The following is a 57,671-nucleotide window of genomic DNA, read 5'->3' on the forward strand; positions in this document are numbered from 1 at the left end:
AAAAAACTCAATAGAATCAAGATTCACCTATTCCCTTATATTAGACATAACTATTTTATTTTACTTGCTTTTTATTTGCCTGTCACGCCCACCATTCAACTTTATAGTATAAATAAATTATCGAATTATCGTATTCTTCCAAGGTACGGGATGCGTAAATAAAGATTCGGAAATAAGATTTTGCAACATGCCTCTACAAAGGGCATACTTTACGGAGTGTTTCTAATATTTTTTACGTTCTGATAGCGCCTCTTAGGGGAAGCCATCTAAAAGTATCACAAACGTAATAACAGCCTCATTTTGCAACAGATTAGAAGTTTGATTTTAAAATTCTTTCCACAAGCATAGGCTTCCGTTCTAAAAAATATTGTTTGTTTCCTGATCTATCCCCTGTTTTTTTTAATTCTTTCATGTCTATTGGTATACAACTTGTTGTCCAAACAGTTAGATATAACCACAGTCACTTCGATAGATATAAAACACTTAACCTTAGAGCTGTATTTTGAGTTTACCAATTACAGATTATAATAAAATATTAAAAAGAGTAAAAAACACGATAAAAGCAAATTTTTTCATTCTAAAAATACATTTGATTTATAATCATGTTTTATTGTTTGCCATGTTGAATGAGAAATCCGAATATCGTAATGTTTTCTCATTTCAAACCTATTTATATTGAATTAAACAAAACCGTCTCTCTTACACGTCATAAGAGGAATTAGTATTAAGTAAAAATTGTATAAAAAAGCACAAAAATGCCGATAAATGCCTCAAGTGCTGAGATCTATTGCAACATCGGAGGCTGACAAATAGGCAAAGTGTATGATAATGTCAGCTTATTTCATCATAAGTGTAAAGATGATGGAGCTCAATGGATTTATCATTGTACCATTCACGAGCGCCAGCGTGAAGTGAGCTTTAAGAGATATCTCTTAAAATAAAGCCTGTAAAATGGCATTCTCCTCACACTGTATTCCTATTGAAATAATGATCACCTTGAACCGTGTGAGTTTAGATCTTCAAAGCTCATCTACATAACATTTTAATGTGATTGTTATCCAATATTAAAATACTTCTAACATGATGTACAAACTATTAAAGAAATAAGAAAAAACATTTGAAAATGTAAATATGAAATCTAAAAATTTAACTCTAAGATACAATCTATCTTCATTCATATAAATATACAGTATACATTCTTAAACCTATAAGACTAAGAAAACCTAAACATTGATGAAACCTATAACCCTACCTGAGAAACAGTGACAATCATGTTAAATTAAATTGTCCGCAAGTGTCTCTCATTGAAAAAAACAATATCTTATCTGGACGGCACATATAACATCTTTTTATACGAAAAAACTATAAAGAATTAATTCGTTATGAATCACAGCTTCCAAGACAAGAAGATATTTTCCACCTCTTGTGCCATCTGTAAATTCTCATCATAAACAGATATCGTTTTTATTCTTCAATGTTTCATAAACTGTTCTAAATCGAATCCATCATGCCTTGTATATAATCAAAGTCGATCTTACTAAAGATCATGCTGAAAAACATAATAATATTATTCATAAAAAATAAAAAAATTACAATAGATGTTTTTTTTTTGCAATTTCACCAGCATTAGCAGCAATGCTTAAATCTAATCTAAGAAATAAAATATTCATTTTCAGAAAGATGAAAAGAATCTCTTAAAAAAGAATTTTTACAATCTGTTTCCTAAAGCATGTAATGTAGTAGCAACACGCGGCAAGAAAACGCAATGCCACAAGTTTCAGTAATCAAAAGCAATTTTTACTGAAAAAGAGAAAACAGCATCATTTTATACTAAAACAGTCAACAGAAAACGTGTAGCAACAAAATAAACCAAAAAACATCAAAAAGGTTCGGGATTATACAGAAAAATAAGCTAATAGAATAAAAGGAAAACTCTTTAACTTTTTATAGCCTATAAATATCATTTAAACATGGTGATCCCGACAGGATTCGAACCTGTGACCCACGGCTTAGAAGGCCGTTGCTCTATCCAGCTGAGCTACGGGACCCAACTGATTATTTTCTCAATTCAAAATAGCATCTTCAATTCAATGTGTCCAAGAATGCTGCCGATCACTGCGAAAATTATCAGAATAAGAAATAGCACGTCGAATCGATGTATGTTTCTTTTCTACACGGTAAGAGATAGCATTCTTACGTGCAAAAGCAATCGCTTCTTCCTTCCTATTAAATCGAATCTTTACCTGATTATTCATATCAGACGTTGCCGTGTAGCCCATAAGAGGTTCAAGCATTTTTGCTTTCATTGGCTCATACTCTAGAATCCAAAAACCTGTATTCCCCTTACCTGACTGCATAGCTGTCTTAGCAGGACTATAAATACGTGCGATCATGCCTTTTTCCTTCAGATTACACAACGCTTGGATGATAGTTTCTCACCACACGTACCCAATTGGGTCATTCTCACACACTCAATCAAATATGGTCGGAGCGATAGGATTCGAACCTACGACCCCCTGATCCCAAATCAGGTGCGCTACCAGGCTGCGCTACGCTCCGCCATTTACATTTACTTGATGCACATTTCCTAAAATTTTCACAACAGAAGTGCAAGAGAAAAACACACTTTTTTTTAATTTTGTTGCATTTCTTTACAAAAAAGCACATTTTTTAATTTTTCCCCCTACTCAATAACAAATTTATTGACAAATAGTAGAAAATAACTTCCGTAAGAAAATCCAATCTATATTAAAAAATAACGAATTTCTTTATAAGGATTTCATAATTTTTATCCTGTTTTAAGCAAGCTCTCATTGTATCAAAACACATTCCACAGATACAATTTTAGAAAAAAATGACTTAAATATCATAGAAAAACTTTCCCAAAGAAAACATAAGCCAAAAAACTCAGCTGTATTAAGCTTTTTTCCCCTCTTTTTCTATCTTCCCAAGGATTCTTTTATTAAAAATTCTAGAATCTTCTACAATCCAAACCCATAAACAACAAACATTTTTTCAAAGCACAAAGGTTTTATTATAAATAAAATAAAGCGCTCTTTTTAGAAAAATTTTCAAATGCGAAGATGGTAAGAATTCAACATCATACAATAAAATCTCAAAGCTATTTAAAATAAAAACACGATAAGAGTAAAAAACACTATTTTTTACTCTTATATAGATATCTCAAAAGAAGAAAATTTAAATGACTTGTCTTCCACATATTGAAACGATAATAGAAGGACAGAATAAGTAAGCCATGATAAGGAGTATTTACGGATTTCTTCTATTCAAAACTTCAGCAATAACAGCACGTGTTATTTTGCTTTTTCTTTGTAATGCCAATTGATCAACAGAATCAATAACACGCTTCAATGAAAATAAAGAACGTTCACAACGACTTACAAGATAATAAACCGTATCTGGATGTACAATAAGTTGCCTATCGGAAAAAAGCTTAAAAGCAACAGCTGTTAACAATGCATCATCAGGCTGATTAATTTCAACGAACATCACCGAATTAAGACGACTTTTTAGATCATTTAACGTTAAATTCCAAGCGGAAGGAAGTGTTCGTGCCGTCATCAATAAAGTAGCTTGTCGTGCATCAAGATTTGTTTGCTTAATACTGTTAATTAAATGAAAAAGTTCTGTCTCATTGATTTCACCTGTATCAATATCCTCTATTAAAAATGATCTGCCTAAAGAAGCCATAGTAACAGCCTGATCAAGTTCATTGTGCTGAATCCTGAAAGCATCTGCTTTTTGGAGCCATATATTAGAAAAATGCGTTTTTCCAGATCCTTCTTTACCAACCAAAACTGCAATAGGTAAGCTCCAATTGGGCCAGTGATCAATAAGCTGAAAAGCCATACGATTGCTTTCCGTTACCACTAAATCCTCAAATTGAAAAATCGGATCATAAGGAAAATTTAAAGATAATTGCGTTTCACGCCCATTCATTTTAGCGGCTCCGAATTTCCGCTTCGCGAATACATCTGAGAACTCAGATAAGTATGAAGAGCAAAACGAACTAAAACGCCAACAGCCGCTGCCGCAGGAACAGCAACAAGCATACCAGTAAAACCAAAGAGTGAAGAAAAAGCAAAAAGTGAAAACATCAACCATACGGGATGTAATCCCACTGATGAACCTACAAGCTTGGGTTGAAGAATATAACCTTCAATAAATTGACCAATTAAAAAAAGTGCCATCACAACAATGATTCCCCCCCAATTATTGGGATAAAACTGGACCCATGCAATACCAACAGAAAGGACCAAACCACTCATTGTGCCGATATAAGGAACAAAGCTAATAAGACCAATAAACATACCAATCAAAAGACTAAAATTGAGTCCTGCAATCGTTAAACCAATAGCATAATAGCCTCCCAATATGAGACAAACTGTTCCTTGTCCACGAACAAAGCCTGCAATAGCTCTATCCATTTCATGAAAAATACTACGAACGGTTTCCAGATGATCCCGCGGTATTAACGAATCGATTGCTGTTACCATACGTGGCCAATCTAATAACATATAAAATGCCACCACAGGTGCCACAACAAATAGGCTAACGATATTAACGATTGATTTTCCTGACTTTAAAAGTGAATTCAAAAGAGACGTGATAAAATCCGAACCTTCTCCCAAAAATCCTTTAATATTATTCCGTAATTCATTTGGATCACTTCCAAAATAGCGCCTTAACCAATCAAAATCATGCTCAACAAAAAAGGTTTGAATACGATTAATATAAACAGGTAAACCATCACTCATAAATTGCTGTATTTGCCAACTAATAACAGGAATCAAAATAACTAAAGCAGCAACAAAGGTAATAACAATAAATAAGGTAATAAGGACAGTCCCAAACACACGACGAATACCAAACTTTTCAAGTAATTGAACAATGGGATTGAGAAAATAAGCCAACACAATCCCTGCCACAAAAGGAAGCAAAATCGATCCAAAAACAAACATAAAAAGAATGAAAAAAATTAGCGTACCAAGCCAAAAAAAGATTTGCCTTTTCATATTATTCGGCAACGGTAATTGAGTATACGCTGGCACATAAGTCTTATAACGATCACGAGATGTATTCTCACTCACTTTCTTTTTCATAAGTTGCCAAGAAGACTGTCCGTGATTATCTGATATCTTGCTCATAAAATATCCTAAAAAAATCTTCACAAAAAATTATAAACAACTTCAAAATAAGGTACAAGAAAAGTTGCTTATTTTCTTATCAATATCTCTTGCAGAGAGAACTCTATCATGGCATTGCATAATATCAAAACCTGATTTTCCATTAAAGGAAGGCTCCAATGAGCAATCAAGATCTTACAAATAATAAATCCAAGGCTGGGGATAAATTAAAAGCTGGTCTTACCTACGCAAAAGCCGGTGTAAACATCGATATGGGTAATGCTATGGTAGAAAAAATCAAACCTTTTATACGCGCGACAAAACGAGCCGGAGCAGATGCAGAAATTGGCGGGTTTGGTGGCCTTTTTGATTTAAAAGCAGCTGGCTTTACAGATCCTATCCTAGTAGCAGCCAATGATGGTGTGGGAACAAAATTAAAAATTGCCATTGAAGTGGGGCACCATAACACTGTAGGTATTGACCTTGTAGCTATGTGTGTCAATGATTTACTCGTACAAGGAGCTGAACCTCTCTTTTTTCTGGATTATTTTGCAACTGGAAAGCTCGACCCTGAACAAGGTGCTGCGATTGTTTCTGGTATTGCAGAAGGATGTAAACAAGCCGGTGCTGCTCTTATTGGAGGAGAAACTGCAGAAATGCCAGGAATGTATGCAGAGGGAGATTATGATCTAGCCGGTTTTGCTGTAGGAGCATGCGAACGCAGCAAGCTACTCCCTTCAAAAGATTTGATAGAAGGTGATGTTATATTAGGTCTAAGCTCCTCTGGAATTCATTCCAATGGCTTTTCGCTTGTTCGACGAATCATCCAGCAAAATTATCTCAAATGGAATGACCCTGCCCCTTTTTCCCCCGAAAACAGCCTTGGTATAGCACTTCTTACACCAACACGCATTTATGTAAAATCGCTTCTTCCCATCATGCGAAAATATGAAGGGATTAAAGCTCTTGCTCATATTACGGGTGGAGGCTTTCCTGAAAATATTCCACGTGTCCTTCCATCCTCTCTCTGCGCTGAAATTAATCTTTCTAGCATCAATGTTCCAGCAGTATTTTCATGGATTGCCAAACAAGGTAAAATAGAAGAAACAGAAATGTTAAGAACATTTAATTGTGGTATTGGCATGATCATTATCGTAGCACAGCATGCAGCTGAAACAATTACACAAGCTCTTGAAAGAAAAGGAGAGACTGTAACTCCCCTTGGCATTTTAACAAAATGCCAAGATCAAAATAAAGGAATACTTTATAAAGGGGTACTGCATTTATGAAAAAACAAATCGTCGTTTTCATTTCTGGTAATGGGTCCAATATGGTCGCCCTTGCTCAAGCTAGTCAACAAACGGAATATCCTGCTGAAATCGTCGCGGTTATTTGCGATAATCCGCATGCAAACGGTATTGAAAAGGCGCAAAACCATAACTTACCTATTCATATTGTTGATCGTAAAATTTACAAAACAAAAGAAGAGCATGAAGAAAATATTTTTACAATTTTAAATCAATATAAACCGGATTTTCTCTGCTTTGCAGGGTATATGCGCCTTATCTCACCACGTTTTGTAAAACTTTATGAAGGACGAATTTTAAACATTCATCCTTCTCTTTTGCCTTCATTTAAAGGCTTAAACACACATGAAAAAGCTTTACAAGCAGGTGTAAAAATCACGGGTTGCACTGTTCATCTTGTTACAGAAGACATGGATGCAGGAAAAATCCTTGCCCAAGCAGCCGTTCCAGTCTATCCCCATGATACTGCTGAGTGCTTAGCACAAAGAGTTCTTAAAGCAGAGCATAAACTCTATCCCGAAGCCTTAAAAGCATTTATTGAAGGAAAGAGCAAAATGATAGATACGCAACAACAGCTTTTATCTCTTTGAGTGTATCAACAATCTATTAATCAGCATATTTCAATGCTTTACACATAGTTTTTGCTCAGTATCTACAATTGAAAATCTCTATGAAATGTTGACATAATAGAGTCCATCTCTTCATAAATTTTTGCACAAAACATATGATTTTTTTGAATTTTAGTTCATTTTCAAAATTCTTCTTTATTCAGTTCTATGACATTATCATAAACACTATTTATCAAAATGCTCTGGTATTTAGCCTAAAAAATCTTAAAATACGCAATTTTTCTACTGCATAAATTTTTACTCATGATGAAAGTGTTTCTTTAACTGTTACAGCTAACTGTTTGAGTGTAAAAGGTTTAGATAAAAAACCAAAAACAGCATCTTGTGGAAGATTTTTAGCAAAAGCATCTTTTGCATATCCAGAAACGAAAAGAAATTTGATACCAGGATAGTTTTTACAGACTTCCTTCAATAAAGTGGGCCCATCCATTTCTGGCATCACCACATCGGAAACAATAATATCAACATCTCCTTTTTGTTCCTCAAGAATAGAGAGTGCTTCCACCCCACTTGCTGCCTCTAAAACCGTATATCCTCTCATTTGAAGAGCTCTTACCCCCCCCATTCTGACCGCATCTTCATCTTCAACCAATAAAACAGTCGCAGATCCTGTTAAGTCTATATTTTTATCTTTCTCTTCATCTTTTTCAATCTTTTGAGAAATTTCTCCTTTTATATTGGGGATATAACGGGGAAGAAAAATATGAAATGTTGCTCCTTCACCTTCTTTACTTTCACAATAAATATACCCACCGCTCTGCTTGACAATTCCATAAACCATTGATAAACCAAGTCCTGTTCCTTTTCCAACTTCTTTTGTTGTAAAAAATGGCTCAAACATTTTTTCTTGTATAGCAGCAGATATACCAGCCCCTGTATCTGAAATAGTCAATTGCACATACTCGCCAATTGCTAATCCAAGATGATTAAATTCAGCACTTTGTTGCTTTGTAATATTATTAGTCGCAATCGTAACAATACCTCCATCTAACATGGCATCACGCGCATTAATAACCAAATTCATAATAACACGCTGAAAAGATGCTTGATCAACTTCAACGCTCCACAAATCTCTTCCATGGATAATTTTTAACTGAATATTATTCCCCAAAAGTGGTAAAATAAGATTGCGGATATCTGATAAAAAATCAGTAAAATCAACTTCTTCAGGTCGAAGTGTTTGCTTTCTAGAAAAAGCTAATAATTGCTGGACAAGAGCAGCTGCACGATTAGCATTGTTTTTAATATTGATCAGATCAGCATGAGCAGGATCAGAACTACGATGCGTATTTAAAAGAAGATCACACGACATTAAAATTGCTGTTAAAACATTATTAAAATCATGAGCAATGCCGCCAGCCAATTGTCCTACAGCTTGCATCTTCTGACTTTGCATCATTTTATCTTCAAGAGTTTTTTGTTCGGTTGTTTCAATCACAGAGATAATAAGCAAATCTTGCAATGCATCACCGTGATAGGGCGGTACAGACATAATATGGAGCCGTAAATGGCATTCTTCATTTTTTTCTAAAACAGTTTCTAGAGAAACAAAATAATTTTCATTTGTCGCAATTCTCTGAAAAGAACGCTCTAACTGCACACAATCACGACGAGAAATAACATCATAAAAATTGACAGCTTTGTCCATACATCCCGTGAGTGATGAAAAAGCTTTATTCATATGAACCAATTGCCCTGCATGATCCACCACAGCTATTGCAAAAGGACTCGCATCAAAATATTCTCCTAATATACTGGGTAATTTTAATTGATCATCCTCTTCTTTTTGTATTTGTTGTGGAATGATCACAACACGATAAATGGCTTCCTCTTCTAAGAGAGAAGAAACAGATATAAGACAATGGAATATTTTCTCACAAGTCGTGTGTGAATTTAAACATAACGAAAACCTATAAGGTAAAGAGTAACCTGAACTTTGATATCTGTTGGTTTGTAAACAGATATCACTCCATGAGCTCTTAGCGCCAACGCTATCAAATAACGAATCAAAATTATGTTGACCAATTGAGAAATTCGCTAAATCAATTGAAAACCATTCTGCAAAAGTCGCATTGGCATAAAGAATAGTTCCTTGTCTATTAACGGATACAAAACCAATAGAAGCTTGATCCAAGTGATTGATAGCCTCTTGAAGGTTCGAGAAAAAAACTTCTCGCGTTTGTTGTAAGTGCGAAATATCAGTAATACGCCAAAATAAAAGCTTTTTTTTCTGTTTTGTGATAGGTTGAACGGAAATATTATACCAAACAGCTTTTTTGGGTGTAGAATCGGTAAAAATTGGCTGTTCTACTCTTAATTCCTCTTGCGCTGCAAGATTATTACAGGCTGCAACCTTTAAGCGGTACGAGAGTGCACCAGCTCCTGGCAGATCTGCAATAACCCTATAACAAGACACTTCAGGCTTATAGGTCAGAATTTTTCGATAGTTTTGATTAGAATAATAAACAAAACCAGAAAGATCAGAGATTACAATTGCATCATCGCTCCTATTAAAGATGCTAAAATCAAAATCTTCATGCGACCACACATGATATCTTAAAATTCCCATTCCACACAAAACGAGTGTTGCAACACCGATCATTGCTAGAATCAAAAAAGATATTGATATCGCCTGTTGCAAATAGTTTTGTGGATAAAAAAAACCTAAAATACCCACAATGAAAAGAAAACCTAATACAAAAACAACACCAAAAATCACAACTCTCCGGTGAAACGAAGACGCTGATCTTTCATTATTCTCAAAATCTTTATCCATCTCTCTTTGCCTTAGCTTATAGCTATTTCTTATGTCACAAACTTCCTTTATATTCGTTGTTATGTTGTTATAAAGTATATACTATGATATTATCTAAGATAAACTCGCTTAATATTCAAAAGTTTATTTCTTACATTATAAGTGAATCTTTTGAGGGTATGTTTATAAATTTATCTCAATAAAAAATAATATTTCCATCCAAAATGGGAGAAGATCTATGTATATCTGGTTATCAGAGCAGATAGGTGTATCTGCTGCAAACATAACGATAAGCTTTTTGCTTTTTATAATAACAATCGCAGCTATTACCGTAATTATCGTGTTTTTACGTCGCTTAAGTACAGGAAGATACAGCATTAATAGAAAAAAAAGTCTATCACGATTAGCATTATGTGAAGTAATTTCTATAGATCGAGCACGCCGCCTTGTTTTAGTCCGTTGCGATAATAAAGAACATTTGCTCCTTATTGGCGGATTAACAGATGTGGTTGTAGAATCCGATATTACTGGTACATCAAAAATACAAAAAAGAGAAACAGACACACATCTAAATTCCGCTCCTCCAGAAAGAAACGATGTATCGGATAAAAATCCCTCTCCTTTTACGAATCAAGCGGTAAAAGATTCAGCCATCACCGCCGAAATTGAGGGGCGGCAAGAACCATCTTTATTCATTCCTACCCCTCAAAAATAAAAATATACAATTTCATCACCACGAATTTCATTTGTTTATCATCTCAATAACCTTAATCATCGCGATAAACTCTTTCACGTCGTTCGTGACGTTCTTGCGCTTCCAATGACAAAACGGCTATCGGCCGAGCCTCAAGACGCTTGATACTAATGGGTTCGCCGGTTTCTTCACAAAAACCGTATGTCCCATTATCAATGCGCTCTAAAGCAGCATCTATTTTTGAAATAAGTTTCCTCTGACGATCACGAGCACGTAATTCGATTGTACGATCAGTTTCACAAGAAGCCCGATCAGTCAAATCGGGCTGACCAACATTCTCTTCCTGCAAATTTTCCAAAGTCTCACGAGCTTCTTTTAATATATCATTCTTCCAAGAAACCAATTTAGCACGAAAATACGCCTTTTGCCGCTCATTCATAAAAGGCTCATCTTCACTAGGGCGATATTGACCATCAATCTCTTCGCTCATGCAATAAAAAACCTCCACATATGCTATGTGCGGTCTATATATTGTGCAATACCCATCAACACAAGAGTAAAATGTTTTTTCATAACAATCGACGAATATATCTAAATGCACTGTTTAGGTTTGATCGCTTTTTTATGTAGATTGAATTCTTGATCAAATCTCATCCAGAATCATTTTTCTCGCTTATTGAAAAACTTTAAAAAGAAGGAAATCAGATATCAGAGCCATCCCTCCCCTACTCTCTACATTGTTTAAAATCTAAATGAAGCAACAATAAATCATTTCATCAATGCAAAAAATAAAATCTTTATAAAGGCAAAGTGTGATATTCACGTTTCAAATACATCAAAGCATCTTTTTCTTTATTACAGTTGATTGCAACAACCTCACCAATCAAAACACAATGGGTTGCGTGTTCGTGCCAACAAATCAAACGACAATCAAACGACGCTAGAGCGTCTGAAAGACTAGGCGCCCCCGTTTGCAAAGCTCCCCATTGAGCAACATCAAAACGCTCATTTTGTGTAGAATTGCAACGCCTCGAAAAAACATCCGCTAATGAGCGATGTTTTCCTGCCAAGCTATTAACACAAAAATTTCCATTCTCCATAAACACCTGATTCTTTAAATTATGACGCATGAGACAAACAAGAAGGGTTGGAGGATCATCAGATAAAGAACAACACGCCGAAACAGTCACCCCACGTCTTCCCTTAATACCATTTGTTGTCACAATATGCACAGCTCCTGCAAAAAGACTCATGGCATCTCGATATTCTTGAGAAGAAACCGCAATAGTATGTTTATGTTGAAGTTCAGGCATCAAATATGTTTTATGATTCGACATATCTTTCACTTATAAAGCTTTAAAATTTCAAGCAATCTTTCCATAAAAAGACCTATAATACATATTTTTTCTTTTCCGTCATAACACAAAAAATATTTGTGTATACACAGCGATATGATAAAAACTGCCAATCTAAGGAGATTTTAATGCCCCATTCTCATCTCATTTCGCCTTCTCTCTTGGCTTCTGATTTTTCTAAACTTGGACAAGAAATGTTAGATGTTGTTGATGCTGGTGCAGATTGGCTTCATCTTGATATTATGGATGGGCACTTTGTTCCTAACATCACCTTTGGTCCTGAAATCGTCAAAGCTCTACGCCCATTAACAAAAGCAATATTTGATGTCCACCTGATGATCGCACCAGTAGACCCTTATTTAGAAGCTTTTGCAAAAGCAGGTTCAGATATTATAACTATTCATGCTGAAGCAGGTCCACATCTTCATCGTTCATTACAAACAATCAAAAAAATGGGGAAAAAAGCAGGAATCGCACTCAATCCAAGCACCCCTGAACATGTACTTGAATATTTGCTTGATCAATTAGATCTCATTCTCATCATGACGGTCAATCCCGGTTTTGGTGGACAAAGTTTTATTCCAGAAATAAAAAATAAAATTAAGCGCGTTAAAAACATGATTGCAAACCGCCCTATTGATCTTGAAGTTGATGGTGGTATCACCGTTGATACAATTGGGATAGCTGCAAAAGCTGGTGCAAATGTATTTGTCGCAGGCTCTGCAATTTATAAAGATGGAAATAAAGAGCTTTACAAAACACGTATTAGTGCATTGCGCCAAGCCGCAATCCTCTCACAACAAGGAAAAAAATGATGATCGCACGTTATTCCCGCCCTGCAATGGTAACAATTTGGTCTCCCGAAACAAAATATCGTATTTGGTTTGAAATTGAAGCCCATGCCTGTGATGCCCTTGCTCACTTAGGGATTATTCCGAAAGAAGCCGCCAAAGTCATTTGGGAAAAAGGGGCAGCAGCTAAATTTGATGTCAATCGCATTGATGAAATTGAAGCAATTACCAAACATGATGTTATCGCATTTCTAACCCACCTAGCTGAATTCATTGGACCAGAGGCACGTTTTATCCACCAAGGCATGACATCATCTGATGTTCTCGATACAACGCTGAACATTCAATTGATGCGTGCGAGTGATATTTTGCTAGAGGATATAGATCAACTTCTTGAAGCATTAAAAAGACGTGCTTTTGAGCATAAAGAGACAATCACCATTGGGCGGAGTCATGGCATTCATGCTGAACCGACAACATTTGGAATCAAGTTTGCTCTTGCATACGCTGAATTTTCCCGTTGTCGCAAACGTCTTCTTGCTGCACGAGAAGAAATTTCTACTTGCGCGATTTCAGGAGCTGTAGGAACTTTTGCTAATATCGATCCACGCGTTGAAGAACATGTAGCAAAAGCCTTGAAGATGCGTGCTGAACCGGTTTCCACCCAAGTAATACCAAGAGATCGTCATGCTATGTTTTTTGCAACACTTGGTGTTATTGCTTCCTCTATTGAAAGGCTAGCAATAGAAATACGCCACTTACAACGAACAGAAGTTCTTGAAGCAGAGGAACATTTCTCACCTGGGCAAAAAGGTTCATCGGCAATGCCTCATAAACGTAATCCAGTTTTAACAGAAAATTTAACTGGATTAGCCCGTATGGTACGTGCATTTGCACTCCCAGCCATGGAAAATGTAGCTCTTTGGCATGAACGTGATATTTCCCATTCATCTGTTGAGCGTTATATTGCTCCAGATGCGACTATTACACTTGATTTTGCTCTTTCTCGCCTCACATCTGTCATTGAAAATCTCATTGTCTATCCAGAAAATATGCAAAAAAATCTCAATAAATTCCGCGGTCTTGTTCACTCACAACGGGTTCTTTTAGCACTCACACAAGTAGGGATTAGTCGTGAAGATTCTTATCGGATTGTACAACGAAATGCGATGAAAGTTTGGGAACAAGGAAAAGATTTTTTAGAAGAACTCCTCAACGACAAAGATGTTACCAAAGCTTTAAGTGAAGAAGAACTTCGCGAAAAATTTGATCTTTCTTACCACACCAAACATATCAATACGATTTTTAAACGTGTTTTTGAAGAACAATAAAGTGACATAGAAAACCAAAATCCATTCAACCTATGATCAAAAATCTGTTGTAACAAAGAAAAACAATTCATGAAAGCAAATCAACTCGATATTCTTATTGTTCCTGGCTACAAAGGATCTGGTCCAGATCATTGGCAAACACGCTGGGAAAAAAAATTGTCGACAGCCAGCCGCATTGAACAACTCCATTGGTCAAAGCCTGTTTGTGAAGAGTGGGTTAACAAAGTTAAAACCGCCATCGCAAAAGCTCAAAGGCCTGTTATGCTTATTGCTCATTCATTAGGAGTTCCCAGTGTTATTCATGCAACTGTACAAAATACAGAAAAAATTTGTGGCGCTTTCTTTGTTGCACCTCCAGATGTCGCCAATGAAAAAATACGTCCCAAACATTTAATGACATTTGGCCCCTATCATCGCCAAAAGCTTCCTTTTCCTTCTATTGTCATAGCCAGTCGCAACGATGAGTTTTGTCAATTTTCAGTAGCAGAAAAAATTGCCAATGATTGGGGATCACTCTTTGTTGATGCTGGGTATTCTGGCCATATTAACGCAGAATCCGGACACGGACCTTGGCCTGAAGGGCTTATGGTCCTCTCTCACTTTCTTGCAAAAATTTGATCCAAAAGAGGTGATCTTCTTTCTCATCGCTTATGTATCTTCACCTTTGGGTAAACGTGTAATGATAAAAATTATAAAAGTATCATAGCAATATCATTGAGAAATTCTATCAATTAGGATAGTATCATTTATCAATGTTATTAAAAACCTCTCAAGATAAATAGAGAATCATGATGAATCGTCGCCACCGTATTTATGAAGGCAAGGCTAAAATTTTATATGAAGGACCTGAACCAGGGACTTATATTCAATTTTTTAAAGATGATGCAACTGCCTTTAATGCAAAAAAACATGAAATTATCGACGGAAAGGGGGTTTTAAACAACCGAATTTCGGAACATATTTTTGGCCATCTTGGACGTTTGGGCATCCCAACACATTTTATCAAACGTATAAACATGCGCGAACAGCTTATTAAAGCGGTGGAAATCATTCCATTGGAAGTTGTTGTTCGCAATGTTGCTGCCGGCTCTCTTGCTAAGCGTTTAGGACTGGAAGAAGGAACCCCGCTTCCGCAATCCATCATTGAATTCTACTATAAAAATGATTCTCTCGATGATCCTATGGTAACGGAAGAACATATCACAGCTTTTGGGTGGGCTGTCCCACAAGAGATAGAAGATATCATGCAACTTTCAATTCGTATTAATGATTTTCTTTCTGGGCTTTTTGCCGGTGTTAACATCCAATTAATTGATTTTAAAATGGAATTTGGTCGCCTGTGGGAAGATGAAACAATGCGCATTGTTCTTGCTGATGAAATCTCTCCTGATTCTGCACGACTATGGGATATGCACACACAAGAAAAAATGGATAAAGACCGTTTTCGTCGTGATATGGGAGGGCTTATTAATGCCTATCAAGAAGTTGCCAAACGTCTTGGTATTATGAATGAAAACGAACCAACACGACCAAGTGGTCCCGTTCTCGTAAAGTAAAAACAAGGTAAAAAACATCACCTTATACAAACACCCCTCTTCAAAGGAGAGGTTCTTTTAAAAAGCAGGAAGCAAAAAATGAAAGCACGCATTACAGTTACTTTAAGAGAAAGCGTTCTTGATCCACAAGGAGAAGCAATTGTCGGTGCTTTAAAAAGTTTAGCTTTCGAAGGCATTCAATCCATTCGTCAAGGAAAGGTTTTTGATATTGTTCTTGATGAACTACCTTCTGAAACCGCAAAGAAAAAACTTGAACAAATGTGTGAAGAGTTACTCGCAAATACTGTCATTGAAAATTATACAATCGAACTTTTTTAAGTGAAATGCTCATGAAAACTGCCATCATTCAACTTCCTGGATTAAATCGTGATCGAGATATGGTTGCAGCATTACATCATATAACGGGAGTTGAGCCACTAAAAATTTGGCAAACAGAAACAACAATTCCAGATGTAGATGTTATTATTATTCCTGGTGGTTTTTCCTATGGCGACTACTTAAGATGTGGTGCGATTGGAGCGCGAACTCCCGTCTTAAAAGCCATTCGTGAAAAAGCACAAGAAGGTACGACAATTATAGGTATCTGTAATGGATTTCAAATTTTGTTGGAAGCAGGATTATTACCCGGTACTTTAATGCGTAACGCTTCTTTAAAATTTGTTTGTCGTGAAATCAAGCTTGAAGTCGTCAACGCCAAGACAAAATTTTCTCGATATTATTCTAAAGGACAAATTATTCGTTGTCCTGTTGCCCATCATGACGGAAATTATTTTGTTAATAGTGAAACATTGAAACAAATGGAAGACAATGAACAAATTGTTTTTCGCTATGCAGAAAATACAAACCCGAACGGCTCAATGAAAGATATTGCTGGTATTGTTAATAAAGCTGGTAATATTCTTGGTATGATGCCCCACCCTGAAAACTTTATTGAACCCGCCCACGGAGGTACTGACGGTCGTTTACTTTTTCAAAGTGCTTTAGAGTTAGTAAATGGATAATGCTGCAAAAATACTCGCGCTCCATAATTAAAAAAAACAAAGAATTATACCATTTCTCGCATCATAAATCTATAAACAAAGCTCTTCACAAACAACAATGGATATTATTTTCTAAACACATAATTATTTAAGACCATTTTTAGTCTTAAATCCCACCAAACAAACGGACAAAATCTTCAGCTTACTGTCTATAAATATTTTTATTATTAAACAACATTATTGTTTATAATATAAGCTGCTAGGTAAAAAAATAAAAATACTAAATTTCGATTAATTTGACGGATAAATACTCATGAAGCCTTGCAATAACATCACTATTACACCAGAACTCATTGCACAACACGGGCTAAAAGAAGATGAATATCAACGTATCCTGACGTTAATCGGTAGAGAACCCACATTTACTGAACTAGGAATTTTTTCTGCAATGTGGAACGAGCATTGTTCCTATAAATCATCTAAAAAATGGCTAAAAACTCTTCCGACAGAAGGAAAATGTGTCATCCAAGGACCTGGTGAAAATGCTGGTGTTGTCGATATTGGCGAAGGACAATGTGTTGTTTTCAAAATGGAAAGCCATAACCACCCTTCTTATATTGAACCTTATCAAGGTGCAGCGACAGGTGTTGGTGGTATTTTACGTGATGTCTTTACAATGGGAGCCCGTCCTGTTGCTGCTATAAATGCATTGCGATTTGGTGCTCCTGATCACCCACGAACACGCCATCTTGTTTCTGGTGTTGTTTCTGGAATAGGTGGTTACAGCAATTCTTTTGGTGTTCCAACGGTTGGTGGAGAAGTAAATTTTGATGAGCGTTATAATGGCAATATCCTTGTTAACGCTTTTGTCGCCGGTATTGCAAAGACAGACGCCCTTTTTTATTCTAAAGCACAAGGTATTGGACTCCCTGTTGTTTATCTGGGTGCAAAAACAGGACGTGATGGTGTCGGTGGAGCAACAATGGCTTCTGCTGAATTTGATTCTTCAATCAGTGAAAAACGTCCAACCGTTCAAGTCGGTGATCCTTTTACAGAAAAATGTCTCCTTGAAGCATGTTTAGAGCTCATGGAACTTGGAGCCGTAGTTGCTATTCAAGATATGGGGGCAGCAGGACTCACCTCTTCTGCCGTTGAAATGGGAGCAAAAGGAAATCTGGGGATACAGCTTAATCTTGATACAGTTCCTGTTCGAGAAGAAAACATGACAGCCTATGAAATGATGCTTTCTGAAAGTCAAGAGCGTATGCTCATGGTCCTTAAACCAGAACTAGAAAAGCAAGCAGAAGCAATTTTTCATAAGTGGGGACTACATTTTTCTATCATTGGAAAAACAACCGATGATTTACGTTTTCGTGTATTTCATCAAGGGGAAGAAGTTGTCAATCTTCCCATCAAAGAGCTTGGTGATGAAGCGCCTGTTTATGATCGTCCTTGGAGTGAGCCGGCAAAAAAAACACCCTTGAAAGCAGAAGACGTCAAAAAAGTTGAAAATCTTGGTGATGCGCTTCTGAGCTTATTGAATTCTGCTGATCAAAGTTCTCGGCGATGGGTTTATGAACAATATGATACCCTTATCCAAGGAAATAGCCTTATTCGCCCAGGAGGTGATGCAGGCGTTATCCGTGTAGGAAACAACAGCAAACGTGCTCTTGCTTTTTCTTCTGATGTAACACCTCGCTATTGTGAAGCAGACCCTTATGAAGGGGGGAAACAAGCTGTCGCAGAATGCTGGCGAAACATTAGTACGACAGGTGCAACACCACTGGCTGCTACAGATAATCTCAATTTTGGTAACCCTGAAAAACCTGAAATTATGGGACAGCTGGTTTTTGCTATTAAAGGTATAGGAGAAGCTTGTAGAATCCTTGATTTTCCTATCGTTTCAGGCAATGTTTCTCTTTACAACGAAACAAATGGGGAAGCCATTCTTCCAACCCCCACAATTGCTGGGGTAGGCCTTCTTAATGATTGGTCTAAAATGGTAACAATAAGTGGTATGCAAAATGGAGATATTCTTGTTTTAGTAGGAAATTGCGGCTCCCATTTAGGACAATCAATCTATGCACGTAACATTTTAAATATTGATGCAGCCCCCCCCCCCTGTAGATTTACAACTTGAAAAAAAGCATGGTCAATTTGTTCGAGATGTCATACATCGTGGTTTTATTCACGCCGCCCATGACCTTTCTGACGGAGGATTAGCGATAGCACTTGCTGAAATGGTCATTAAAGCAGGTAAAGGAATCAAAGTAAAATTAAGCAATAAATCACCCCATCATGCAGAACTTTTTGGAGAAGACCAAGGACGTTATCTTTTAGCCGTCAAACCTCACTCTCTTAATAGTCTTAAAGAGCTCGCACAAATAAGTGCAGTTTCTTTAACAGAGCTAGGTCAAGTTGCAGGTGATGCACTTGATATAGATGGAATACTAAAACTTTCTATAGACAAACTCACAAAAGCCTATGAAAACTGGTTTCCACAATTTATGGGTGAAGAATAAAAATTGTTTTTTCTCTTAAACAGCCTTTATAAAAAAATGAACAACATAGGAGAATAATGATGGCAATGAGTGCTCATGCAATTGAAACGCTTATTCGTGAAGGCATTCCTGATGCTACTGTAACAATTCGTGATCTTGCTGGAGATGGGGAACATTATGCTGCAGAAGTTATTTCTGAAAGTTTTCGTGGTAAAACCCGTGTTCAACAACATAAAATGGTCTATGATGCCCTTAAAGGCAATATGGGAAATGACCTTCACGCCTTAATGTTGCAAACAAATGTCCCAAAATAATCTAAAATTTCTTCTTGCATTCACACATTTAATACGATTAAAAGCAGTATGAATATAAATTACACACTGATAAAAATCTGAAATATCGAGGGATAAAAATGACCACTGTTCATGATTTTATTGACAACGAAATTAAAACAAACGACGTCATTTTATTCATGAAAGGAACACCTGACGCTCCGCAATGCGGGTTTTCAGGACAAGTTGTTCAAATTCTTGATTATTTAGGATTGAATTATAAAGGGATTAATATCTTAACTTCTAACGAATTGCGTCAAGGGATTAAAGATTACTCAAATTGGCCAACAATTCCACAGCTTTATATCAAAGGTGAATTTATCGGAGGCTGTGATATTGTTAAAGAGATGTTTCAAAACAATGAGTTACAGGAACTTTTGAAAGAAAAAAATATTCCATGTAATCAATCATAGGTATCTTTCATTTTATTCAGACTCTTAAAAAGAGCTGTTTTCAGACGAAATTTTTATTTCAAGGATGCCATATGTCATATTCAGTCGATGAACAAACGCATAGAGATGCGATTAGAAACAAAATTGGCTATAAAGAATTTGTTATTCTTATTGCTTCGCTCATGGCTATTAACGCTATAGCTGTTGATATTATGCTGCCAGCTATGCCCGATATTTTAGACGGCTTAAATGTTCTCAATGAAAATGATCAACATTATATCATTTCGAGTTATCTTATTAGCTATGGTATTGCTCAAATATTTTTCGGTCCAATAAGCGATAGGTATGGACGACGTAAACTTATTCTTCTCGGGCTTGCTTTTTATTCATTTACGGCGATTGGCTGTGCCTTTGTAACTGATTTTTCTCTCTTACTTATTTTACGTATCTTGCAAGGAATTGGAGGGGCTGCTATGCGAGTTCTTACAGTTTCCGTCGTACGTGATCTTTACAGTGGTCGAAAAATGGCAGAAGTTATGTCTATTGTTATGATGGTTTTTCTTGTTGCACCAATGATTGGTCCCGCAACAGGACAGATCATTTTACTGCTTGGACATTGGCAATATATTTTTATTTTCATGGCAATGATTGGTTTAGGACTGATGATTTGGATTCAACTGCGCTTGCCTGAAACTCTTTATGCGCAACGCTCTCTTTCCTTTTCTTCAGTTAAACACAACTTATGGATTGTAATAACCAATCGTACAACACTTTGCTATACACTTGCAACTTCCATTATTTTAGGCTGTATCTTTACCGCCGTTAATACATCACAACAAACATATGAAGGGATCTATAATCTAGGACTTTGGTTCCCTATTGCTTTTGCAGGTGGTGCTGCATTTCAAGCTCTATCATCATTCTTTAACTCTCAACTCGTTGGACTCCTTGGAATGCGGCGTATTGCTCATACTATGCTTTTGCTCTTTTGTGCCACTTCATGCATTTGGTTTATTGGGTCCATCTTAGCAGGTGGTGTTATCCCTTTTCCTTTTTATATGACGTTATATTGTATATTAATGTTTACCTGCGGTGGTATTATGGCTAATTTCAATACACTCGCTCTTGAACCTGTAGGAGAAATAGCTGGAACAGCTTCTTCTGTATCCGGCTTTCTTCAAACATCTATCGGTGCAGGACTTAGCTTTTTTATTGCCCAACAATTTGATGAAACAACCATCCCAAACTCAGCAGGATTTTTCTTTCTGAGTCTCACTGCCATACTTCTCGTCTTATGGGCTGAACGTGGTCATCTTTTTAGGCAATATCATAGTAATCCTAACGAATAAATATTACTACGAAAGATTAATAACATCTCTCTTGAACAATAAGAAGATAAACCTATCAGACAAAATAAAACATCTTCAAATAGAACACTCTTGTGTTAAACATTCACATTGTTTGTTTAAAGATACAGCTCTCGAAATATCAAATCATTTCACGACAGCACCCATAAATGGTATAATGTAAAAAAACAAACATACCTATTGTTGCAACAACTCTTGTCTGTGAAACGGTTTATTAAAAAATATTTTTATTCTTTTCTTCAATAGTTTTTATGAAGACGGGCTGGTCTCTCATCTCATGATAGGCAAACAAACAGTTTTGATTGATTTAACCTGAACAAGATCGAAATAAGAGAAAAACTTACGCTTTAAGTCTTTCGTTCAATATAAAAAATAATAAATTATCTTTATAAATTAATATCTTACATAATCATAAAACCATAGGGAATTTTCCCATTTATAAAATACATTTAATTGATAAATTTTCCTGATTTTGGAAATCCTCTTGGAACCAAACGCCCGACGCCCGCACGCATTCCCATCCATTCAATGAGATCATCAGCTTGACGGTTAAAGATTCGTTCAGCTGTATCTTGCCAACTTAAGCCTTCTGATAAATTAAAAGTCTTGGCATCAACAACACCACCTTCTTTATAACGCTGTAAACGAACACCTTTACCGCGATTCATTTCTGGTATTTGTTCAATAGAAAAAATAAGCATTTTACGGTTTTCACCAACTACAGCCACATGATCACCATTTACCGGAACACAAAGCTTTACCTTATCAGGAGCTTTCACATTCATCACTTGCTTTCCTTTTCGTGTATTGGCGATCACTTCTGCAGAAGAAACAATAAAACCATTACCGTGAGATGAAACCAAGAGCAATTTTTCCTCGGCGTGATGCACAAAAGCTGTGAGAACATCGTGCTCATCATCCATATCAACTAAAAGACGAATAGGTTCACCATGTCCCCGCCCTCCAGGTAAACTATTTGCACCAATAGCAAAAAACTTTCCACCCGTACTGATCAGCACAATCTTGTCGGTTGTAAATGCCGGAAATGCTAACTTTAAACTGTCTCCTTCTTTAAAAGAAAGCGCTTTATAATCGGTCAAATGTCCCTTCAAAGCGCGCATCCACCCCTTTTCAGAAATAACAATAGTAATCGGTTCTTTTTCGATCATTGCTTGTTGAATATCATCAAGATCATGTCTTGGTGCCTCTTCAAACGTCGTACGTCTTTTCCCCAAGAGTGTTTCAGGACCAAAAGTGTTTCGAACTTTTTTGATTTCTTCTGAAATTATTTTCCACTGTTTTATAGGAGAAACTAACAAATTCTGTAGCTTTTCTTTTTCAGCTTTCAAACTTTCAAATTCTTTACGAATTTCAAATTCCTCAAGCTTACGCAAAGAACGCAAGCGCATATTAAGAATAGCTTCAGCTTGATTTTCTGTTAATTCAAACCGATTAATCAGCTTCTTTTTCGGTTCATCCTCTTCACGAATAATCTGAATGACCTCATCGAGATTTAAATAGGCAATAAGATATCCATGAAGAATTTCCAATCGGCTATCAATTTGATCAAGCCGATAATGAGAGCGACGAATAAGCACTTCTTGACGATGTTCAAGCCATTGCTGCAAACTTTCTCGCAAAGAAAGGACATTGGGTATTTTTCCCAAAGACAAAACATTCAGATTAAGGGGAAATCTTACTTCAAAGTCAGTCAATTTAAAAAGAGACTCCATAAGGAGCTCCGGATCAACCGACCGATTTTTAGGAACCAGCACGATTCTGATATCTTCTGCTGATTCATCTTGGATATCCTCAAGCATTGGCAATCGGCGTGCAAGCAATAACTCTGCTGTTTTTTCAATAAGACGTGACTTTTGAATCTGATAGGGAATTTCAGTTACAACAATCACATAAGAACCACGGCTACCAGATTCCTGATGCCAACGTGAACGCAAGCGAAAGAATCCACGCCCAACACGATAGGATTCCTCAATACTTTTTTTAGGTTCAACTAAAATTCCCCCCGTCGGAAAATCAGGACCAAGAACAAATTGATTTAATTCCTCATCATTTACATCGGGATGCGCAATCAAATGGAGTGCTGCATCACAAAGCTCAGCAACATTATGGGGGGGAATAGATGTTGCCATACCAACAGCAATACCAGAAGAACCATTTGCTAAAAGATTAGGGAAAGCTCCTGGTAAAACAACAGGCTCTTCATCTTCCTCATTATAGGTTAAACGAAAATCAATAGCATTCTCATTAATTCCTTCAAGTAACAATGCAGCCACTTCAGTCATACGTGCTTCCGTATAACGCATGGCAGCAGCATTATCACCATCAATATTACCAAAATTGCCTTGCCCATCAACCAACGGATAACGAACAGCAAAACTTTGAGCCAAGCGCACCAAGGCATCATAAATAGATGCATCCCCATGAGGATGAAATTTTCCCATGACATCACCAACAATCCGCGCACATTTCGCATAAGACTGTCCAGGATTTAGTTTGAGAAGACGCATCGCATGAACAATCCGCCGGTGGACCGGCTTCAATCCATCACGTACATCAGGCAATGCACGGTGTGTAATCGTAGAAAGTGCATAAGCCAAATAACGTTCCTGTAAAGCAGAACGTAATTCTATTGGTTCAATATGTTCTTTATCAAAAGGTAAATTCATTTTATCAGACATAGTATTAAAACAACAATTCCCACAATAATAAGAAATTATTTTATAGGATTTATTTAATGAAATCTTCTATGAGTCGACTTTTTTATTAAAAGTCAATTACATAAAAACAAACGCTGCAATTAGAACATGAACAGAAAATTATATCAATTTGAAAAATTTATACATGTCCTTCCCCCTTGTCCTAAGTAATTTATTGAAAGCTTTGTCAAATTCGACGATAATTTAACTGCCCACAAAGAGTTATTTCATCTTTTCTGAAATGACAAAAGCACCTTTCAAACATCATCTTTTATTATAAAGATAAATTGTATAACAACCCCATTCAGTTTTTCTACGAAAAACCAAAAAAATGTTCAAAGCTTATGAAATTTAAACTTTTCAGAGTAAGTCCATAGAATGGAAAACCACATTATTCTCATAAAAACGAAGAGACACAATTCTCTGCTACAACGTTATAAAAACTTCAATAAAAAATAAATAATATATTGACATATAAAGATAATTAATTTTTTTTAACTAAAATGAGGCTCCCGAATATTATAGAATTCTTTTATTTCTAATTTATTCATGATCAAGCAATTATAATTATTTCCTCACCTATCACAAGGGGAAAAGCCACTATAGAAACAAGGAATAAAAATGCCTCATAAAGAATCAACACAATAGCGTTTTGCCTATCTAAATTTCACAAACAGTACACGCACACACCGTTGACTCTTGAAAGGCATCAAAACTTCACTCTACGTAGAAAAAGACGAAAACAATCCATTATCAACTTATGAGCTATTTTTGTGAGTAGGAGCCATGCGGATTCCTAAATCACGTAATTGTGTAGGAGAAACATCAGACGGAGCGCTCATTAAAAGATCAAGCGCCTGTTGGTTCATAGGGAATAAAGCAACTTCACGCAAATTTTTAACACCTTGTAACAGCATAATAATGCGGTCAATTCCCGCAGCCATGCCACCATGTGGCGGAGCCCCATAATGGAATGCACGATAAAGACCACCGAAACGATCTTTCACAACTTCCTTAGAAAGTCCTACAAGTTCAAAAACTTTAAGCATCATTTCTGGTAAGTGATTACGAATTCCACCTGATGCAATTTCATAACCATTGCAAACAAGATCATATTGAAAAGCTTTAATAGTAAGAGGATCTTGGCAGGCAAGGGCATTTTCTCCCCCTTGAGGCATGGAAAAAGGATTATGTCCAAAATCAATCTTTTTTTCATCTTCATTCCATTCAAAAAATGGAAAATCAACAATCCACGCCAAAGAGAAACTATCTCTATCAAGAAGATCTAATTCTTCCCCTACCCTTGTGCGTGCTGCTCCGGCAAAAGATGAAAACTTTTTTGGATCGCCAGCTACAAAAAAACAGGCATCCCCACTTTCAAGACCAAGCTGTATACGGATTGCTTCAGTCCTCTGTTCACCAATATTTTTGGCGATAGGCCCTGCTCCTTCAAATTTTCCTTCTTCTTCACGCCAGAAAATATAGCCGAGCCCTGGTTGCCCCTCGCCTTGTGCCCATACATTCATACGATCACAAAAAGCACGACTTCCACCCGTTTTAGCTGGAATAGCCCACACTTGTGCATTCTCATCATTCGCTAAAATTTGAGCAAAGACTTTGAAACCAGAATTATAAAAATGCTGAGAAACATCTTCCATAATGATCGGATTACGCAGATCAGGCTTATCAGAACCATATTTTCGCATTGCTTCATCATAGGAAATGCGAGGAAAGCTTTGTGTCACAGTCTTTCCATCTGCAAATTCTTCAAAAATAGAACGCATAATAGGTTCCATAGTTGCTAAAACATCTTCTTGCTCAACAAAACTCATTTCAACATCTAATTGATAAAATTCACCAGGAAGACGGTCGGCCCTTGGATCTTCATCTCTAAAACATGGAGCAATCTGAAAATAACGATCAAAACCTGACATCATCAATAACTGTTTATATTGCTGTGGTGCTTGCGGTAGCGCATAAAATTTTCCCTGATGAACACGACTTGGAACCAAAAAATCACGTGCACCTTCCGGCGATGAAGCTGTCAAAAGTGGCGTCGTAAATTCCGTAAAACCATTATTTTGCATAGCTCGTCTCATAGCCACAATAATTTCAGTCCGACGCATGATATTTTTGTGCATAGTCTCCCGACGCAAATCAAGAAAACGATATTTTAATCGAATATCTTCTGGATAATCAGGCTCACCAAAAACCGGTAAAGGAAGCTCATCAGATTTTGAAAGAATTTCTACCTCTTGTGCAAAAATTTCAATCTCACCTGTTGGAAGCGTTGCATTAATAACCTCATCAGAACGAGCACATACCTCCCCATCCACACGAATAACCCATTCAGAACGCACTTTTTCAATAACTTTAAAAGCTGGTGAAGCAGGGTCAGCAACAATTTGTGTGATTCCAAAATGATCACGTAAATCCACAAAAAGAATCCCTCCATGATCACGAACACGATGAACCCACCCCGAAAGACGAACTTGTGTTCCTACATCACATCTACGGAGAGCCGCACAATGATGACTGCGATAACGATGCATGTTTTTTGCCTTTGATTATAATATTCACATGCGCTACAAACGCTTTTTAATAACCATTTGTCAAGATATGAGAATAAAAACTCAAAAATAAAGTCAACAAAGGACAAATTTAATTTATCGAATTATAATAAAATGATGAATCTTATTACACAAACAACAGATCTTGAAATTGCACTTAACGCTCTACGTACCTCTAATTTTGTAACAGTCGATACTGAGTTTATCCGCGAAACAACTTTTTGGCCTCAACTGTGTTTAATACAGCTCGCCTCACCAGATGTTACAGTTTTGATTGATCCCATAGCACCAGATATTGATTTACAACCATTTTTTGACCTTATGGTCGATAAAAAAGTTGTAAAAGTTTTTCATGCTGCGCGCCAAGATATTGAAACAATTTATCATCTTGGAGGTGTTATTCCTTCCCCTCTCTTTGATACGCAAATAGCAGGATCCATTTGTGGATTTGGTGATTCTATCTCCTATGATCAAATTGTACAACGCTGTACAGGGCATCATCTTGATAAATCCTCCCGCTTTACAGACTGGAGTTACCGCCCTTTGTCTGAAAAACAACTGCTCTATGCACTTTCCGATGTAACTTACTTAAGAGATGTTTACTTGTTATTGAAAAAAAGGTTAGAGAAAAATCAACGAGCTCACTGGATGGATGATGAAATAACAATCCTTTTAAATCCTAAAACCTATGATATGCCAGAAGATGAAGCATGGAAAAAAGTGAAAGGAAAAATTAAAAAGCCACGTGAACTTGCTGTATTACAAAAGATAGCAGCTTGGCGGGAACGTGAAGCACGAAAATACAATATGCCACGTCGTCATATCATAAAAGATGAATGTCTTATAGAAATAGCAACCCAACAACCAAAAGATGAATCTGCATTAAAACGGTTGCGCAGTCTTAATAAGAACTGGGATAAACTCTCAATTGCTCAATCATTAATCAAAGCTGTCCACGAAGGATTAGAGGTGGATCTTTCTACTTTACCCCCCATTCCTAAACATAATCCACTCAATGATACGACAGCCGCTGTTATCGATCTACTCAAAGTGTTATTAAAAATTGTTGCAAATGAAAACAGCATTGCCCCTAAAATTATTGCAACATCTAATGATTTAGAAAAAATTGCCAATGGAGGAATAAAGAAAAATATTCCCGCTATGAATGGCTGGCGCTATGAAATATTTGGACAAAAAGCCGAACAACTTCTAAAGGGCCAGATAGGGTTTTACTTTAACGATGGAAAAATAAGCACAAAACAGCTTTAATTTACATTTTCATTTTGAAAAATCCATTACGCTACTCATTATCTACATCAATTGGTATGCCCTATAGGCCAACGCAAACAGGATAAATAAAGCCTACTTCTGACAAAGTTAAAAAATTAAATAGTAAACTCTTATTAAAATGATAGCTAAATCTTTATCAGGTCAATTAAATAGAAATCCCATTAAAAATAATCTAAAAAAACAGACAGTTCCTTATTTAAAAGTTTTGAAAAAAAAAGTTCTGATAATAAAAGCGCATTCATTACAAAAATAGCAGCCTAGAAATAGGAACAAACAAAGATATAATGCCTCACGTCACCATATCCGTATTAAAAACTACCAAGATTGCAATCTAACAATCAAAAACGAGCCAGCATAACAACTAAAATACCTAACAAAAGCAATATATTGATTTCTAACGATAATCTAGCGTTATTTATATTGAATTAGACCTCCGAATATCGTAAGATTCTCTCATTCCATCTCAATAAGACTCATAAAGTTTCACATAAGAAATTATATGATAAAGCGCTGTTTTTTATAAATTAAACACCTTTCAAAGGATTCGAAAATCATGGTTAATAAATAGTTGTGATTTATTTCTATTTTTTATAGTGAAAGGATTTTATAATGACTGAAATGATATTCTTTTGACAGACCGTGAAAGTGCAAAACTGTTTCATATGAGTATTTCAACATTCCAGCGTCATGTAACCAATGGATCTCTCCCAAAATCTTTAAAACTTGTTTTTTATCGCGTTGGTTACAATCGTAATCTTATGAAGATAATCGAGCAAGCTAAACAGAAACGTTATAACGACACAGCATAAAAAGAAAACCTTTTCACGTAAAAATGGACAAAACTTTTCATTTTCACATGAAGCTTATGAAGTGAAAAATCCATCCTGTGATGCAAGTAACAGAATAAAAAAATTATGTTTTCTTTTATGAATGCTTAGGCATTACAAATGCTTTGCGTGGTGTCTAGCATGGGCGTTATGGAACAAGTCCTATTGTCCAGCTCATGATGATAGGCTACCTAGTTTATCCCTCGTCAATGGCCCTATTATTAAGACATAAAACACGAATAAATTAGGAAAAAAATCAAAAAATTTCAAAAGCGAGAGGTTGTTTTATTATTTTTGATAACTTCTGTAATCGTCCAAGAGGACGTTCTCCTAATAACCCAGCGTAATTCTTTGGGATCTGCAGGATAATATGATCTGCTTTTTTATGCCACAATAAATGAGGTAAAATTCCTGCAACAGAAGCACTAAAAAGATGAGCAATACGCATAGTTTCGCCAAGAATACGTGCTTTTTCAATTATATTTTGAGTTGCTAATTGAAAAATGGGAAGAGATTCTTTATCAACCAATAAACTCGTATTGCGAAAAAAAACAGCAAGCGCCGCATAAAGGCGCCCTTCATGAGAAATTCCTGGATAAGATCCTAAAGCTATTTGATTTGCTGCTTCATTGCCTCGATAATCTGGATGTATACGCCAACCAATATCCGCAAGAAGACAAGCGGCTTGACGATAACGGCATTCATTTTCGGTTTCTGAAATTCCAAAAACTTCAAAAGCATTCGTCGTAAAATCAATGAGTTCTTCTGCTTGTTTTGGTGAACGTGCCCGTAAAATAGCCATTTCTGTGCATGCTGCAATGAGAGGATCTGAAAGTCGAATCGCCTGCGGCAATCGTGAATAAAGAAAACCTTCACGAACGCCAGCACCAGAAAAGATTATCTTTTCAAACTCCATACACTGAATGAGTTCAATAAGAACTATTGCCCCATAAGATAAAAGTTTTCGACGGTTCTGAGAAACCGCTGCAATCCCTCTCATATTATCAATATTGCCACGTGCTACAAGACGTAAAAAGTTCTCCATTTCAACAGCATCAACTTCATAGCCATGCATAACAGGGAGCCGATAGTGTTTCATTGCCATATGGAGTTTTGCCAAATTACGCCATGTCCCCCCTACTGCATAAAAATAACGTGCTATACCTTTACGAGCACGAACAACAGACGATTTATAAAATTGCTCATGTACAATTTTTGTAGCTACAGCACTATCATTATTTGACATATACTGTAGCCTTAAACCACCCAATGGGAGCGTTATCCCTTCACCAACATCAGAATGATCAATATCAATCAGCTCAAGACTTCCACCACCAAGATCCCCAGAAATACCTTTTGGTTGATAAAAAGTAGACACAACTCCATATGCTGAATACATAGCTTCTTCACTTCCTGAAAGAAGATATATTTTATTTTGCAAAATATCTTCAGCATGCTGAATAAATGCTACGCCATTCTGTGCATCTCGTGCTGCTGCTGTTGCTAAAGTATAGACCTCATCTGCCCCAATCTGTCGACAAAGCGTACGAAACCGTTTCAGTGTTTGCAACGCCATTTTCATCGATTTTTCTTCTAAAAATCCTGTTTTCGCCACACCATGACCGAGACCACAAAGAATCTTTTCATTAAATAAAACTGTTGGTGATCGAACAAGCCCCTCATAAATAACCAACCGAACAGAATTTGAGCCAATGTCAATAACAGCAACAGGCTTACGCCCTTTTAACCGACCTTGAGCATCTCTATATGTCATTGGATTTTAGTCTTTATGTATTTCGGCTTGTTGCCGATGCAACGCAACCAAGCGCGAAACAGAAGACTCAAAAGACTCATTTTCCCCCGCAAAACTTGTATTGGCCATAAAATACTCCTGCGCATTAAATAGACTTTCACCTATCTGCGGTGTAATACGTTTTGATGTTCCATCCTTAAGTATATCAAAGCTTTGTTGATTATCAATGATATTAGCTAACATAATCTGTAAAAGAATTTTTTGACGCACTATTTTATTAAAAACCGGAACCAATATTTCAATACGATAGTCCAAGTTACGAGGCATCATATCAGCAGAGCCTAAGTAAACGAGTGCATTTTCATTAGGCAAATCTTGACCATTCCCAAAACAAAAAATGCGACTATGTTCAAGAAAACGCCCGACAATTGATTTTACACGAATATTATCCGAAATTCCTAGAATACCAGGACGTAAACAACATATCCCCCGCACAACCAAATCAATTTGCACCCCTGCTTGACTGGCACGATATAAAGCATCAATAATTTCAGGATCAACCAATGCATTAACTTTCATCCAAATAGCAGCAAACCTTCTCTGTTGTGCATGAACAATTTCTCCCTCAATATGCTCTAAGATACGACCACGCAGTGTTAAGGGTGAAAAAGCAATCTTCATTGTTTCATTTGGACGCTCATATTGCGCAATATAATTGAATAATAACGCAACATCATGAGCGATATCATCATCCGTGGAAAAAAAAGAAAGATCGGTATAAGTTTTAGCATTAATGGGATGATAATTTCCTGTTCCAAGATGAACATAAGAGCGAAGACGTTTTCCCTCACGTCTCACAACTAATGACATCTTAGCATGCGTTTTTAATGCAATAAAACCAAAAATAACTTGAACCCCAGCACATTCAAGATCCCTGGCCCAACGAATATTTGCTTCCTCATCAAAACGTGCTTTAAGTTCTACCAAAGCAGTCACAGACTTTCCCTGTTCAGCTGCTTCAATCAAAGCGCCAACAATTGGACTATCATTTGATGTACGATAAAGTGTTTGTTTTATTTCTACAACATCAGGATCGCAAGCAGCTTGACGTAAAAATTGGACAACAACATCAAATGTCTCATAGGGGTGATGAATCACGATATCATTTTCACGAATAGCCGCAAAACAATCCCCTTTATGTTTACGAATACATTCTGGAACACGAGAAATATAAGGAATAAATTTAAGATCATCGCGGGGAATAGAAACAATTTCTGATACCGTATTAAGCGCTAAAAATCCGTCAAGGACATTAATACAATTATCAGGAACAGCGAGACTATTCGCTATAAATTGGCGTAAACTCTCTGGCATTTTTGCGTCAAACTCAACTCGAATAACCTGCCCACGGCGCCGCCTTTTGAGAGCAGTTTCAAAAAAATGAACAAGATCCTCAGCTTCTTCTTCTACTTCAATATCGCTATCTCGGATTATTCTAAATGTACCAATTCCTTTAACCTCATAGTTAGGAAATACATGTTTAATAAAAAGGCAAATAACATCTTCAGATGCGATAAAACGAAAATGATTACCTTCTTGAGGAAGAAGAACGAAACGCCTTAAAAGCATTGAAATAGACAACAACACTGTGTGTGAATTCTGATCAGTTTCTCCAGACAATTGAAGCCCAATAGAAAGCCCTAAATTAGGAATAAATGGAAAAGGATGAGTAGAATCAACAGGTAAAGGTTTTAAAACAGGAAAAATTGTCTCAAGAAAATATTTTTCAAGCCATGATTTTTCAATTTCTGAAAGATCATCAGAACAAATAATTTCAATATCATTCTTTTTTAATTCATCACGTAAAACATTCAATTCTCGTAATTGGTGAGCCTGCAGCTTTGAAATCTCAGCTAATACAATATCAAGTTGTTCCTGTGGAGTGTGCCCATCTGCACTGCACGCTGTAACGCGAGCACGAATTTGAGCTGCTAGTCCTGCAACACGAACCATAAAAAACTCATCAAGATTTGCAGCTGAAATAGAAAGAAATTGTAGACGTTCTAATAAAGGATGTTTCGAATTAGCCGCTTCCATCAAAACACGATTATTAAATTGTAGCCATGAAAACTCTCGATTAATAAACCGTACCGGATTTTTCATTGTTATATTCGATATAGAAATTTTATCTACCACCCTCTGTTCCATATATCCTAAATAATTTTCTTTTATATTTTCTAAAATCCTTGACGAAATATCTCACATAACATTTGATAATATGTTATCATCATAATAATATATCAATGCCTAACTTCCCTCATCATTTTTCCATTTAATATTTAAAAATACTTGGAATTATTGCTATGCGCAAAGCACTAAAAGTAAGACAACTATTCTAATATAGCATAAAAGAAGAGAAATTTGTCTTAAAAAGCATCTTGCATTATTATACGCTTTATTACAAACTCACGCCTATAAAATAGAAGAGCCCAATCATAGCTGATGAGAAAATTTATTCTGGAGTTTGTATGCCATGGCTGATCACAATATTCCTCATTTCCAAAATGACCTTGGATATAAAACAATCGAAATTGGTGTGAAAGAATTTATGTGTGTAGGCGCTACACACCCATTCGATCATCCTCATATCTTTATCGATATGGGAGCAGCAGATGAGAAAATTTGCCCTTACTGCTCAACCCTTTATCGTTATGTTCCCTCGCTATCATACGATCAAACAAACCCAACAGGATGCTTATATCATCCAGAAAAGCTATTATAATTGCGTTTTTTGGCTTTCTTAATAACCCCTCTTTTAATTCTGCTTGTTTAATATGAAATCATTTGTGGAACAATCACCCATCATCGTTGGAGGAGGGATTGCTGGTTTAAGCACTGCTTTAGCACTCGCTCATAAAGGAATTGCAAGCACCATTATCGAAAAGTGTAAGCAACTTGAAACGATAGGCGCTGGTATTCAACTGACACCAAATGCAACATCTATTCTTGCTCGCTGGAAACTTCTTAACAAACTCACTGAAGTCGCGACAATCCCATATTTTCTTGAGTTAAAAGATGGATTATCTTTAAAAATACATCTACGGGCTCATCTTATTAATCTAACAGAAAAATATTGGAAAGCCCCTTATATGACGATTCACCGCGCGGCTTTACAAAAAATTTTATATAATGCAGTGATTGAAAATCCTTTGATCAAATACAAAGTAGGCGAAACGATTGTATCTTCTACCCAATCTGCAAGCAACATTAAAATCACGACAATAAAAACAGATACGGCAACAGAACAGCTTTATTCAACGCCCCTCCTGATCGGATGTGATGGCGTTTGGTCAACATTACGGCAACAATCTCCTTTTCATGAAAAAGCAAATTTTAGTGGCTTTATTGCTTGGCGTGCAACAACAACATCTGATAATCTTCCTCAAAACTTTCGTTCTTCATTGCAAAATATGAAGACAATTACGGCTTGGATGGGATCAAAAAATCATCTTGTTGTCTACCCCATTCAATCGTCAGAAAAAATTTTTAATTTTGTCGCCATTACGCATGGAGAAAATTCAAAAGAAGGATGGGCCCATAAAGGAGATAAAGAAAAACTCAAATCTCTTTTTAAAGATTGGAATTCAAAAATCTTAGAAATCTTTGATCATATTGATGAATGGAGCTATTGGCCACTCTTTCAAATGAAACAAAATCGTTTTATCGGTTTAGAGAGACAAGTATTTGTTGGCGATTGCGCACATGCTGCCTTACCTTTTGCAGCACAAGGTGCCGCTATGGCAATCGAAGATGCCGCCACATTAGCAAAAGCACTTTCATTGAAAGATTTTTCATTAACGAAAGCACTTTCGCTTTACGAAACAATACGCACCCCCCGTATTGCAGCAGTAAAAAAACGCGCAGATTTCAATAGATTAGCCTATCACGCAACCGGTCCCATAGCAATTGCACGCAATCTCATGATGAAAATTCGTACACCAGAGAGCATTATGTCAGATCTCAATTGGCTTTACATGTATGATGCGATGAATTCTATAAAAAATAATGATAAAAACTTATAAAATTCTTCCGGCACTTTGAATATTACGAAAGAACGAGATTTTTTTAATTTTATGACACTAAAAAAATATCATAATTTACTCAAATAAAAGCAATATTTTTCGAAATCTACAATCCGATTTTAAAAGCTCAATTTTTAGCTCTCCTAAAAGCAAAAACACCACTCAAAATCAGCTCCCATCTTTAATCTTTTTTTAACTCAATTCTACATCAACAACACCCTGAATTAATTTCATAGCATTTGCGACATGTGAATTTACCTTATATCGCTTAGGAAGCGCAATTTCGACTTCTCGCAATCCATCCTCTTGAATTAAAATAAGCCCAACCTCTCCATTCCCCCCAAGATTTAAATTTTGTTCAATTTGTGGAAGCATATCAACTGTTTTTATAAAAAGACGCATCATTTTATGCTGTTGTAATGATTCATTTTCCAAAGACTGAATTGTTTCAATTCGCAAACTAACTCCTTCAGAACGATTTTCTGCGCTCACCGTAATAATAAAAGATTTTCCGGGTTCTAGCATCTCTTCATAATCCGAGAGTGCCTCAGAAAAGAGAACTGCTTCATATTGTCCACTTGTATCAGAAAAATGAATAATTCCCATTTTTTTACCAGATTTTGTTTTGCGCACGCTTTTTGCCACAACAGTTCCAGCAAGCCGTGCAGCTGTTGCTCCTCCTTTAACGGCATTGGCAAAATTACCCCAAGTCTGAATGCGTTTTTTGTCCAGAATAGCTTGATACTCCTCCAAAGGATGCGCAGAAAAGTAAAAACCTATAGCTTGAAATTCTCGATAAAGTTTCTCAGCCGGCAACCAAGGGGTTGTTTGCGATAAAATCAATGGTTCTTTTAATCCGCCTGCCATTCCAAATATATCAACCTGCCCGCTAGAATTGTCATCGAGAATACGAAGTGCACGCGCATGAAGGGTTCCAAGATTGGCTAATAAAACCTCACGTGCAATGTTAAAACAATCAAAAGCACCAGCACAAACTAAACTTTCCATCGCACGCTTATTAACAATACGAGGATCAACACGCGCACAAAAATCTTCCAAATCCTTAAAAATCTTATTCCCACGACAAGAAACAATATGATCTACAACAGTTTCTCCCACACCTTTAATGGCAGCAAGAGAATAATAAATACAGTTATCACCAACCTCAAAAACACGATGAGATGTTTGTATAGAAGGTGCAATAACTTCAATACCCAACCTTAATGCTTCGCGTCGAAAATCATTGAGCTTATCTGTATTCGTCATATCATATGTCATTGAAGCAGCTAAAAACTCAACGGGATAGTTTGCTTTCATATAAGCTGTTTGGTAAGAAACAATTGCATAAGCAGCAGCGTGCGATTTATTAAAACCATAATCGGCAAATTTTGCTAAAAGATCAAAGATAATATCAGCTTGATCTTTATCCACACCACCTGCAACAGCTCCATTGATAAAACGCGTACGCTGTTTTTGCATTTCAGCATGAATTTTTTTCCCCATAGCACGACGTAGTAAATCAGCTTCTCCAAGCGAATAGCCAGCAAGAACCTGAGCAATCTGCATCACCTGTTCTTGATAGACAATAACACCTTGTGTTTCTTTAATCAGATGATCTATCTTAGGATGAATAGAAGCAATTTCCTCTTCCTCATGTTTGCGTGCATTATAGGTTGGAATATTCTCCATTGGACCTGGACGATAAAGTGCAACCAGCGCAATAATATCTTCAATACGGTCTGGCTTCATTCCAATCAACGCCTTGCGCATACCAGAACTTTCCACCTGAAACACGCCAACCGTTTCACCACGTGCCATCATAGCATAGGTTGCTTCATCATTCAGAGGAATATTTGATAAATCTATTTTAATCCCCTTTCTGGCAACAAAATCGACTGCCATTTTCAAAACAGTAAGCGTTTTTAATCCAAGAAAATCAAATTTTACCAGCCCCGCCTGTTCCACATATTTCATGTTAAATTGTGTAACAGGCATATCAGAACGAGGATCACGATACATCGGGACAAGCTCCCAAAGTGGACGATCTCCGATAACAATCCCAGCAGCATGAGTTGAAGCATGACGATAAAGTCCCTCCAACTGAAGTGCTATATCTAATGCGCGGCCAACAACGGGATCTTTTTTCTTTTCCTCTTCAAATTTAGGTTCATCCTTAATAGCATCAGCTAATTCTACCTGACTTCCTGGCGTGGCAGGAATTAATTTTGTAAGATAATCCACCTGACGATAAGGAACTTCTAAAACACGCCCCACATCACGCAAAACTGCACGTGCCTGTAACTTACCAAAGGTAATAATTTGAGCAACTTGATCACGTCCATATTTTTTTTGAACATATTGAATAACTTCTTCGCGCCGCTCTTGACAAAAGTCGATATCAAAATCTGGCATCGAAACACGATCTGGGTTGAGAAAACGTTCAAAGAGAAGAGAAAACCGCAAGGGATCCACATCAGTAATTGTCAATGCATAAGCAACAAGTGAACCAGCACCAGAACCCCGTCCTGGTCCAACGGGAATGTCATGAACCTTTGCCCATTTTATGAAATCTGAAACGATAAGAAAATATCCAGAAAATTGCATACGCGTAATAACTGAAATTTCATAATCAAGCCGCTGTTCATAATCTGCAATCGTATACCCTTCAGCCAACCCTATTGCTTCAAGCCGCATCTTCAAACCAACTTTAGCCTGATTTAACAACTCACTATCTTCTATTTCTAAAGTAGTTTCTGAATTAATAGATTGTTCTATAAAACGAGGCAATATCGGTTTTCGAAGAGGCGAGGCAATATGACAACGCAATGCAATTTCAACACTATTTTCCAAAGCTTCTGGAAGATCAGAAAACAGTGTAACCATTTCATCTTGTGACTTCAAATAATGATCTGGTGTCACACGTTTGCGATCTGGATTAGAGACAATTTGTCCTTCTGAAACAGCCATCAGCGCATCATGCGCTTCATACCCTTCTCTTTTCAGAAAAAAGGCTTCATTCGTTGCTACAAGAGGAATTTCATGCGCATAAGCCAATTCAATAAGATCAGCTTCTACTCTCCGGTCATAAGAGCCATGCCGTTGTAACTCCACATAAAGACGATCAGCAAAAGATTTTTTCAAATAAATTAAGCGCTCAACAGCATGTTCTTTTTTCTCTTCTGCCAAAGAAAGATTAATAGGTCCTCCCTTTCCACCCGTTAAAGCGATTATGCCATCACTGTGTTCTGACAACCAATCAGCTTTAATATGAGGAGGATCAGTATCACACTTATCAAGATAAGCACGGCTCACAAGACGAACCAAATGAGCATAACCGGTTTCGCTAGCAGCCAAAAGAACAATAGAGCAAAAATCAGAAGGATTACGCCATTTAGCCAAACGTGAATGATCATTTTCATCACAAAAATCAACAGTAAGCTGACAACCAATAATAGGTTGGACCCCATGAGAAAGACAATGCTGTGAAAATTCCAAAGCACCAAATAAATTATTGGTATCGGTAATAGCAACCGCTGGTGCATGATCTGAAATCGTCTGTTGAATAATTTGGGGGATTTTTAAAGCCCCTTCGAGCAAGGAATAAGCTGAATGCACTCTCAAATGAATAAAGCGAGGAAGAGAATTTTTGTTCTCTTGCATTTGCATTTTATTTTTTACCACTCTCACAATTTCCCACTACAAAATAAATGCTAAACAGCACCCCTTATAAAAGAAAAAACTTCTGTTTATCATCAAACTTTAAAGCTATAAATTCATCATCCTACATAGGAGCAATATCCCAATTTTATTAATATTTATAAGAGAGTTCTATCAAGAAAATGCTTCTATTCACAGCAAATAAACACCTAAAATAAAAAGAAAAACAATATACCTCATCTAAGCACTTTAATTTTTGACCATTTAATTGTATTTTTCTTTAAATATTAATTTCTCTTCCTAAAGTTCAATGTGTAAATAAAGCAACCTTGTCTTTATGACTTTATCCCCAAAAAGCTCTTCTAAAGGTCTAGAAAAAACAAAAAGGGCAGGTTAAATTTGCTCATGCCTCCAAGTCTTCTTACCCCACTTTTTAATTCTATCCGAACTCTTTCTGGTATTACACCTAAAGTCTATGGTTTATTGACCAAACTCTTAGATGTTAATCCCACACAACGCGAAGCAACCCTTATTGACCTTCTTCAATTAATGCCCCATTCCGTTATAGACCGCAGAATGCGTCCCAACATTGCTTGTGCAAAAGAAGGAGATACTGTTACGCTCGAAATTATCATCGATCAGCATCAACCACCACCCCGTGGTCACAACCGAATTCCCTATCGTGTTATTGCCCATGATCACACAGGAAAAATAAATTTAGTCTTTTTTCATGCTCAACCTCTTTGGCTAAAAAAACAACTCCCCGAAGGAAAAAAAGTCATTATATCAGGAAAAGTTGAATGGTTTAATGGACAGCTTTCAATGGCGCATCCAGACTATATTGCCCCAAGCGAACAATCAAATCAGATACCTCTGATCGAACCTGTCTATCCCTCTACTGCCGGACTAACTGTAAAGACACTAAAACGCGCCATACAAAACGCTCTTGATTTTATTCCTCTTCTACCAGAATGGATAGATGAAAATGTAAAAAAGCAGCAAAATTTTCCTTCTTTTTCTGTTGCTTTACGCCGTATCCATGCGCCCATTAACCCCAATGATCTATCCTTAGAAAGTACAGCACGCAAACGTCTTGCCTATGATGAATTGCTCGCTTGTCAATTGGCACTAGGACTCGTGCGTTTGAAAACTAAATCTCTTGTTGGCACTTCTCGACCATCAACAGGAATTTATACTAAAAAATTGCTTAATATCCTCCCCTTTCAACTCACAACCGGACAAAAAAAAGCAGTAGAAGATATCGCAAATGATCTTGCTTCACCAGAACCGATGCTAAGACTACTTCAAGGTGATGTAGGCGCAGGAAAAACTGTTGTTGCATTGATGGCAATGGCACAAATTGCTGAAAATTCAGGACAATCAGCTTTAATGGCACCAACTGAAGTGCTTGCTAGGCAACATTTTGCCACCATCGCTCCTCTTGCCGAAAAGGTCGGATTACAAACAACGCTTTTAACAGGACGAGAAAAAGGGAAATTGCGGACAAACATCGTGAATGATATTTTGTCAGGTCAAGTTTCTATTGTCATCGGAACCCATGCTCTCATACAAAACAGTGTTACTTATAATAATCTCGCTTTAACCATTATCGATGAACAACACCGTTTTGGTGTCCATCAACGTATCGCTCTTACAGAAAAAGGCAATAAAGCTGATATGCTGGTTATGACCGCCACGCCCATTCCGCGCACACTTGTCTTAACAGCTTTTGGTGATATGGATGTCTCTAAAATTACCGAAAAACCAATGGGACGACAACCCATTACAACAGCAACGCTTTCTTTGAAACGTCTTCATGAGCTTATAGAGAGAATCGCAATTGCATTAGAAAAAGGAGAAAAACTCTATTGGATTTGTCCTTTAGTAGAGGAATCGACAGCTCTTGATCTCACTTCAATTGAAAACCGCTTTGCATTTCTCCATGAGCGCTTTGGAGCACACGTTGGTATGATCCATGGAAAAATGTCTACAGCAGAAAAAGAAGCCGCTATGGCATCTTTTAAATGTGGAAATACACGTATTTTAGTTGCAACCACAGTCATTGAAGTGGGAGTAGATATTCCAGATGCTTCGATCATTATCATCGAACACGCGGAACATTTTGGCCTTTCACAATTGCACCAATTACGTGGACGTGTAGGACGAGGCGATAAAAAGTCTTCCTGCATTTTGCTCTATAAAGATCCACTGACTAAAACAGCAGCAACACGCCTTAATATTATCCGCAATACAGAAGATGGTTTTGAAATCGCTGAAGAAGATTGGCGCCTACGAGGCGAAGGAGAGCTTTTAGGTACAAAACAATCTGGAGTCCCTGAATTTCATATAGCAAACCTTGCAGTTCATAGCGATCTTTTGTCAATGGCAAGAAAAGATGCTCGTTTATTTTTACAACGCGATCCTCATCTTTCTTCTGAGCAAGGACAAGCTTTACGGTTGCTCCTTTATCTTTTCGGACACAACGATGCTGCACGCCTCTTACGAGCAGGATAACAAAGACCCTCTAATAAAAAACTTAAATATCTCTCTGTTCAAATATGGTTTTTTCTTAGAATTACCCATAAATGATCTACGCAGTCTCTTACCATCTTTATGCTTCATGAACGAATAACAAATCAACTGCATTAAAACAGTAGAAGCAATATTGCGTCTTTTTTACCATTATATTCACATAGCTGATCCATTTTTTGATAGGTAAGAAAATATTTTTCGTTTTATCGTAAAGGATTGAGAAAGAAAAAAACTGTCTACAGCATTCTCGTTCAACAGAGAAAATGAAAAAATAAGTTTCATTATAAATCAATTTCTTACACTTGATTATTCTCCAAAAGATTCAGAAATATACTTTTATTCAACCGTGACTGATTTTGCTAAATTACGGGGTTGATCAACATCTGTTCCTAATAAAACAGCCGTATGATAAGCGATTAACTGAACAGGGAGTGCATAAATAATAGGAGAAATAAATTCTGGAACATCTGGCAAAGTGATCGTTGATAAAGTCTTAAGACAAGCCACCTCTGCTCCTTTTTTATCGGTTATTAAAATAATACGACCATTACGCGCTACCACTTCTTGCATATTAGAAAAAGTTTTTTCAAACCACCGATCATAAGGTGCAACAACAATAACGGGTATTGTCTCATCCACCAGAGCAATTGGTCCATGCTTTAATTCACCTGCCGCATAACCTTCAGCATGAATATAAGAAAGCTCTTTCAGTTTAAGAGCTCCCTCCAAAGCAATCGGATAAGAAGTTCCACGTCCCAGATAAAGAACACTTTTTGCATTCACCAAATCACGACAAATACATTCAATTTTTCTCTCTAATTTTAAGACCTCATTTAAAATACGTGGAACTTCTGCCAACTGTTGAACCAGTTGCTTTTCTATTTGAGCCGAGAGATAGCCACGTTGTTTAGCCGCACTAAGAGCGAGTGAAGCAAGCGTTGCCAATTGACAGGTAAAAGCTTTTGTTGAAGCAACACCTATTTCCGGTCCGGCAAGTGTTGGGAGAATAAAATCAGCCTCCCTTGCCATTGTTGATTGCTCTACATTCACAATTGTTGCTGTTTTTACACCCCGCTCACGACAATAACGCAAAGAAGCCAATGTATCAGCTGTCTCACCAGATTGAGAAACAAACAGCGATAACACATCAGACGTTATAGGAGGTTCACGATAACGAAACTCCGAAGCAACATCATTATCAACACTTAAAGCGGCAAATTTCTCAAACCAATAGCGCGCAACTAAGGTTGAATAATAAGCCGTTCCACAACTCGCAAAAAGGAGACGATGAATATTTTTCCAATCAATCAAATTCTCAAGGGGTCGAACGACATAATTTCCAAGATCAAGATAATGCGCCAAATTATGAGAAATCACTTCAGGTTGTTCAAACATTTCCTTGTGCATAAAATGACGATGATTACCCTTAGAAATCAATAAAGCCCCTTCAAGTAATGTCGTCACAGGACGTTTTACCGGTTGATTATTAGCATCATAAATTGTAACACCTTCCCGTGTGAGAACAGCCCAATCCCCATCTTCCATATAGCTAATATAATCAACGAATGGTGCCAAAGCTATGGCATCTGACCCCACAAAAAATTCATCTTTTCCATAACCAATTGCCAGAGGTGGACCAGAACAAGCCGCAATCATAAGGTTATCTTCACCTTCGAAAATAAGAGCAATAGCAAAAGCCCCCTGCAGCCTTTTCCAACTGGTACGTATGGCTTCTTGCGGAGAAAGACCATCTTTTAATGCACGCGTTATTAAATGTGCAATAACTTCCGTATCCGTCTCTGTTTCAAAGATACAACCATCCTCTATGAGTTCCTTTTGCAGTTCTACAAAATTTTCAATAATACCATTATGAACAATCGCAAGCTTTTCAGTCACATGGGGATGCGCATTGCGTTCAACAGCAATTCCATGCGTAGCCCAACGGGTATGACCAATCCCTAAACTTCCCTCCAGAGGTGTTTTTTTTAATTTTTCTTCTAAATGAACAAGCTTCCCCTCAGCACGTACACGATAAAGATGCCCATTATAGACCGTTGCCACCCCAGATGAATCATACCCTCTATATTCAAGACGTTTTAACCCCTCAACCAAAGAGGACGTAACACACCTCTTTCCAAGAACTCCAATAATTCCACACATTAAAAAGCTCCAACCCACATCTTAAGATTCAAATTTTACAAAACAATCCAACAGCCTTTATTTAAAACTATAAATAATAAAAATAATTCAAACATGGAATACGGCAATCTTTAAGAATAAATCTTCCATCCATCGTTAGATTAACACGAAACAAAAGAATAAGCTGAAAATAATCATTTTTTCTGTTTGTTTTCTAACAAACGCTCTCGAAATTTTGTCGCATAGCCCTCTTTTATAACCTGTCGTGCACGCCCAAAAGCCATACTGTTCATAGGAATATTTTCAGTAATAACACTTCCTGAAGCAACATAAGAGCCATCCCCTATTACCAATGGGGAAACAAGTGCCGTATTAGACCCAACAAAAGCATGATCACCAATCATGGTTTTATATTTGTTAAATCCATCATAATTGCAAGTAATCGTACCGGCTCCAATATTGGTATGTGCACCAATTTCGGCATCACCAATATAACTTAAATGATTGATTTTAGAAGATTCTCCTACCTTAGCTTGTTTGACTTCACAAAAATTTCCAATCTTTACGGACTTAGCCAACTCTGTTCCAGGACGCAAACGTGCATAGGGACCAATCTGTGCATCTCTACCAACCACAGCACCTTCGAGATAACTAAATGCATGAATAACCGCACCAGATTGTACTTTTACGTTTAACCCAAAATAAACATTTGGTTCTATCACCACCCCTGGTGCAATTTCTGTATCATAAGAAAAATAGAGTGTTTCTGGCTTTAAGAGTGTAACACCCGATAACATTAAATCGCGCGCTTTACGTTTTTGCCACAAAGAATCAGCCTCAGAAAGCTCAAAACCGTCGTTAATTCCTACAATATCTTCAAAAGGAACTTCAACAACACGCACATCTAATCCTTCGCGTGTTGCAAGAGAAGCAATATCTGTTAAGTAATATTCTTTTTTCACATTATTATTACCAACTTTCTCTAAAAGAGAAAGTGCATGTTTTCCACGCATAGCGAGTATTCCACCGTTACAAAAAGAAATCTTTTTTTCTTCATCGCTAGCGTCTTTTTCTTCTACAATTGCAATCAATTGACCATTTTTCTCGAGAAGACGCCCATAACCTGTTGGATGTTTGGTATGAAAACCTGCAAAAACAACATCTGCTCCATCAGCAAGCTGTGCACGCATTTGGTGCAATGAATCTTGCTGAATGAGAGGAGTATCCCCAAAAACAATGAGCACATCATCCACCTCCTTTTGCAAAGCTAAACGAGCAGACAAAACAGCATGGGCAGTTCCTAAACGCTCTTTTTGTTCAAAAATCATTACATCTTTTACAAATGACTGAACAACGTGCATAACCTCCTTAGCACCATATCCCACAACAACCGCTAATTGTGAAGAGCCTGCCAATTCTATTTGTTTTAGAACATGGCATATAAGAGGCAATCCAGCAATTTTATGAAGTACCTTAGGCAGAGACGATTTCATGCGCGTCCCCTCACCTGCGGCAAGAACAATAGAAAGACAGCTTCTAACCATAAAAACACATAAGACTAACGAGAAAATCCAAAAAAATTCATAATACTGTGCCAACGAATATCTTCAATATAACTCAACGAAGGATAATGTTCTAAAAGCCAAAATGAAAGATCCTGCATAGAACCTGTTAAAAACAAAATCCCTGTAAGAATAAGAAAAACACCAATGATTTTTTCAACTTTTCCTAAATGAATACGAAAAGCTCCTAAAAATCGCATAAAACTGCTCGAAAATAAAGCTGCTAACATAAAAGGAATAGCAAGACCTAATGCATAAACCGCTAAGAGAACAGCTCCCTCTCCCACAGTTTCTTTTGTTCCAGCAAGCGTTATAATAGGACCTAAAATAGGGCCAATACACGGTGTCCAACCAAAGGCAAAAGCTAAACCGATAATATACGCGCCTAAAGGACCAGCAGGTGTTTTTTTGGTCTGAAAACGCGCCTCACGAAATAAAAAAGCGATCTTGAAAATCCCCAAAAAATTTAAACCAAAAATAATAATGACAATTCCAGCAGCAAGGGCAAACCAATCACGATAATAACCGATGAATTTCCCAATTGTACTAGCACTGGCACCTAAAGCAACAAAAACAGTCGTAAACCCAAGAACAAAAGCAATAACAGAAGATAATAAAGCCCACCGGATAAAGACTTTCTCATCAGGCTTTTCTGAACGAAAATCATCAATACCAACCCCTGCCATATAGCACAAATAAGGAGGAACTAATGGCAAAACGCATGGTGACAAAAAAGAGAGTGCCCCAGCAAAAAACACACCAACTGTTGAAATTTCAATCAAAATTCATACCCCGTCTTTCATCATAGTTTACCCCCATGAACAACGATCAATCCACATCTTCATCAATTTGTTGCATATTTTCTTCATTCGCTACCACACTTATATCTTCATCATGACCAGAAACGACTGAAAAAACTTTTTGATAGATTTTATCTTTATTTTTAGCAATTGCAATATACTCTCCCTCCGCTAACACGAGTGAAACATACGCACCTACTGTTTCATAAACGATATCACCAGAATCATTGGCAAGAGACCAACTTGTATCTGCAAGCGCTTCCCCTCCTTCTTGTCGTACCAGTTTTAAGACAATCTGAGCGGCCTGATGTTCAAGAGTAACTTCTGTTATTTTACCAGCATCCACTTGAATATCCGAACGAGCCGTCGCATTAATGGAACCATAATGGGAAGCAACATGGTAGCGGCCAGCTTTTAAACGCACAACTGATTGGGGTTTAACATTTGATATAATCACTCCCGTATCATCATTTTCTTTTTCATCCTCATAAATAGTAAAACGGAGTTCCTTTTCATTCATTACGCCATTGAGCAGTGTTGCATTTAAAATGACACCACCAGCCTCAAGATTAAAGTTTTTTACAAGACTCTGCCCATTTTCTAAACGAATATGGCGCACAGCACTCATATGACCAAATGAGACATGAACAAGATAATTTCCTGGTTCGAGATCAAAACGTGCACTTCCCCCCTTATAGGTTGCCACTAATGGTAATTTATTATCAATCCCTAGAATAGGGGCATAAACCCGCCAGACAAGCCCTTCTTCAATATCCGGATGACTATTTGTTAATCGAGCATTCAAAATGAGTTGTGTTTGAGATGCTAAGTTTTCGTTCTCCTGCTCTTGAGTCTTTACAATAAAACTCCTTGATTGTCTCTGCTGCTGATCTTGCCCTTCTCCTGCTTCAGAAAAAGCACAGTGGCTCCAAGTCAATAAAGCAAGCACCACGCACAACCATACACATCGGTGCACTATTTTTATAAGAATACCCATTTTTGCATTGTTGACCAACATGATCTTTTTTTCAAGAAACAATATCACACAGCCATCATTTTAAATTGAGAAACTTACACCACAACCACATGATGAAACAGCATTGGGATTGTGGATTTGAAAAGATTGCCCCATAAGATCATCAACAAAATCAATCTCAGCTCCTTCCATAAAAGGAAGTGATAGTAAATCAATAAACACAACTGCCCCGTCTTTTTTGAGGACGAGGTCATCTTCACACATTTCAGAAACCAAGTCATATTTATAAGAAAAACCAGAACACCCACCACCTTCAACAGAAATACGTAATGCTATTTTATCGGGTTCACGCAAAAGTATCTGTGCAATTTTTTTGGCAGCAACATCTGAAATTTTCACATTCATTTTATATATCCTTGCATTAAACCATCAAGAAAGAGTATCCTACACTCAAAGAGCAGTTTATTTCTCATAAACCACTCTCAATTTTAAGATGATAATAGACAGCTTGCAATGGATATAGGCAATATCAACTTCAATTACCAATCTCGAGCAGTATACAGTGCTCATCCACAAACAAGCCGTGGTCGATTATACCATGAAACGATGAGCACCACACGCTCACTTTTTCAACGAGATAGAGATCGTATTATCCATTCTAATGCATTTCGACGTCTTAAACATAAAACGCAAGTGTTTATTGCTGATGAAAGCGATCATTACCGTACTCGCCTAACCCATTCCATAGAGGTTTCTCAAATTGCACGAACATTAGCCCGCGCCCTGTGTCTTGATGAAGACCTTGCCGAAGCCATTGCCCTTGTTCACGACTTTGGACACACACCCTTTGGCCATGCAGGAGAAGATGCTCTTAATGAAGCCATGACACCCTATGGCGGCTTTGACCATAATGCACAAGCATTACGCATTGTCACAAAACTAGAACAGCGCTATGCAAATTTTGATGGACTTAACCTTACATGGGAAACCCTCGAAGGACTTGTAAAGCATAATGGCCCCCTTTTAGGTCCTTACGCGAAGAATAAGGAGGTTCCTATCGATATTTTACAATACAATGCGAAACAAGACCTTGCACTTGATTGTTTTGCAGGACTAGAAGCGCAATGTGCTGCTATTGCAGATGATATCGCATACAATGCGCATGATATTGATGATGGTCTACGTTCGCAATTTTTAACACTTGATCAATTTGAACATGTTTCACTAACAGCAGCAATATTAAAAGATATAACAGATGAGCATCCCCACCTCGACCAAACGCGTCGCGGTTACACGCTTGTACGAAGACAAATAACAACCATGGTTGAAGATGTTATCAAACAATCACAAGAAAATTTAGCACGAATCAAACCAACAAGCATAAACGATATTCACCAAGCAAAACAAACCATTGTCACCTTTTCACCGACAATGACCGTTTATGAAAAAGAACTAAAAAACTTTTTATTTAAAAATCTTTACTACCATGAACAAGTTCTTAGTCGTCGCAATGCAGCAAAATGCATTGTACAAAAATTATTCAATTGTTATTATGAAAATCCAAATACAATGCCTGAAAGTTGGCAGAGCAAAACAGTGCACTTAAAAAATCAAGAGTTAGCACGTTTGATTGCTGACTTTCTTTCAGGCATGACGGATCACTACGCTCTACGTGAATATCAGCGTTTATTTGACCATATAGATAATTTCGTTTAATGGCTTTTGGCATCATCATGGAAGCTAAATATGAATATCTTTAAAAACTTCGAAAAAAAAATTAAGAGATCAATTGAATTATCTGATATAAAAGGAAAAAATGGAGAAGATCTAGATTTATCAAAAATCACTGTTGATCCTCCGCGTGATTCCTCCCACGGTCATTTATCAACCAATGCTGCTATGGTGCTTGCAAAATCTATTGGAATCAATCCACGTGCACTTGCAGATAAAATCATAGAACTTCTTAAAAATGATTCCTCTATCGAAAATATAGATGTTGCCGGTCCTGGTTTTATAAACATAAAGCTTACAAAATTGTTTTGGCAAGATGCTATAAAATCTATGCTTGAATTAGGCACTTCTTATGGTCGTATTCCAATGGGACAAGGAAAATGCGTCAATGTTGAATATGTCTCAGCAAATCCCACTGGACCAATGCATGTAGGACACTGCCGCGGAGCAGTTGTTGGGGATGTTCTCTCCAATTTGCTACAATTTACGGGCTATAACATTACAAAAGAGTATTATATCAATGATGCGGGTCAACAAATCGAAGTCCTCGCCCATTCGGTACTATTGCGCTATCGTGAAGCTCTTGGGCAAGAAATTAATGAAATTCCAGAAGGACTCTATCCTGGAGAATACTTGATACCATTGGGTCAATCGCTTGCTCAAGAGTTTGGTGACCAACTCCTCACGATGGATAAAGATGAAGCCTTATCTCTTGTGAAAGAACGTGCAATTCATGCAATGATGTCCATGATTCGCGAAGATTTGGCTGCTCTTAATATTTATCATGATATCTTTTTCTCTGAGCGAATGCTTTATGCAGATAATGCACGCGCCATTCGTAACACCATCAACGACCTCACTTTAAATGGTTATATCTACAAAGGAAAACTCCCCCCTCCCAAAGGACAAAATACAGAAGACTGGGAACCAAGCGAACAAACTTTGTTCCGTTCAACAAATGTCGGTGATGACCAAGACCGTGTTTTAGTCAAATCTGACGGTTCTTACACTTATTTTGCTGCTGATGTTGCTTATTTTCGGGATAAATTTAATCGTCATTTTGATGAAATGATTTATATTCTAGGCGCAGACCATGCTGGCTATGTAAAGCGGCTAGAGGCAATGGCAAAAGCAATTTCTGGGGATAAAGCTAAATTAAGTGTCTTCTTGTGTCAATTGGTAAAACTTTTTCGCAACGGTCATCCTGTACGCATGTCAAAAAGAGCAGGATCTTTTGTCACTCTACGGGATGTTGTCGAAGAGGTTGGGCGTGATCCTGTGCGTTTTATGATGCTATACCGTAAGTGTGAAGCACCTCTTGATTTTGATTTTGCAAAAATAACAGAACAATCAAAAGATAACCCCATCTTTTACGTACAATATGCAAGTGCACGTTGTCACTCAGTCTTTCGTCAAGCACAAGAAGCGCTTCATATTAAAAGCTTTTCAAATAATACATTGATTGCCCATCTTCATCGATTAACAGATGACCATGAAATATTGTTAATACGCAAACTTTCTGAATATCCACGGATCATTGAACAGGCCGTAATTCATAAAGAACCGCATCGATTAGCGTTTTACCTTTATGACCTTGCCTCCAGCTTTCACACCCATTGGAATAAAGGGAGTGAAAATCTCAATTTACGCTTTATTCAACCTGATGATAAAGAGTTATCCTTTGCAAGATTAGGATTGATACAAGCTGTTATCAATATTTTATCATCAGGGCTTACCATCATAGGAGTCGAAGCACCCATAGAAATGCGTTGAAAAAGTTCTATAAATACATACAATAGGTACTCTATTGATAAACTTTTTCATGTATCATTGCATGAGAGGGGGAAAATTTATAATTTTAATATAACAAATCAAAATCAACCATTGATTGCACGTAAGTGCAAACCACCATGTGAGAAAAGCTATGAGCGATAACGATCGCAAAAATCTACACGAAACAAAACACGATCATGAACACCATGATCCTTTAGAAAGGCTTACGCGCATTTTTAATCCGCACAAACAAAGCGGAAACAAAAATGAGCAATCTTCTTTAAAAACAGAACGATCAACATCTCACCCCGAAATATCATCCCATGATGATGATTTTGATTTGTCCTTTCTAGAAGAGGAACTTGAAAATAATTTAGCACATGACTTACCGTTTGATGATCAAAAAAAACAATGGGACTTGCATGCAACCAGCAACGCAACAGCCTCAGATATTGCACAATCTTCTTCTTTCAACCATTCAAAACAAAATAATTTATCTGAAGAGAAATATTCTTCACCTAGCAGTCATGATGAAGAACAAATTTTAGATGAGCTTTCTCCATTACCAATCCCAAAGAATCAATCACATCAACAGAAAAAAACAGCAACCAGTGCAGATCCTTTTCTTGAAAAAAGTAATCTTATGTCACAATCAGAATCAGAAAATTTCTTTTTTGATAAATCTGAAAGGCACGAAAATAAGAGAGAGACGCCAGAAGATGTTGAACAAACCAATCGTTTTTCACAAATAAATTCACAACAACCTGAGACTACGAATATACAAAAAACTTATGAGGACAATCAAAACCTCTATGACACTCCTATAAACCATCCCTATAAAATTTCAGCTGATCAAGAAAATTGGATTAAAAAAGATTATCCTGATGTCTCCTCTTCTACAGAGGAAAATGAGTTTTTCTCATCTTCTAATCTTGTGTCAGAAAGACAAAACACTGCAAGAAATCAAACAACAAGTACCTTCTCCTCACCTTTAGATTCTCCACCAGTTGATAGACAATCTTATTTAAAGGGGGCTTCACAAGAAGATCATACAATCAATTATCCCCATTTTTTTGCAGAAAACCCCTCACAACAAGAAACTTATGGAGAAAAAGTTCCGATATATGATGAGGCTCGAGCCCAATACATCAATAACGCCGAAGGTGCCTCTAACCCAAATAGAGAAATTTCATATAATGAAAATAATTTAGATGAGTTTCTTTCCTCATCCCCCTCTTTAAATACAAAACAAACGGATGGCTTTTTTGCCCATAACTATACGCACAGAGATACTCCCCCTCCCAATGTTGATACTTATAAATTTTCAGAGGAAATCGTAGAAAAAACTGGTCCTATTATGGTTCCAGAAGTCCCGTATGAAGCGCCAGAATATGATGTGCCAACTAATGGTGGTTTAGAAGAAGAATTTGCTGATGTACTCAATGTAGGGAATGTCCCAACGGATAATTTTTCTCAAAAACAACAGAAAAATGAGGTTTTTAGTGAAGTTTTTCATCAGTCTATGCAAAATTCAAAAGAAGGTGTTTATATAAACTCTAAAGAACAAAATTCCGACTATTTTTCTTCTGCCAATATGGAATATAATTTTCCCTCTTTTAGCGAGAATTCATCATACACAAGCTCAGATGAGGTTCCCACGCATCCATCAGCTCCTCCTCCCTTAAAAAGTTTTATTTTTGGTAAAACTTTCATTAAAGGTTTTTTTATACTTATTTTAATAGGACTTGGGTTTGCTGGTTATTCTCATTTTTTTATGCCATCACAAAAAAATGAAGAAACGGTCATTATCCACGCTGATAATACGCCTTTTAAATTCAAACCAGAAACAACTGAAACGAAAAATGATGTTGCACATAATTTAGATATCTATAAACAAACAACTGAACAAAATGAGAAACAAGAAAATACACAACAATTTCTTATTGATAACTCTGAACAACCTGAAAATTTAAAAGAATTAAACCCTGAAGAATCTTCAAGCGTTTCCTCATCGTCTTTAAATGAATCTGATGTTGAAGATGCAGTCACAGAAGCCATAAATCATACTATTCCAATGCGAGAAGTACAAACTGTTATTGTCAATCAAGATGGTACAGTTACACTAGCCCCCGCGCATCAAACAAACAGCAAAACTGCTGCTCAATCTGAAGAAAGCATTGATCAAACTTCTAATGAACTTCAAGATTCGTCCCTTGTTTCGTCGCATGATTCTGATATAAACGACCAAGAAAGAGATCATGATCTCAAAAATAATATTGATAAAATAATCGCAGAAAATAATTCTAGCTCAAATATTGAAGAAAAATTTATCCCTATCCCTTCCCATGCAGAAAGAAATACACAAGTTGAAACACCAGCCGCGTCTCGCCCCATATCACCAAACAGAGTCGCAGCACAAAATTCAGAAAATTATTACGTACAACTTGCATCTCAACCAACGTATGAGCTCGCTAGAAATTCTTTAAAAAATATGAAATCTAAATTTGGATTCCTTATCGGTGCCCGTTCTTTAAATATTCAATCCGCTTTTATACCAGGAAAAGGTACTTATTACCGTGTTCGGATTCAAGCGCAAGACCGTAATGAAGCCATAATCCTTTGTGAATCCATTAAAAGTTCTGGTGGAAGCTGCTTCATCACACGCTAAACCAATAATGCAACGGTTTTAACAACCGTTGCATTATTTATTTCCATACCATTTAATTACTTATCAAAAACTTCAGAAATTATAATCATTCCTCTCTTTTTTATGTCTTTGTGCTGACTTTATTCCTTAATCTACGTCGATTTTCGCCCTATCTAAAAGATTATATTTACGAAAAAATTACTCCGTACCCTTATAGGTATAAGGTACAGGAGGAAGTGAATTTAAATCTTTTTTGGGCGTTGTTACACTTTGGCTAGTTTCTGGGGTATTATAACGCGAACTATGTTCAGGAGATTTTGCAAAAAAAGATCCTAAAAAACCAAAAATAAACCAGATAATAACCATCGCAAGAAGAATAGCAAAAATACCCTTAGCGATTGAAACAGGTTGTTCACGACCTCTTCTTTCTGCGGCCATACGTTCTTCATATGTGTGATAATTTTTATCAATCATAGTGGATTCCTTTTCTCAATTCCCTTACCTTTAAATTTCTAGAAAATATGCATATATGAAATTATTCAGATACTTATTGTGAGAAAACGATAATTATAGACAAAAGTTCCAGTTTACTTCATAAAGTTGAGAAAAAGAAGCGAGGATAGAATTAAAATATCTACCCTACTCTAGCCTTTGAATTCTATAATAAACCCCTTTGTATTCTATAATAAAACATTGACACAAAGGTTTTGTTAATAATAGAGTTATAATCAAAATATTTCATTATTTTTATTAATAAAAATGAAACATACTCAAAAGGTTTTTTATGAAATCTCCCATATCATCGCTTCCCTTTAAAATAGAAAAACACCCATCTCCTCTGTCAGAAGAAAAATATGAAGAAATTTTAAAAAGTCCCGGTTTTGGTCAATTTTTTACAGACCACATGTGTACTATTCAATGGACTGAAGACAAAGGCTGGCACAATGCCATCATTTCTCAATACAAAGCTTTAGAAATTAACCCTGCAAGTACCGTTTTACATTACGGACAGGAAATTTTTGAGGGTTTAAAAGCATATCGTGCAAAAGATGGACGCATCTTGCTCTTCCGTCCTGATGCCAATGCACAACGCTTTATAGAATCAGCGAGGCGTTTAGCTATGCCAGAATTGCCAAAAGATATTTTTCTGGATGCCGTTCATCAATTAGTAAAGATTGATCAAAAATGGGTCTCTGATCAGCCCAACGCTAGCCTCTATATCCGTCCATTTATGTTTGGCAATGAAAACTTTTTGGGAGTCCGCCCTTCTCAAGAATATCTTTTTTGTGTCATAGCCTCTCCAGTTGAATCCTATTTCAAAGGAGAAGAAAAATCTGTCAGCGTCTGGATTGAAACAGATTATAGTCGTGCCGGTCCAAGAGGAACAGGGGCTGCCAAATGTGGTGGAAACTATGCAGCAAGCTTACTTGCACAAAAAACTGCAACTGAAAATAATTGTAGCCAAGTACTCTTCCTTGATATGATTGAACATAAATGGATTGAAGAACTTGGTGGTATGAATGTCTGCTTTATTATGGACAATAATACACTTGTAACCCCCCCTCTTAATGGAACTATCCTTCCAGGGATAACCCGTGATTCAATCTTAAGGTTAGCTCAACAAATGGGATTAAAAATAGAAGAGCGTCCTTATTCTTTTACAGCGCTTCAAGAAGATGCAAAGAGTGGACACCTTAAAGAAGCCTTTGCTTGTGGTACAGCTGCCGTTGTCACATCAATTGGTCGTTTTAGATATAAAGGGGGAGAATTTATTATTGGAAATGAAACAGTTGGAGAAGTTACAAAGCAGCTTCGTACACAATTGGTTGGCATTCAAAAAGGGAACATAGAAGATAAAAATGGCTGGGTACATTCTGTCCAGCTCTCATAATATTTAAGGTATTCTCATATCTATAAACGCTTCCATGAAAGTAGATTCATGGAAGCGTTTTTCCTAGAAAAACTCCCTCTATTTTTAGTGACAAAAAAGAAAACATTAATCAAATTTTGAATGATCTCTATGCTGCGCTTTAATATTACGGACTGTACCCGTATGGGAGCGCATTACGAGAGTTTCCGTTTGAATGTAACGAGATGTAAATTTAACACCAGAAAGCATATTGCCATCTGTCACCCCTGTTGCTGAAAACAAAACATCACCCTTTGCCATTTCTTCCATTGTATAAACCTTATTGGGATCACTAATCCCCATTTTAGCTGCACGAGCAATTTTCTCTTCTGTATCTAGCAGCAAACGACCTTGCATCTGTCCTCCAATACAGCGTAAAGCAGCAGAAGCTAAGACACCTTCAGGTGCTCCACCAATCCCCATATAGATATCAATACCTGTTTCTTCTGGATCAGTTGTATCAATAACAGCAGCCACATCTCCATCCCCAATCAAGCGAATCGACGCCCCTGTCGCTCGTACTTCATTAACCAATTTTTCATGACGAGGTCTATCCATAATACAAACAACAATCTGATTAACAGTCACTCCTTTAGCCTTCGCAAGAGCATGTATATTATCGGTAGGACAAGCATCTATATCGACTACTCCCTTTGGATAACCAGGACCAATAGCAATTTTGTTCATATAAACATCAGGTGCATAAAGGAGATTACCCTTTTCAGCAATTGCAACTACTGCCAAAGAATTGGCAATATTTTTAGCACAAAGTGTTGTTCCCTCTAGTGGATCAAGTGCAATATCGATCGCCAATCCACTTTGAAGACCTACTTTTTCTCCAATATAAAGCATAGGCGCTTCATCCCGCTCACCTTCACCAATCACCACTGTACCATCAATAGGCAATCGATTAAGTTCCTGCCGCATTGCATCTACAGCAGCTTGATCCGCTGCCTTTTCATCGCCACGTCCGCGCCAGCGTGCAGCAGCAACAGCAGCACGTTCAGTAACACGTACCAATTCAAGCGTCAAAATACGATCAAGTCCATTTAAAATCTTCTGAGTTGTGGGCATATGAAAAAATCCTACCGAATGAATACCAGAAAAAATATGAGTCCTTATTAAATACTAAGAATAAAGTTTTTTGGCAAAGATGAAAATTTTCCACAAGAGATAAAAGAACTCAAGCGTGCTTTTTTATTATCAAGAAAGTTATCAATTCTTTGCCATAGGTTCAATACGAATAAATTGAGATTTTGCAACAAGATGTCCATCTTTTTCAATTTCTGCAAGTGCCTGTCGTACATTCACCTCTGTTGTTTCGTGCGTAATTAAAATAATTGTTTTTTCAATTTGATCTTCTACAAAAGATCTTTGAACAATCGACTCCAATGAGATGTGATTATCAGCCATATGCCTTGCGACCGCGGCAAAAACACCAGTACGATCATGAACATTTAAACGAATAAAATAACCACCTGCATGATGCGAAATACGTGCTTTTTTATGAGGAGCAAGTTCTAATGCTGGACGTCTTAAAACAGGTGCATACTGAAAACCAGAACGTGCTTTTGCTATATCAGCCAAATCACCAATAACGGCTGATGCTGTTGCCTTTCCTCCGGCGCCAGGACCAGAAAACAGTAATTCACCTAATAAATCACTTTGAATAGAAAGAGCATTGGTTACACCATTTATCTGTGCAATCATTGAGGATGTTGGTACCATTGTTGGATGAACGCGTTGCTCTATTCCAGAATCCGTTTTTAATGCAACCCCTAAAAGCTTAATCCGATACCCCAATTCATCAGCTGCTCGAATATCAATTTGCGAAATATTATGAATTCCTTCAACATAAACATCATCTAACGAAACAGCAGTTCCAAATGCCAAGCTTGTCAACAAAGCTAATTTATGAGCAGTATCATTTCCCTCAATATCAAAACTTGGATCTGCTTCAGCATACCCAAGTCTCTGTGCATCTGCTAAACAATCTTTAAATGAAAGACCTTCCGTAAACATACGTGTTAATATATAATTACAGGTTCCATTGAGAATACCATAAATTCGCGATATGCGATTACTAACAAGTGATTCTCTCATCGCTTTGATAACAGGAATCCCCCCTGCAACAGCTGCTTCAAAATGAAGAAAAACACCTTTTTTTTCTGCAATTATAGCCAGCTCTACTCCATGTCGAGCAAGAAGAGCTTTATTGGCTGTTACAACATGATGTCCCGCCTCAAGCGCTCTCTTAACAGCGGTATACACCACATCCAATTCACCACCAATTAACTCTACAAAAACATCAATCTCATCAGAAGCAGCCAACTCCACAGGTGAATCAAACCATTTTATATCACTAAGATCAATTCCACGATTGCGACCTTTATCACGCGCACTAACAGCAACAACTTTGATGAATCGCCCACATTGACAAGCTAAACTATTCGCTTTTTCACATAGAATTCGAACAACTGAAGTACCAACTGTACCAAGTCCCGCAACACCAACCTTTAAAGATTCTGCCATTATTAACCACTGATCCCTATCTTCATTGAAAAATCGTTTAAATGATGTGCCAATCAACACAAAAAGTACTTATGTTCATAAGAACAAAAGAAATACCCTGCTCTATTTATTTCATTTTCTCTAATAGAATTATCCCCGCTTGTTCAATCAACATTCCTAAAAATATAATATTTATTGTCTTCAAAGATTTCAGAATCTTTATAAAATATCTAATTCAGAATGAAAATCTGTAAAACAGATAAATGCAAGTTTCCATAAAAAAAGTTCTAAAAAATAATCAATAACAAGTTAAAGAATATTGAAGACTTGGTAAGAAAGAATAAAAACATCTCTTCTAAATCAACAAGTATGGAACAAAAAACATTCTTTCATATGATAAATTAGGGAATGGATAAAATGAAAGTAGATCAGTAAATGATAACACATTCCTTCCTACCATTCCATAGCTTTAACTATAAATCTTTAATGCAAAAATCTTAACGCACTCATATATCAAAATAGAACCTTACATTAAAGTAAAAAACAAGACTTAATATGCGCACACCCTAATTCTGAAATATTATAAATATGGAGAATAAATTTGCAAAATTCGAATATTTTATCTCAACTTATTGCCACCTCTTTAAAAAACTAGCGAATTGAAATGAGAAAAAACTCAATCTACCCTTTATCCACACTAATTCATTTTCAAATCAAGAACCTTCTCAATATGTAAAAGAGAAAATGAATGGTTTTTAATTTTAAAAATTTTACAGACATGTAAAAGTAAATATAAAAAAATATTTTCTTCATATATTCTATAAAAATTGATTTAATATTTTCATTTTTAGCATACAGATATCTATTTATATTTTGTTAAACTGCAAATAATCTATGGATTATTCATCAAAAAAACTTTTGTATGATTGGTATTATTTGTTAATTTGGTAATAAATATTGTCTTTCTACTTCATAAATTATACAGTTTTTGCTTTATGATAAGCTCAAATGAGAAATCTTCTGTATAAAGGCTCTTTCAAGCAAGTTAAATAATATTC

The 57,671-nt window shown here is 36.8% G+C and carries 39 protein-coding genes, 2 tRNA genes and 2 pseudogenes; 22 read left to right on the forward strand and 21 right to left on the reverse strand.

Annotation, left to right across the window (positions count from 1 at the left end; translation table 11 throughout):
• Positions 1-1,971: 1,971 nt before the first annotated feature.
• The 5 genes from ACFILT_RS01440 to ACFILT_RS01460 all read right to left on the reverse strand — a co-directional run bounded on the left by ACFILT_RS01440 (position 1,972) and on the right by ACFILT_RS01460 (position 5,168).
• Positions 1,972-2,048, reverse strand: a tRNA-Arg gene (locus ACFILT_RS01440).
• A 39-nt stretch (positions 2,049-2,087) separates the two neighbouring features.
• Positions 2,088-2,393, reverse strand: coding sequence for an ETC complex I subunit (locus ACFILT_RS01445; RefSeq protein ID WP_375611556.1), 306 nt, complete (start codon positions 2,391-2,393; stop codon positions 2,088-2,090).
• Between the two features lie 89 nt (positions 2,394-2,482).
• Positions 2,483-2,559: transfer RNA gene (locus ACFILT_RS01450), tRNA-Pro, on the reverse strand.
• 711 nt (positions 2,560-3,270) lie between these two features.
• Positions 3,271-3,960: a DnaA regulatory inactivator HdaA gene (hdaA, locus tag ACFILT_RS01455; protein ID WP_375679464.1), complete on the reverse strand. Its 690-nt coding sequence runs from the start codon at positions 3,958-3,960 to the stop codon at positions 3,271-3,273.
• The gene (locus ACFILT_RS01460) at positions 3,957-5,168 is read right to left on the reverse strand and encodes an AI-2E family transporter (RefSeq protein ID WP_375632188.1); all 1,212 of its coding nucleotides are present in this window, start codon (positions 5,166-5,168) and stop codon (positions 3,957-3,959) included. Before ACFILT_RS01460 ends, hdaA begins: the two co-directional genes overlap by 4 nt.
• Positions 5,169-5,326: 158 nt before the next feature.
• Between ACFILT_RS01460 and purM the strand changes: the two genes are divergently transcribed.
• Positions 5,327-6,436: a phosphoribosylformylglycinamidine cyclo-ligase gene (gene purM / locus ACFILT_RS01465; RefSeq protein WP_375679240.1), complete on the forward strand. Its 1,110-nt coding sequence runs from the start codon at positions 5,327-5,329 to the stop codon at positions 6,434-6,436.
• The gene (purN, locus tag ACFILT_RS01470) at positions 6,433-7,044 is read left to right on the forward strand and encodes a phosphoribosylglycinamide formyltransferase (RefSeq protein WP_375679239.1); all 612 of its coding nucleotides are present in this window, start codon (positions 6,433-6,435) and stop codon (positions 7,042-7,044) included. The genes purM and purN overlap by 4 nt, the downstream gene beginning before the upstream one ends.
• A gap of 280 nt (positions 7,045-7,324) precedes the next feature.
• Here purN and ACFILT_RS01475 read toward each other — a convergent pair whose 3' ends face one another.
• On the reverse strand, positions 7,325-9,859 hold the full coding sequence (locus tag ACFILT_RS01475; RefSeq protein WP_375679238.1) for a response regulator: 2,535 nt from the start codon (positions 9,857-9,859) through the stop codon (positions 7,325-7,327).
• A 217-nt stretch (positions 9,860-10,076) separates the two neighbouring features.
• Here ACFILT_RS01475 and ACFILT_RS01480 point away from each other — a divergent pair, with 217 nt between their 5' ends.
• Positions 10,077-10,553 (forward strand): hypothetical protein, encoded by a 477-nt coding sequence (locus ACFILT_RS01480; RefSeq protein ID WP_375679237.1) that lies wholly within the window; start codon positions 10,077-10,079, stop codon positions 10,551-10,553.
• 52 nt (positions 10,554-10,605) lie between these two features.
• Here ACFILT_RS01480 and dksA read toward each other — a convergent pair whose 3' ends face one another.
• Complete coding sequence (gene dksA, locus ACFILT_RS01485; protein WP_015856486.1) at positions 10,606-11,022, reverse strand: RNA polymerase-binding protein DksA; 417 nt, start codon at positions 11,020-11,022, stop codon at positions 10,606-10,608.
• A 307-nt stretch (positions 11,023-11,329) separates the two neighbouring features.
• Positions 11,330-11,869: a flavin reductase gene (locus ACFILT_RS01490; protein WP_375611549.1), complete on the reverse strand. Its 540-nt coding sequence runs from the start codon at positions 11,867-11,869 to the stop codon at positions 11,330-11,332.
• A gap of 146 nt (positions 11,870-12,015) precedes the next feature.
• Between ACFILT_RS01490 and rpe the strand changes: the two genes are divergently transcribed.
• The 10 genes and pseudogenes from rpe to ACFILT_RS01540 all read left to right on the forward strand — a co-directional run bounded on the left by rpe (position 12,016) and on the right by ACFILT_RS01540 (position 21,119).
• The gene (rpe, locus tag ACFILT_RS01495; RefSeq protein WP_375679236.1) at positions 12,016-12,702 is read left to right on the forward strand and encodes a ribulose-phosphate 3-epimerase; all 687 of its coding nucleotides are present in this window, start codon (positions 12,016-12,018) and stop codon (positions 12,700-12,702) included.
• A complete protein-coding gene (gene purB / locus ACFILT_RS01500) occupies positions 12,702-14,009 on the forward strand; it encodes an adenylosuccinate lyase (protein ID WP_375679244.1) in 1,308 nt (435 codons plus the stop codon). The genes rpe and purB overlap by 1 nt, the downstream gene beginning before the upstream one ends.
• A gap of 69 nt (positions 14,010-14,078) precedes the next feature.
• Entirely contained in the window at positions 14,079-14,627 is a 549-nt protein-coding gene (locus tag ACFILT_RS01505; protein ID WP_375611547.1) for an RBBP9/YdeN family alpha/beta hydrolase, read from the forward strand.
• Positions 14,628-14,800: 173 nt separating this feature from the next.
• Complete coding sequence (purC, locus tag ACFILT_RS01510) at positions 14,801-15,565, forward strand: phosphoribosylaminoimidazolesuccinocarboxamide synthase (RefSeq protein ID WP_375679243.1); 765 nt, start codon at positions 14,801-14,803, stop codon at positions 15,563-15,565.
• A 78-nt stretch (positions 15,566-15,643) separates the two neighbouring features.
• Positions 15,644-15,883: a phosphoribosylformylglycinamidine synthase subunit PurS gene (gene purS / locus ACFILT_RS01515; RefSeq protein WP_273791180.1), complete on the forward strand. Its 240-nt coding sequence runs from the start codon at positions 15,644-15,646 to the stop codon at positions 15,881-15,883.
• Between the two features lie 11 nt (positions 15,884-15,894).
• On the forward strand, positions 15,895-16,566 hold the full coding sequence (purQ, locus tag ACFILT_RS01520) for a phosphoribosylformylglycinamidine synthase subunit PurQ (protein ID WP_375679465.1): 672 nt from the start codon (positions 15,895-15,897) through the stop codon (positions 16,564-16,566).
• A gap of 292 nt (positions 16,567-16,858) precedes the next feature.
• Positions 16,859-19,067 (forward strand): annotated as a pseudogene (purL, locus tag ACFILT_RS01525) (phosphoribosylformylglycinamidine synthase subunit PurL).
• Positions 19,068-19,126: 59 nt separating this feature from the next.
• Positions 19,127-19,360, forward strand: coding sequence for a BolA family transcriptional regulator (locus ACFILT_RS01530; protein WP_273791183.1), 234 nt, complete (start codon positions 19,127-19,129; stop codon positions 19,358-19,360).
• 98 nt (positions 19,361-19,458) lie between these two features.
• Entirely contained in the window at positions 19,459-19,791 is a 333-nt protein-coding gene (gene grxD / locus ACFILT_RS01535) for a Grx4 family monothiol glutaredoxin (RefSeq protein WP_375606638.1), read from the forward strand.
• A gap of 71 nt (positions 19,792-19,862) precedes the next feature.
• Complete coding sequence (locus tag ACFILT_RS01540; protein WP_375679466.1) at positions 19,863-21,119, forward strand: multidrug effflux MFS transporter; 1,257 nt, start codon at positions 19,863-19,865, stop codon at positions 21,117-21,119.
• 467 nt (positions 21,120-21,586) lie between these two features.
• Here ACFILT_RS01540 and parC read toward each other — a convergent pair whose 3' ends face one another.
• Both parC and aspS read right to left on the reverse strand, forming a co-directional pair.
• A complete protein-coding gene (parC, locus tag ACFILT_RS01545) occupies positions 21,587-23,836 on the reverse strand; it encodes a DNA topoisomerase IV subunit A (protein WP_375679467.1) in 2,250 nt (749 codons plus the stop codon).
• A gap of 776 nt (positions 23,837-24,612) precedes the next feature.
• A complete protein-coding gene (gene aspS / locus ACFILT_RS01550; RefSeq protein ID WP_375679232.1) occupies positions 24,613-26,406 on the reverse strand; it encodes an aspartate--tRNA ligase in 1,794 nt (597 codons plus the stop codon).
• A gap of 132 nt (positions 26,407-26,538) precedes the next feature.
• On the opposite strand from aspS, the gene rnd reads away from it, so the two are divergent.
• Together rnd and ACFILT_RS01560 are read left to right on the forward strand one after the other, a co-directional pair.
• Positions 26,539-27,693 carry a ribonuclease D gene (rnd, locus tag ACFILT_RS01555; RefSeq protein ID WP_375679231.1) on the forward strand — a complete coding sequence of 385 codons (1,155 nt, stop codon included), beginning with the start codon at positions 26,539-26,541 and terminating at the stop codon, positions 27,691-27,693.
• Positions 27,694-28,337: 644 nt separating this feature from the next.
• A pseudogene (locus ACFILT_RS01560) lies at positions 28,338-28,523 on the forward strand (helix-turn-helix transcriptional regulator).
• 274 nt (positions 28,524-28,797) lie between these two features.
• On the opposite strand, the gene ppx reads toward ACFILT_RS01560, so the two are convergent.
• Together ppx and ACFILT_RS01570 are read right to left on the reverse strand one after the other, a co-directional pair.
• Complete coding sequence (gene ppx, locus ACFILT_RS01565) at positions 28,798-30,315, reverse strand: exopolyphosphatase (RefSeq protein ID WP_375611538.1); 1,518 nt, start codon at positions 30,313-30,315, stop codon at positions 28,798-28,800.
• 6 nt (positions 30,316-30,321) lie between these two features.
• Positions 30,322-32,502: an RNA degradosome polyphosphate kinase gene (locus tag ACFILT_RS01570; protein ID WP_375679468.1), complete on the reverse strand. Its 2,181-nt coding sequence runs from the start codon at positions 32,500-32,502 to the stop codon at positions 30,322-30,324.
• Positions 32,503-32,827: 325 nt separating this feature from the next.
• On the opposite strand from ACFILT_RS01570, the gene ACFILT_RS01575 reads away from it, so the two are divergent.
• Both ACFILT_RS01575 and ACFILT_RS01580 read left to right on the forward strand, forming a co-directional pair.
• The gene (locus ACFILT_RS01575) at positions 32,828-33,076 is read left to right on the forward strand and encodes a zinc-finger domain-containing protein (RefSeq protein ID WP_375611536.1); all 249 of its coding nucleotides are present in this window, start codon (positions 32,828-32,830) and stop codon (positions 33,074-33,076) included.
• 52 nt (positions 33,077-33,128) lie between these two features.
• On the forward strand, positions 33,129-34,376 hold the full coding sequence (locus ACFILT_RS01580) for an FAD-binding protein (RefSeq protein WP_375679229.1): 1,248 nt from the start codon (positions 33,129-33,131) through the stop codon (positions 34,374-34,376).
• 192 nt (positions 34,377-34,568) lie between these two features.
• Here the strand turns inward: ACFILT_RS01580 and dnaE are convergent, their stop codons facing one another.
• Positions 34,569-38,036, reverse strand: coding sequence for a DNA polymerase III subunit alpha (dnaE, locus tag ACFILT_RS01585; RefSeq protein ID WP_375679490.1), 3,468 nt, complete (start codon positions 38,034-38,036; stop codon positions 34,569-34,571).
• A gap of 402 nt (positions 38,037-38,438) precedes the next feature.
• On the opposite strand from dnaE, the gene recG reads away from it, so the two are divergent.
• Positions 38,439-40,547 carry an ATP-dependent DNA helicase RecG gene (gene recG, locus ACFILT_RS01590; protein WP_375679469.1) on the forward strand — a complete coding sequence of 703 codons (2,109 nt, stop codon included), beginning with the start codon at positions 38,439-38,441 and terminating at the stop codon, positions 40,545-40,547.
• A gap of 354 nt (positions 40,548-40,901) precedes the next feature.
• Here the strand turns inward: recG and glmS are convergent, their stop codons facing one another.
• From glmS to ACFILT_RS01615, 5 genes are all read right to left on the reverse strand, one after another.
• Positions 40,902-42,725 carry a glutamine--fructose-6-phosphate transaminase (isomerizing) gene (gene glmS, locus ACFILT_RS01595; protein WP_375679227.1) on the reverse strand — a complete coding sequence of 608 codons (1,824 nt, stop codon included), beginning with the start codon at positions 42,723-42,725 and terminating at the stop codon, positions 40,902-40,904.
• Positions 42,726-42,898: 173 nt separating this feature from the next.
• Positions 42,899-44,248: a bifunctional UDP-N-acetylglucosamine diphosphorylase/glucosamine-1-phosphate N-acetyltransferase GlmU gene (glmU, locus tag ACFILT_RS01600; RefSeq protein WP_375679226.1), complete on the reverse strand. Its 1,350-nt coding sequence runs from the start codon at positions 44,246-44,248 to the stop codon at positions 42,899-42,901.
• Positions 44,249-44,262: 14 nt separating this feature from the next.
• The gene (locus tag ACFILT_RS01605) at positions 44,263-45,051 is read right to left on the reverse strand and encodes a cytochrome c biogenesis CcdA family protein (protein ID WP_375610470.1); all 789 of its coding nucleotides are present in this window, start codon (positions 45,049-45,051) and stop codon (positions 44,263-44,265) included.
• A 43-nt stretch (positions 45,052-45,094) separates the two neighbouring features.
• Positions 45,095-46,084 (reverse strand): carboxypeptidase regulatory-like domain-containing protein, encoded by a 990-nt coding sequence (locus ACFILT_RS01610; protein ID WP_375679241.1) that lies wholly within the window; start codon positions 46,082-46,084, stop codon positions 45,095-45,097.
• Between the two features lie 39 nt (positions 46,085-46,123).
• On the reverse strand, positions 46,124-46,447 hold the full coding sequence (locus ACFILT_RS01615) for an iron-sulfur cluster assembly accessory protein (RefSeq protein WP_273791197.1): 324 nt from the start codon (positions 46,445-46,447) through the stop codon (positions 46,124-46,126).
• 108 nt (positions 46,448-46,555) lie between these two features.
• On the opposite strand from ACFILT_RS01615, the gene ACFILT_RS01620 reads away from it, so the two are divergent.
• The 3 genes from ACFILT_RS01620 to ACFILT_RS01630 all read left to right on the forward strand — a co-directional run bounded on the left by ACFILT_RS01620 (position 46,556) and on the right by ACFILT_RS01630 (position 52,214).
• On the forward strand, positions 46,556-47,758 hold the full coding sequence (locus ACFILT_RS01620) for a deoxyguanosinetriphosphate triphosphohydrolase (protein WP_375679470.1): 1,203 nt from the start codon (positions 46,556-46,558) through the stop codon (positions 47,756-47,758).
• A 30-nt stretch (positions 47,759-47,788) separates the two neighbouring features.
• Positions 47,789-49,546: an arginine--tRNA ligase gene (argS, locus tag ACFILT_RS01625; protein WP_375679471.1), complete on the forward strand. Its 1,758-nt coding sequence runs from the start codon at positions 47,789-47,791 to the stop codon at positions 49,544-49,546.
• A 151-nt stretch (positions 49,547-49,697) separates the two neighbouring features.
• Positions 49,698-52,214 carry an SPOR domain-containing protein gene (locus ACFILT_RS01630; RefSeq protein WP_375679472.1) on the forward strand — a complete coding sequence of 839 codons (2,517 nt, stop codon included), beginning with the start codon at positions 49,698-49,700 and terminating at the stop codon, positions 52,212-52,214.
• A gap of 177 nt (positions 52,215-52,391) precedes the next feature.
• On the opposite strand, the gene ACFILT_RS01635 is transcribed toward ACFILT_RS01630, so the two are convergent.
• Positions 52,392-52,667: a hypothetical protein gene (locus tag ACFILT_RS01635; RefSeq protein WP_375611528.1), complete on the reverse strand. Its 276-nt coding sequence runs from the start codon at positions 52,665-52,667 to the stop codon at positions 52,392-52,394.
• A 310-nt stretch (positions 52,668-52,977) separates the two neighbouring features.
• On the opposite strand from ACFILT_RS01635, the gene ACFILT_RS01640 reads away from it, so the two are divergent.
• A complete protein-coding gene (locus ACFILT_RS01640) occupies positions 52,978-54,084 on the forward strand; it encodes a branched-chain amino acid aminotransferase (protein ID WP_375679222.1) in 1,107 nt (368 codons plus the stop codon).
• Positions 54,085-54,189: 105 nt separating this feature from the next.
• Here ACFILT_RS01640 and glpX read toward each other — a convergent pair whose 3' ends face one another.
• Together glpX and ACFILT_RS01650 are read right to left on the reverse strand one after the other, a co-directional pair.
• Positions 54,190-55,176, reverse strand: a complete 987-nt coding sequence (gene glpX / locus ACFILT_RS01645) for a class II fructose-bisphosphatase (protein WP_375679221.1) — start codon at positions 55,174-55,176, stop codon at positions 54,190-54,192.
• Between the two features lie 141 nt (positions 55,177-55,317).
• Positions 55,318-56,634, reverse strand: a complete 1,317-nt coding sequence (locus tag ACFILT_RS01650) for a homoserine dehydrogenase (RefSeq protein ID WP_375679220.1) — start codon at positions 56,632-56,634, stop codon at positions 55,318-55,320.
• Between the last annotated feature and the right edge of the window lie 1,037 nt (positions 56,635-57,671).

Origin of the sequence: Bartonella sp. AP7XZML (assembly GCF_042195745.1) — a bacterium.
Lineage (GTDB): Bacteria > Pseudomonadota > Alphaproteobacteria > Rhizobiales > Rhizobiaceae > Bartonella.

Bases quoted from the DNA above. Each gene is read 5' to 3' on its own strand.
- dnaE (WP_375679490.1), bottom strand. From the start codon at position 38,036: ATGCAAGAGAACAAAAATTCTCTTCCTCGCTTTATTCATTTGAGAGTG.
- ACFILT_RS01635 (WP_375611528.1), bottom strand. From the start codon at position 52,667: ATGATTGATAAAAATTATCACACATATGAAGAACGTATGGCCGCAGAA.
- argS (WP_375679471.1), top strand. From the start codon at position 47,789: ATGAATATCTTTAAAAACTTCGAAAAAAAAATTAAGAGATCAATTGAA.
- rpe (WP_375679236.1), top strand. From the start codon at position 12,016: ATGCCCCATTCTCATCTCATTTCGCCTTCTCTCTTGGCTTCTGATTTT.
- ACFILT_RS01445 (WP_375611556.1), bottom strand. From the start codon at position 2,393: ATGATCGCACGTATTTATAGTCCTGCTAAGACAGCTATGCAGTCAGGT.
- ACFILT_RS01575 (WP_375611536.1), top strand. From the start codon at position 32,828: ATGGCTGATCACAATATTCCTCATTTCCAAAATGACCTTGGATATAAA.
- ACFILT_RS01490 (WP_375611549.1), bottom strand. From the start codon at position 11,869: ATGTCGAATCATAAAACATATTTGATGCCTGAACTTCAACATAAACAT.
- glmS (WP_375679227.1), bottom strand. From the start codon at position 42,725: ATGTGTGGAATTATTGGAGTTCTTGGAAAGAGGTGTGTTACGTCCTCT.
- parC (WP_375679467.1), bottom strand. From the start codon at position 23,836: ATGTCTGATAAAATGAATTTACCTTTTGATAAAGAACATATTGAACCA.
- glmU (WP_375679226.1), bottom strand. From the start codon at position 44,248: ATGGTTAGAAGCTGTCTTTCTATTGTTCTTGCCGCAGGTGAGGGGACG.
- purQ (WP_375679465.1), top strand. From the start codon at position 15,895: ATGAAAACTGCCATCATTCAACTTCCTGGATTAAATCGTGATCGAGAT.
- ACFILT_RS01480 (WP_375679237.1), top strand. From the start codon at position 10,077: ATGTATATCTGGTTATCAGAGCAGATAGGTGTATCTGCTGCAAACATA.
- ACFILT_RS01640 (WP_375679222.1), top strand. From the start codon at position 52,978: ATGAAATCTCCCATATCATCGCTTCCCTTTAAAATAGAAAAACACCCA.
- ACFILT_RS01630 (WP_375679472.1), top strand. From the start codon at position 49,698: ATGAGCGATAACGATCGCAAAAATCTACACGAAACAAAACACGATCAT.
- ACFILT_RS01460 (WP_375632188.1), bottom strand. From the start codon at position 5,168: ATGAGCAAGATATCAGATAATCACGGACAGTCTTCTTGGCAACTTATG.
- ACFILT_RS01615 (WP_273791197.1), bottom strand. From the start codon at position 46,447: ATGAATGTGAAAATTTCAGATGTTGCTGCCAAAAAAATTGCACAGATA.
- ACFILT_RS01475 (WP_375679238.1), bottom strand. From the start codon at position 9,859: ATGGATAAAGATTTTGAGAATAATGAAAGATCAGCGTCTTCGTTTCAC.
- rnd (WP_375679231.1), top strand. From the start codon at position 26,539: ATGATGAATCTTATTACACAAACAACAGATCTTGAAATTGCACTTAAC.
- ACFILT_RS01540 (WP_375679466.1), top strand. From the start codon at position 19,863: ATGTCATATTCAGTCGATGAACAAACGCATAGAGATGCGATTAGAAAC.
- glpX (WP_375679221.1), bottom strand. From the start codon at position 55,176: ATGCCCACAACTCAGAAGATTTTAAATGGACTTGATCGTATTTTGACG.
- purS (WP_273791180.1), top strand. From the start codon at position 15,644: ATGAAAGCACGCATTACAGTTACTTTAAGAGAAAGCGTTCTTGATCCA.
- ACFILT_RS01610 (WP_375679241.1), bottom strand. From the start codon at position 46,084: ATGTTGGTCAACAATGCAAAAATGGGTATTCTTATAAAAATAGTGCAC.
- ACFILT_RS01570 (WP_375679468.1), bottom strand. From the start codon at position 32,502: ATGGAACAGAGGGTGGTAGATAAAATTTCTATATCGAATATAACAATG.
- ACFILT_RS01620 (WP_375679470.1), top strand. From the start codon at position 46,556: ATGGATATAGGCAATATCAACTTCAATTACCAATCTCGAGCAGTATAC.
- purB (WP_375679244.1), top strand. From the start codon at position 12,702: ATGATCGCACGTTATTCCCGCCCTGCAATGGTAACAATTTGGTCTCCC.
- grxD (WP_375606638.1), top strand. From the start codon at position 19,459: ATGACCACTGTTCATGATTTTATTGACAACGAAATTAAAACAAACGAC.
- purN (WP_375679239.1), top strand. From the start codon at position 6,433: ATGAAAAAACAAATCGTCGTTTTCATTTCTGGTAATGGGTCCAATATG.
- recG (WP_375679469.1), top strand. From the start codon at position 38,439: ATGCCTCCAAGTCTTCTTACCCCACTTTTTAATTCTATCCGAACTCTT.
- ACFILT_RS01650 (WP_375679220.1), bottom strand. From the start codon at position 56,634: ATGGCAGAATCTTTAAAGGTTGGTGTTGCGGGACTTGGTACAGTTGGT.
- ACFILT_RS01505 (WP_375611547.1), top strand. From the start codon at position 14,079: ATGAAAGCAAATCAACTCGATATTCTTATTGTTCCTGGCTACAAAGGA.
- ACFILT_RS01530 (WP_273791183.1), top strand. From the start codon at position 19,127: ATGGCAATGAGTGCTCATGCAATTGAAACGCTTATTCGTGAAGGCATT.
- aspS (WP_375679232.1), bottom strand. From the start codon at position 26,406: ATGCATCGTTATCGCAGTCATCATTGTGCGGCTCTCCGTAGATGTGAT.
- purC (WP_375679243.1), top strand. From the start codon at position 14,801: ATGAATCGTCGCCACCGTATTTATGAAGGCAAGGCTAAAATTTTATAT.
- ppx (WP_375611538.1), bottom strand. From the start codon at position 30,315: ATGACATATAGAGATGCTCAAGGTCGGTTAAAAGGGCGTAAGCCTGTT.
- hdaA (WP_375679464.1), bottom strand. From the start codon at position 3,960: ATGAATGGGCGTGAAACGCAATTATCTTTAAATTTTCCTTATGATCCG.
- dksA (WP_015856486.1), bottom strand. From the start codon at position 11,022: ATGAGCGAAGAGATTGATGGTCAATATCGCCCTAGTGAAGATGAGCCT.
- purM (WP_375679240.1), top strand. From the start codon at position 5,327: ATGAGCAATCAAGATCTTACAAATAATAAATCCAAGGCTGGGGATAAA.
- ACFILT_RS01580 (WP_375679229.1), top strand. From the start codon at position 33,129: ATGAAATCATTTGTGGAACAATCACCCATCATCGTTGGAGGAGGGATT.